Below are 57671 nucleotides of genomic sequence, written 5' to 3' on the forward strand. Positions count from 1 at the left end.
CCCAATGACACGCCCATCTTCCATGGAAACTTGCGGCTGGTAATAGACCTGTAATTGGTCGCGTTCCAGCGCATGACGTAGCGCATTCACCAATTGCAGATTGCGTGCCGAATGCTCTTGCATTTCTCGGGTAAAAAAGCGATAGCATTGGCGGCCTTCCTGTTTGGCGCGATACATCGCGGCATCGGCGCTCTTGGAGAGTGTTTCCAGATCCCCGCCATCTTCCGGATAGAGCGCAATACCGATCGATGCGGTCAGAGCCAGGTCATAGAGTTCGATCCAATAAGACTGGGCAATGGCATCCAGTAATTTCTGCGCCACCTGCGCCGCGCCGATGGCATCGACGCCGGGCAATAACAAAATAAATTCGTCCCCGCCCAAGCGCGTCACTGTATCTTCCTCACGCAATGCCATGCGCAGACGCTTGGCCAATTCGATCAACAAGACATCGCCGATGCTATGGCCGAGCGAGTCATTGATATCTTTGAAATGGTCGAGATCGAGGAACATTAATGCCAAATGCCCGTTGCTGCGTTTCGCCAGGCTGAGGGCATATTTAAGACGATCATTCAGCTGGGTGCGGTTCGGCAATCCGGTCAGCGGATCGAAATTCGCCAGATAATGAATACGTTCCTCAGTACCCTTTTGCTCGGTTATGTCTTCGTAAATGCCCAATATACCGATAGTTTCGTTAGCCTCATTCTGAAGCGGCACTTTAGATGTACGCAACCAAGTGTTTGTTCCATCAAGCGTGGTTTGCTGATCTTCAAAAGCAAGCTTAGGAATATTTGAATCCATTATCCGCCGGTCATCGGCTTGATAGTGTTCGGCCTGCTCTTTCCAGGCCAGCTGAAAATCATCCTTGCCGATGATATCCTGCGCTGATATTTCTCCCGCATCCTTGGCAAAAGCGGGATTACAGCCCATATAACGTAATTCCGTATCCTTCCAGAAAACACGCATAGGCGCGGTGTCGATAATCATTTTAAGCAGGCGATGTGAATCTGCAAGCGAACTTTCAGCCTGTCTGCGCTGCGCCTCGCGCTCAAAGCTGTTCAGTGCGTAGTCGATGTCCATCGCCATTTCAACCAGCAGGCCGCGTGCGGGTTGATCAAAGGCATTGATTTCGGCGGCGTATAAAGTGAAAACCCCAATGACCACGCCCTTTCTATGCAAAGGCAGCGCGGCTGAAGCATTCCAACCGAACTTTGCACCGCGCTCGCGCCATAGTGCGGTGGCAGAATCATGCTGAAAATCCTGGCACCAAAAATGATGATCTTCACGCATAGCTGTTCCGGTTGGACCTCGCCCGGCCGCCTGGTTTTCATCAATCGAAATTTGAATCCCTTCCAGATATTCCGTGCCGCTACCATAAGACGCAACCGGCTTAAGCTGTTGGCTTTGTTCGTCCAGTATGCCTATCCATGCCATCTTCATTCCGCCGAAAGTTACCGCATCACAGCAAATTTGCGAAAACAGCTCTTCTTCATTACTGCAGCGCACAATGGCCTGGTTGCACTGGCTCAAAGCGGCATAAAGCTGGGTCATGCGTTCATTCTTCACTTCGGCTTCCTTGCGCTGAGCATCAAAGCGGGCAAGGTTGATCTGCGTCTCAGACAGCCAGCCCAGCACACTGTTTTCCATGCCGGGTGCAACCGGAATGACGGCTGAAAAATCTCCGCTGCCTAGGCAGGCGATACGCCGATACAACTCATTTACCGATGAACCCAGAGTGGTATACAAAGCCCGATAAGCGCGCCATAACATCCATATCGACAGCAAACCGAATGAGACGAACGCTATGCGTAAAAGCATAGCCACATGCTCCGCAGCGTTGACTCCATCCAGAGTGCGCTGATCCATCATTCGATAAACCTCGCTGATCGGTTGCATCACCCCAGCCTTGGCCTGATGGTAGCTTGCGTCTTGCAACATCAGGCTTGCTTTGAGCCGGTTAGCCTCGATAGGCGTGCCGGATTCGACCAACTTCATCGCGGCGAATTCAGTGCTGGTGAGCCTATCCGAATTAGCCTTGGCTTGTGCAAGCCTGGCAAATTCTTCCCCGGTAAAACCGGCTTGCCGCATCAGGTCCAGCAAGGCAATCTTTTGCCCGCTGTCCGGACGCGGCTCATCAGCCAGTACCAGATCCCAATAGATATTGTGGTAATTGACCGGGCGGGACATCTTGCCGTCGCGGATGTCGAGAATATCCTGAAAATGTTGTTTATAGATAGGGCTGCCGGTGATCACATAACTGCGCGCCATGCGGGTAAGATCATCTGACGACTGGCGTAACTCGTCAGCCAAAAAATGGGATTGAAGCCGCGACGCATTGGCGCGATCAAGCTGCTTTTCCGAACGGACGTAGATGACAAAGAGAATGGAAAAAATGGCAAACATTCCCAATGACAGCCAGAGGCTGCGCGAAAATCGAGCTAAATTGTTAGGAGGCCTCATGATGTCTTTTTTCTGTTTATTCCGCGTGAGTCATCATAAAAAATCTCTCAATTGCAATGCAATCCATCATATTACGAAGGTGGTGAAATTTTTTAGTTTTTTTGACTTTCCGTTTAAGTCGGGACAAGTTGTTAAGCTTAAGCCTGTCCCGGCTTAAACGGAAAGTCCATCGAAGACAAGGAGTTGATTTTGTCACCGTATAGCAGATTGCCTTGCCGGCAATCCGCTTACCCCTTATTGAATGAGGGTGAGGTCAATAAGCTCCAGCCATTGGGCTTTGCCGTCAACTTCCTGATGATATTGCATAGCAACAAAATAGGCGTTGCCACTGACGGTATCGATCAGGCGAGGAATCAATAAGCGCTGATTTTTGGTGTCATAGATCGCCTGGAAAGACGCGGTAATTTCTTTAGGGCTAAGCGCCTGGATGTCTGACAGCGCAAAATTGAAGGGGCCACGCGCGTTAGCGGGAGCCGCCTGATTTAGCAAGCTCAGGCGTGCCGCATACATCTTATCCAAAATCTGGAGTTTAGGGATATTCAGCTCACCGGACGTCGCATTGAATGCTGCTGATCCGGCGGCTGTCGTTGTCGGTAGGGTCGGATCTAATGGGTCGCGACCCGTACCGGTAATTTTGATGGTGTACTGGTCATCGCTGTAGGGGAAAGCGGTGATATATTCTTCTGTCGTCGTAAACGTTTTCTTTTTAGAAGGGGCACTTGCATCCTGACCCGATGTAGGAACGCCAGGCCTTTCTAAAACGGTGGATCCCGCTCCACATTGACCAGCAGGTACACCGGCATCACCCCCCATTAATGGTGAAGAAACAGCAATAAAATAATCTCTTGGCCCTGCTCCTACACCGATGTCAACAGAACTGGCTGTGTCAAAACAAGGGTCGACTATACCGATAAGAGCGCCATCGAAATAACCTTGCTCATAAGCCAGATACAGATGATTTGAAGACCCGGCAGTGTTATTAGTGATATTATTTCCTTGCAAATCAGTGGAATTACCCGTCTCATCCACCCAACGGTTGAACGTGTATTCACGCCCTTCCATCAGCGGGTTTTGCGGGTCATTTCCATTTTCAGCGGCTAATCTAGCGCCATCGAATACATAAACCACCCAATTCTTCTTGCCGAAGCAACCGCTACCTTGCGGACAAGCATCAATGGTAATAACTTCATTGCCATTGCTACGCAATTTATACCAGTCTTTATCACTGCCACTATACAAATGCCCGCTGATGTTTTTACGGCTATTCAGAAGCGTTGCTCGGGCGGAACGGTCATTAAACTCAATATCCACGTTATCAAGATGACTATCCAGCTGTTCAATAATAGCATTGCCATTGGCATCTACCGGGTTGCCGATAATGGTGACGGTCAATTTCGCGTTGGCACTTTTCCCACGCTGATCGACATACGTATAGGAAAAAATGTCATTAACCACTTCACCCGTTTTCAAGGCGATAACATTAGGGGCATTTCTATTCAGAATATAAGTAAAGCTGCCGTCAGCGGCTAACACCAACTTGCCGTAAGCGGCGACTGGAGAACTGTTGCTGCTGATAAAAACACTGGTACCGTTACTGTCATTGGTGGAGACATCGCCAGTCACCGAAAACACAGTATTAGTCGGTACCAGTGTGATGCTGTCATCTATGGCTATTGGGGTTTGTTGATTGCCCGCCACCTGAACAATCAAACGGGCACTGGAACTTTGGCCCACATCGTTCGCATAAGTATAAGTAAAGCTATCGGTAACGACTTGACCGGCCGTTAACTTTGCGTTTTCGGAATTATCGTAGAGCGTATAAGTAACACTTGTACCTGACAACTCTACATAGCCATATTGACCTAATAAACTGCCCTTCATAGTAACAATACTGCCATAGCGGTCATTGGCACTCAGTGTTACCGAGGCAGTCGGCTTTATGCCGACCACCACCGAAGCATAATCATCTTGAGCTTGCGGCGCTAATCTTATACTGGCAGCAAACAGCTCAGTCGAGCAGAGCAGCAACACAAAAGGGGTTATTTTTTTCAACATGGGCTGACGTTCCTGTAATCTTACAGATTATTCAATTGGGTAATATCTGGAGAATAGTTCAAATTTATAGCTAGTCAAGCTTGGCAAAAAATGAACAACCCAGCCTCGGGCTACTCTATATTTTGCACCTGCTCGCGCATTTGCTCGATCAGCACTTTAAGTTCTATCGCTATCTGGGTCATTTCCTTATCGGCCGATTTGGATCCCAGCGTATTGGCTTCGCGATTCAATTCCTGCATTAAAAAATCCAGCCGCCTGCCGACGGGGTCTTTTTGCTTGAGTACCCGCAACACTTCATTGATATGGGTTTCCAATCTATCGAGCTCTTCGGTAATATCCAGTTTTTGAGCCAGCAGCACCAGTTCCTGCTCCAGACGGTCAAAATCGGGCTCTGCCACCAGTTCGGTGATCCGGTCTTTAAGTTTATTGCGAATCAGCAATAAGACTTCCGGAATGCGTTTGCCCGCTAAGTCGACAAACCCCAGCATTTTGGTACAACGCTCTTCAAGCAGAATTTTAAGTTGAGCGCCTTCTCGTTCCCGCGCTTCCAGCAGTTGAGCCAGTGTTTGATCGACCAGGGTGGTGATACCCAGACCGAGCTGCTCTTTGTCGACATCCGGTTCCTGCTGGATGCCGGGGAATGCCAGTACATCCAGCGCCGAAAAGGACAAAGTACCCAGCATTTGCTCCTCAATAGTATTGGTCGCAGCAAGTAGTGTGGCTACCGCATCCATATTAATAATGAAGCTAGGGCCGTTTTTAGCCTGTTTTTTGTAGCTCAATGAGCATTCAACTTTACCTCGACTGATTTTTGCGGCGATGGCCGAACGCAACTCGGCTTCAACAAAACGCAGGCGCTCCGGCAGTCTCAAGCTAATATCGCAATAGCGATGATTGACTGAGCGCAATTCACAGCTGAGGGTTAAGTCGCCGATTTCTATCTCATTGCCGGCAAATGCGGTCATGCTTTTGATCATTTTTCACCTATAATTGATGGATTCTGGTACCGACAAACAACACAATGGCTGAATATTACGATCCGAATACTTATCCCAAAGAATGGAACTACCTGCAAACCGGCACTATTATAGACCAGTATGTCATTGAGAGGGAGTTGGCGCACGGCGGCTTTAGTTCCGTTTATCTGGCCAGACAAACAGCCGATCAGATTCAGGTTGCCATTAAAGAATATCTGCCTAGAAAGTTTGCCCACCGAACCTGGAACAATGCCGTTGTCGCCAACAGCGAAGAAACCGCGGCTTTATTCACCCGCGGCAGGGTACTATTTTTTGAAGAAGCCAAGGTGCTGTCGACCTTAAAACATCCCAATATTGTCGAGGTTATCGGTTTTTTCAAAGCCCATTCTACCGTGTATATGGTCATGACTTATGACTATGGGGTGACGCTGGACAAGCTGCTAAGCAATAAAACACTGCCTGTTTCCGAAGATTTTTTCTTGAGCGTGTTCAACACCTTATTGGCAGGATTAAGCCATATTCATCGTCATCAGTTTATTCATCTGGATATTAAGCCCGCCAACATTCTGGTGCGGCCCGGCAATGATGCGTTATTGCTGGATTTTGGCGCGATTCAGAACTTTCCGAAATCATCCCTTAACAAGCAAAGCAAGGTTTTGACCAAAGGCTACTCGCCGATAGAGCAGCATGACCTGAGCTCCGAGCTAGGCCCGTGGACGGATATTTATGCAGTGGGTGCGAGTATGCGCAATTGCCTGGAGCATAAAACGCCGGTTCCCGCCTTGGATAGAGCGCGACAGGACACGCTGACTCCTGCAGTCCAGGCGCTTAAGCGAGAATTTCCGGAACATCTGTTAAAAGCTATCGACTGGGCTATGGAGTTGCAGCCGGAAAATCGTCCGCAATCGGTTGCCGAGTTGCAGCAAGTTCTTGCTGATAATTGATAACGACTCAGCCGCTAGAAAAATGAAACGCAGCTACAGCTTCCGCTGTTCTATTATATTGATGCCTGAATAGTGACATTGGTGAATTGAAAATCCGAGCAGCGCGCTGTTCAGGTATACTGTTCGGTTTTTCAATTTAGCGGAACAACTATGAGACCAAGCGGACGTAACCCGGATCAACTGAGAGACATCAAATTTACCTGCGGTTTTACCAAACACGCAGAAGGCTCTGTCCTGGTTGAATTCGGCGATACCCGGGTGCTTTGCACTGCCAGTGTCGACCGGGGTGTACCGCGCTTTCTTAAAGGCAAAGGCGAAGGCTGGATTACCGCCGAATACGGCATGTTGCCGCGCTCGACCCATACCCGAATGGGGCGCGAAGCCAGTAACGGCAAACAGGGCGGGCGCACCCAGGAAATTCAGCGTTTGATTGGCCGATCCTTACGGGCAGCCATTGATTTAAAGGCGCTAGGCGAACATACCATCATGATCGATTGCGATGTGTTGCAGGCGGATGGCGGAACCCGTACTGCGGCGATTACCGGCGGTTTTGTCGCGCTGTCGCTGGCGGTGCAAAAGATGCTCAGACGCAAACAAATCAAGACCAATCCGCTACATGGGCAGGTTGCCTCGGTTTCCGTGGGTATTTATAACGGTGTGCCGGTGCTGGATCTGGATTATGCCGAAGACAGCAATGCGGAAACCGATATGAATGTGGTAATGAACGAGGCGGCTGCGTTTATTGAAGTGCAGGGTACGGCTGAGGGTCATGCGTTCAGAAAAGAAGAACTGGATGCCATGCTGGAACTGGCGGGTTTAGGCATCAAGCAATTGCTGGAAAAGCAGCGCATCGCGATAGAAAATCATAAATGACCTTTTCAACCCTAAATAAAATCGTTCTGGCCAGCAGCAATCCCGGCAAGATCCGGGAAATTCAGGCGATACTTGCGGAACACCCCATTATTCCGCAATCTACATTTAATGTTGCCGACGCGGAAGAAACCGGCACTACCTTTGTAGAAAATGCCATTTTGAAAGCCAGAAATGCGGCGTTGCATTGCAAGCTGCCGACAATAGCCGATGATTCGGGGTTGGTGGTTGATGCGTTGAACGGTGCGCCCGGCGTGATTTCCGCCCGGTATGCCGGCGTGATTTCCGCCCGGTATGCCGGCGTGCTTGCCAGCGACCGGGACAATCTGAACAAGCTGTTGCGCGAGCTCGAAAGCGTACCTGCTGAACTGCGTACTGCCCGGTTTATCTGTGTGATGGTGTTTATGGAGCACGCTAATGATCCTTGCCCTGTGATCGCCCAAGGCGTTTGGGAAGGCCTGATTTTGGATCATGCGGTCGGCGAAAACGGTTTCGGTTATGATCCGGTGTTCTGGGTGCCCAGCCATCATTGCACGTCGGCAGAATTACCGGCGGCGGTTAAAAACGCGCTGAGTCACAGAGGTCAGGCGCTGAAGACTCTATCGGCATTAATCAAAGCAAAGGAATCTTTAGTCGCCCCTGGCGAATGAATTCGCCCCCACATCTATTTTGATGAATACACTACTCACTATCGCCCAGCAATTCGCCAGCGCCGTCACCGAAATAACCCCGCTCGGCAATGGCCTGATCAATGATACCTACCTGGTCGCAACGCCATCAGTTGCGTTTGTTCTGCAGCGCATAAACCGCACGGTTTTTGCTGCGCCTGAGCAAATCATGGCCAACCTGATAACGCTTAATCGGCATATAGCGCAAAAAACCGGCACGTCGGTTAAGCTGCAAATCCCGGAAATCTTAAAACCCCTCGATAACAGCACCTTTTATCAGGATCAAAACGGCGGCTGCTGGCGGGCGCTAAGCTTTATAAGCGATAGCGAAAGTGTAGAGACCATAGGTAATATCAGCGATGCCGAGCAGGCCGGATTTGCGTTGGGGCATTTTCATCGCCTGCTTAGCGACCTTAACCCGGTGCTTTTGCATGATACCCTGCCCGGCTTTCATATAACGCCTCAATATTTAAAGCATTATCATCAGGTTTTAGCGTTATCGGCTCAGCCAAAAAGCCGTTATTGCGCCGAATTCATCACCCGGTTACAGCCTATCGCCGATGATCTGGAAGCTGCAAAACAACAAGGTTTGCTGCCTTTGCGGGTTATTCATGGCGACCCTAAATTAAACAATTTCTTGTTTGATAAACACAGCAAAAAGATCATCAGCATTATCGATCTGGACACCGTCAAACCGGGACTGGTTCATTACGATATTGGCGATTGTCTGCGCTCTTGCTGTCAAACGGTTGAGGGCGTGTTCAATCTGGATATTTGCGCCGCGCTGTTAAAAAGCTACCTAGGCGAGACCGGCGCATTTTTTACCGAACACGATTATCACTATTTATATCCCGCCATCCGCCTGATTCCTTTTGAATTAGGCCTCCGCTTTTATACCGATTATCTGGAAGGCAATCGGTATTTCAAGGTGACCGAGCCCGAACAAAACTTGCATCGTGCCATTAATCAATTCCACTTATGTGAGAGCATCATCGCGCAGGAACCGGCGATTAAGCGCCTGATCTCGCAGTTACAAAATAGCCAGCCACTGTTATCGGATTAACAGCCGACATCATGCTTGGCAACGCTGGAGCGTGGAAACGATAAAGCACTGTTAGAATGCTTAGATATCGAAATCCAGTTCAAAACCGCCGTAGGCAAAGATGGGCATACCGGGACGCGGGCCGTAAGGTTGCCTGGAAACCAGATACTGCTCGTTGGCCATATTTTGCACACCGCCCAAAATTTTAACCCCTTTGGCAACCTGATAATACGCGGAGACGTCGGCGATGATATAGTCGTCGGTTTTACCGAAACGCGCATCCGGCAAGCCTGCACCGTTGAATTGATCCCCGGTATTATTGGCGCTGGTGAAGGTTTCGCCAACATAGTTACCGGCGACATCGATACCCCATTTGTTAAAATGCAGTCCGCTGCCGAAGCTGAGTGCATATTCCGGTATATAAGGTACTTTGTTGCCTTTTTTACCGTAACTGAAAATCGACTCCGCATCGGTCGAAGTCGCATTATTCAACTGTTCAGTATCGGTGTAGGTAAACGACAGGAAGTAAGGATTGCGAAAACCCCAGTCGAAGGCTTTGCCGGCATCGAAATTCATCGCCATTTCGACGCCTCGGCTATCGACAGCTCCGAAGTTTTCGCTTTGTCCGGTTCCGGCGCCTCCGATGTTATTGACCACCAGCAAATTATTAAACTGGGTATAAAAACCGGTCAGCTCCGCAGAAAAAGCACCTCGGCTATAACGGCCGCCTAATTCGTAGGCATTGCTCGATTCCTCGGTCAGCTTGTCGATCACAGCATTTTGCGGACTGGGCGGCGAAAAACCGCGATGGGCGCTGCCGAACATCATGAAATCGTCGTTGAAGCGGTAATCCAGACTGGCTCCGCCCGCATACATATCCAGCGAACTGCTACCGTTTGTACTTGGACTGAGATTATTTTTATAGACCTGATTCAAATGCTCATAACGCATACCGGGCGTAAATCCCCATTGCCCCAATTCGATCCGGTCTTTCAGGAAAAACGCATAGGCATTGGTCAGACCGGAACGGTCGTCCTGGCTACCCGGCGCACCGACAGCGGAGCTTGAAATAGTGCCGTTGGCCGCCTGACGATGAGTGGTATCGTGTTGAAAACGGGTTTCTTGATCTTCGTGATAACGGAAGCCGCCATTCAGCTCATGCTGGGTCGAGCCTAGATCGAAGCGGTAATTGGCGGCGGTTTCAACACCACCTGCATAATAGCTGCGGTTATTGTCGCGGACGCGTAACTGGCAGGCTAGGTCGCCCTTAAGACAGGCCAAACCGTTGCCGCCGTTGGTGCCTGCCAAGGCCGCCGCCAAATCCATATTTTGCGTGCCGGTACCAGTTGCGTTAGGCACACTACGGATATCGTTCAATTTACTCCAGTTACGGTCGAACTCGCTGTAATACGCGGTGGTCACAATATCCAGGTCATCGGTCGGCGAGATGAAATAGCGCGCAAAGCCGCCGTTTCGATCCGATTTGATATTATCGAAACGCGATGCCGAATAACGCCGGTAGGGATCATTTCTGAAATCGGCTTCGCTGGTGCCTAAGTAGGTTTCATCGGCATCCATACTGGAATAACCGTACTTGACTTCAAGCTTTTGATAGATGTCGGTATTCGGCTCCCAGGACAAGCGCACCATCGGCTCGACCTGCTGGAAACCGGTTTGGTCGCTGTTTTGGAAATCCGGCGTGGTATCAATGCTTTTAAATCCATCCGATCCCCGGTAAAAGCCTTCTACCAAGTAACCGACGCGGCCATGCGCTGTTTCCACAGTATCGCCGACATAGCCGTGGGTTCTGACTTCGTTATAACTGCCGTAAATGGTTTTAAGATAAGCCTTGCCGCTGTCCGGAATCGCAGTTGACAAGTAGTTGAGCACGCCGCCGGTAATATGCGGGCCGAACTTAATCTGGCTGGAACCTTTCAACACTTCCACACCGCTCATGCGACCGCCGGCCGGATTAAAGTAAGCAGCGGGCGCGGAATAGGCTGCAGGGGCGACCAGTACGCCATCTTCCATGACGGTGATCTTGGCGCTACGAGTGGTATCCACGCCGCGAAAACTGATATTGGGGAATAGTCCGAAGCCGTCCTCTTCACGAATATTAACGCCGGGAACGCGGCGCAAAATACGGTTAATGTCGCTATAGCTTTGATCGCGGATCTGCTCGGTATCGATAAGTTGGGCAGAAGCCGGCATATCTTTTACGCCGACAGGATCCCCGAGAATGTTGACGGTATCCAGGATGATAGGTTTTTCGGTTTTGTCAGCGCTCTCGGCCACAGTGACAAAGCTGCCGACAACAACGACCCATGATAACAGTGCAAAAAGCCGTTTCGAGTGCAACATACAATTTTCCCTTTTAAATTTGGTTTAGTCAGAATTATGGCTCATTAAGTGCTGATTCAAATGACAATTAAATGAGTAGGGGAATATAATATATTACTCTCAAATGATAATCAATCTTATTCGCATGCGTATTGAGAACGAGCTCTTGCCAACGCGATAACGTCATAATAAGAAAATTGAAATCTTTGCCGATGCATGGCCTAGCCTTGGCCAAATATCAGGCACCAAACTCAACAAAACCAAGCGATGCGCCCTACGCATTGACGCTGTTGGCGAAAATTCAAATTAGGTGGTTTTACTAGTTGCCCGAACCGCTTACTTCCTCTAAACTTCAAATTACGGCTATTTTTATACCGTCCCGAGTCCAGGCTGGACGATAACAAAAAAACGCTCGTTTTCTCTACGATTCATCAGGAGATCCACCATGCGCTATGTCGTATTGCTAGCTCTTATCCTGACCGCTTTGTTCGCTTATAAGCAGATCAGCACCGATCCTATGGCTGTTTCAGCCGCCGTCATTTCTCAACAGGACGACGCGAAAAGTCAGACTGACGAAAATGATCTATACGGTTTGCCGCCGGTCCCCATACCGGCAAACAATCCCCAAACCCCGGCAAAAATTGCCTTGGGCGATAAACTGTTTCATGACAAACGCTTTTCTGTCGACGGCACGGTCAGCTGCTCAAATTGCCACGATGATAAGAAAGCATTTACCGATGGCTTAGCCATCTCGGTGGGTCATCACGGACTGACCGGAACGCGCAACGCCCCCACCGTACTCAACGCCGCATTCAATCAGTCGCAATTCTGGGACGGGCGCGAACCGGATCTGGAAGGCCAAGCCAAGCAGCCGCTGATTAATCCGGTTGAACATGGTTTGACCGATCATAAGCAGGTACTCGAAATTATCCGTAGCGACCCCGATTATCTTGCTACCTTCCAAACCGTGTTTGAAGTGAGCGGTAAAAGACTGTCTATCGATCATGTCGCCAAGGCGATCGCCAGCTTCGAGCGTACCCTGGTTTCGAGCAACTCTGCTTTCGACCGTTATCATTTCAACGGCCAGGCCGATGCGATGACTGCGGCCCAGATTCGCGGATTCGAACTGTTCGTCGGGCAGGGCCGCTGCGTTTCCTGTCATACCATTGAGCAGGATCACGCCCTCTTTACCGACAGCCGTTTTCACAATATCGGCGTCGGCATTAATCGGATCCAGCAAGACATTCCCCGACTGGCCCAGGCTTTTCTGGAAGCCAAAAACAAAGGCGGAGATGTCGATGTGATGGTGTTGACCGACAAAAAATCGTCGGAATTGGGGCGCTTTGCAGTGACCGATGACCTGAGCCAAATCGGCGCATTCAAAACGCCGACCTTGCGCAATGTCGACTTGACGGCGCCTTATATGCACGACGGCAGCCTGAAAACCCTGAAAGAAGTAATGGTTCATTACAACAATGGCGGCGTAGCCAAAGCGGGTGATCCGGTCAACGATTTCCTCAGCGGCGGCATTCGCCCGCTTAATCTGAGCGACCCGCAGCTGGACGATCTGGTGGACTTTATGAAGGCGCTGACTAGCTCAAAGTCCAGCTCGAAATTTGCTGTTCCTACATCCACCCAAGCGGCCAACTGAAAGAGGAATTCACCATGAGCACCATCAATAATAGTCGCCGGAATTTTATCAAAAGCGCTGGTGCGTTAGCCATCGGTACAACCTTGCCGATCAGCCTGATCGAACTGGCTTTTGCAGAAAGCAGCCAGAATTTCACCTTCGCCTATATTTCCGACTCCCATATTCAGCATATTAAAGACAATCGTTTCGTCAGAAACTGGGATCGCGGCCTGATTCGCGCTGTTGCGGAAACCAATCTATTGCTGCCTAAACCGGATTTTGTGATGTACGGCGGCGATCTGGCGCAGCTGGGCAGCAAAGCCGAACTGGATCATGGCGCAGAAATCATGTCGGCGCTGCATGGCGATGTCCGTTATGTGATGGGTGAGCATGATTATTACCTGGATCTAGGCGAATATTGGGAGAAGCTATTCGGCCCGCAATACTATAGCTTCGATCATAAAGGCGTGCATTTCGTGGTACTGAACAGCATCAAAACCTATGACGACTGGACCTTTAAACGCTGGCCGACCGCCGAACAACGCATGCTGGAAATGGCCGGACTCGACAACCCGAACGGTTCGCCGTTCATGGTGGGCGAGGAACAGCGGCTGTGGCTGAAAAAAGATCTGGACAAGGTCAGCAAAGACACGCCGGTGGTGGTGTTTTCGCATTCGCCGTTGCAAAAAATTTATAAAGGCTGGAATTTCTGGACCGAAGATGCCGAGCAGGTTCAGGCCTTGCTGAAACCGTTCAAAAAAGTTTCGGTCATCTACGGTCACGTCCATCAGATACAGTACAACCAGATCGGCAATATCAGTTTCAACTCGGTGATGGCAACCGCCTGGCCTTGGCCTTATCCGCAATCTTACGCCCAGGCCGCGCAATATTTGCCCAAGTTGACGGTGCCGATGAACCGGGCCGATCCGTTTTTCGAACGCGACGCCACCGGCTGGCAATTTATCAATCTGGCTAATGGCAATGCCGACCTGAACTTTACGCTGTATGACAACACCAGCCGTATTGTCCGCTATAACCAAAAACTGAAACGCCCGGAAGATGTTGTCTATCAGGATGAAAAAGCGCGGATTATTCCGCAAACACACTATTAGCCACCGTACAGGAGCAAGATCATGTCGACTTATCAAAAAATAACCCTAGCATTGTGTTTGGCATTTGCGAGCACCGGATCAGCGCTGGCGGATGAATTTACCGGTGCCGATATACAACGCTGGCAGCAGCAGTTTATGGAGGTTGCGGCTGAAGGCCGCGAGTTATGGACCAGCCCCAAGCTGGGCACCAACGGCGTTGCCTGCGCCCAGTGCCATCCCAATGCGGCCAATACCCATCCCGAAACCTATCCGAAATTTCAAAAGCAGCTAGGCAAAGTCGTACCGCTTTGGCAAATGATCAACTGGTGCCTTAAAAATCCTTTGGAAGGGCAACCGCTAGCCGCCGACGATCCCAAAATGACTGCGCTACAGGCCTATGTGACTTATGAAAGACGGGGAGTAAAACTGGAGCCGGGCAAGCATTGATTTAACCTGCAAAAATCAATCGTCCACGAAAGACACGAAAGACGCGAAAACAATGTTTACGCTGATTCCCAAGCTCCAGAGACGGTGAAAGTATTATCCAAATCGAGCTGAAAAAATTATTTACCACAGAGAACACGAAGAACACGGAGAAAACAACAGCATTAACTCAAGGTATTAAAAACTTCGTGCTCTCGGCAACTGCTCCTGCGTTGCTCTCGATTGCTGTTCCAGACGCAATTCTACCTCCTGCATAATCCACAGGGATGTGGTGAATGCAGATATTGCATAACGCCATGGATGGCGTGTAGTAGAGCAACGCAGGAGCAGTTGCCGAGGAGCAAATATCTGTCCTTGCAGTCGTCCGTGTTCTTCGTAGTTAATTTCTAAATATGAATACTTTCACAGTCTCTGGAGCTTGGAAATCAACGCATATCACAACCAACGTCTTGCGTATACGGGACGGGACGCGGCGCGCTCGTCGTTATAAACAAGTGTCTGCGAAACACTGTCACTCTGGCAGGAATGCCGAACTGAAACGCACGGCACGCCCTACCAGCGAAATCGGATATTGAATGAAGATGTGTATAACGATGAGCGCGGCGCGTGGGAACGAGGAGAAAACTTTAATCTATTTTTTCGTGCCTTTCGTCGACAAATCGCTGTTCGTTTTTAGACTTAACAAACAATTTAAAATCACTCTTTAAGAAGACAACTATGAAAGCAAACATCGGCTTAATCGGCCTAGGGGTCATGGGACAAAATCTGGTTCTTAATATGAACGACCATGGTTTTACCGTGGCGGTATTTAACCGCACGACCAGCACAGTTGATGAGTTTCTGGCTGGCCCTGGCAAAAATACGCAAATTATCGGCACACACTCGCTGGAAGCATTGATCGACAACCTGGAATCGCCGCGCATCGTCATGTTAATGGTTAAAGCGGGAGAGGTGGTCGACCAGACTATCGACAAGTTAGCGCCGCTATTATCACCCGGCGATATTATTGTCGATGGCGGCAATTCACTGTTCACCGACACCCAACGTCGGACTATTGCCCTAAAAGAACAAAATATCCTATACATAGGTGCGGGCGTTTCCGGCGGCGAGGAAGGCGCAAGACACGGGCCGTCTATCATGCCCGGCGGCAACAAGGACGCATGGCCTGTGGTCAAACCCATTTTCCAGTCTATCAGTGCACAGGTTGACGACCAGCCTTGCTGCGAATGGGTGGGCGATAACGGCGCCGGACATTACGTCAAGATGGTGCATAACGGTATTGAATACGGCGACATGCAATTGATCGGCGAAGCCTATCACCTGCTGTCCGAGGGCTTAGGCTTAAGCGCTTATGACATGCAGGCGATATTCGCCGAATGGAATCGGGGGCCGTTAAGCTCCTATCTGATTGAAATCACCGCCGCTATTTTGGCCTACAAAGATAGCGATGGTCAGCCGTTGCTGAAAAAAATTCTCGACACTGCCGGACAAAAAGGCACCGGCAAATGGACCGGTATCAATGCCCTGGAACTGGGTATCCCGTTAACCCTGATTGGCGAAGCGGTATTTGCCCGCTGCTTGTCCGCGCAAAAAGAGGAACGGGTTAAAGCGTCATCGGTACTGCCTAAACGACCGCTGAAATTTATCGGCGACAAGAAAACCATGATTAATGCTATTCGCGATGCGTTATATGCGGCCAAAATCATTTCTTATGCGCAAGGTTTTCGCTTGATGCGCGAAGCCTCAAAAGAATATGGCATGGCGCTCAATTATGGCGATATTGCGCTGATGTGGCGCGGCGGCTGTATCATTCGCAGTCGGTTTTTAAACGACATCAAACAAGCCTATGATGCGAACCCGGATTTGGAAAATCTGCTGCTGGCCGATTTCTTTGTCGCTGCGATGAAACAAGCCGATGAAGGCTGGCGTAGAGCCGTTATTTTAGGCATAGAGCTCAGCATTTCGACCCCGGCCCTGTCTTCCGCCCTGGCTTATTACGACGGCTATCGCAGTGAAAAATTACCGGCTAATTTGCTACAGGCCCAACGGGACTATTTCGGCGCGCATACTTATGAGCGCATAGATCAACCCAGAGGCCAATTCTTCCATACCGATTGGACCGGGCATGGCGGCAAAACCGCATCGACGACCTATACTGTTTAAATAAAGCTTTTTCGGGTACGCTAACGCCTTCCCTAAAAAACACGAGGCGCTACCAATGCTGAAAGCCGAACCCTGTACCTACGTTATTTTTGGCGCCACCGGAAACCTGTCCCGGATTAAATTAATGCCATCGCTGTATCATCTGGATGTCGCCAAGCGCTTGCCTGAAGGCACCCGTATTTTGGCCATCGGTCGCAGGCCATGGGATCAAGAAAAATGGCTGGCCGAAGTTCGGCAGATGATTATGGACAAAGTGCCAGACGATTTTGATGAAGCTGTTTTTCAACGCTTTAGCGCCCGCCTGCATTACCATCAGGGCGATATAGAACAGCCGCCATGTTATACCGAATTGGCTGAATTGCTTAACGGGAACAACCAATTTCCTAAAAACATCGCCTTCTATCTGTCTATAAGTCCCTCAGACTTCGGTACGGTCATGGAGCTGTTAAGCAATAACCACTTATTCGATGAAGAATACGGTTGGCGGCGAGTGATTATCGAAAAACCGTTCGGTTATGATTTGGACAGCGCTCAAGCCCTGCAAAAGCGCATCAGCCGCTATTTAACGGAAGACCAAATTTACCGTATCGATCATTATCTGGGTAAAGGCATGGTGCAAAATGTGTTGGTGTTTCGTTTTGCCAATGTGATGCTGGAGCCGTTATGGAATCGCAATTATATCGATCATATCCAAATCACCCACTCAGAAGACATCGGCATAGGCAGCCGCGCCGATTACTACGACAACGCCGGAGCCATGCGCGACATGCTGCAAAGTCATTTGCTGCAATTGCTGACGCTGGTCGCCATGGAGCCGCCGGTGTCGATGGAAGCCGAATCGCTACGCGACGAAAAAGTCAAAGTGCTGAAATCCATCCGCCCCATTCCCAGAGAAGCCGTACACGGTCATGCCTTCCGCGCCCAATATGGTAAAGGCAACATCGGCGGCGAACGGGTCAACGGCTATCTGCAGGAAGACGGCATACCGGCCAACAGCATCACCGAAACCTATGCCGCGATGAAACTGTATATCGACAACTGGCGCTGGCGCGGCGTACCGTTTTATCTGCGTACCGGCAAGCGCATGGCCAAGGCGCAATCGACTATTTCGATTTGTTTTCGCCATCCGCCGTTACAGTTTTTTCGCGGCACCGAGGTGCAGTGCATGAACCCCAACTGGGTACTGCTCGGCATACAACCGGAAGAATTTATCCGCATTGAAATGACCGTCAAAGAACCCGGCCTCGAGATGCGCACCCGCTCCAGCAGCCTGGATGCCAGCTTCCGCCAGGAGAATGAAAAACCCATCGATGCGTACGAAGACTTATTGCTCGACGTATTAAAAGGCGACCGCTCGTTATTTCTGCGCTTTGATGAAGTAGAATATGCGTGGCGCATTGTCGATCCGATCCTGCAAACCTGGGCAATAGAACGTGACCATATTGTCACCTATGCCGCAGGTTCCTGGGGGCCGGAAGACAGCCGCCGCTTATTCGACAAAGACAACCAATATTGGCGCAGCTCATTAATCCCGGAGTGTAAATAAATGCAACAAAACAGCCGCTGGCATACTCTTGAAACCGCAGAAGACGTAGCTTTTGCCGCCTGCCGTCACATTCTTAACGCCGCCGACTCGGCCGTTTCCGCACGCCGCAAATTCAAGCTAGTATTGGCCGGAGGCAGCACCCCGGAAAAAGTCTATCGACTATTAGCCGGGTCCAATGCGAACTGGGCCAACTGGCATATTTATTACGGCGATGAGCGCTGCTTGCCTGCCGATCATAAAGACCGCAACAGCCTGATGGCAACCCAGGTTTTACTGGATAAAGTGGCTGTTCCGGCCGAGCAGATTTTTACCATGCCCGCCGAACTGGGGCCGGAAGTTGCCGCCGAACGCTATCGTCAAACCGTCGCCGAGGCCGGCATGTTCGATATGGTGTTGCTGGGCATGGGCGAGGACGGCCATACCGCCAGCCTGTTTCCCGGTCATCAGCATCAACAAGACGAGCTGGTGCATGCGGTTTACAACTCGCCCAAACCGCCGCCGGAACGTATTTCGATCAGCGCTAAGGCATTAAGCAACACCCGGGAATTGATATTTTTAATCACCGGCGCGAACAAGCAGGAAGCCGTCAACCAATGGCGTTCAGGTCAGGATTTGCCGGTTGCCGGCATTACCCCAGAAAACCCTATCGATATTTATATCGATAACGCTGCCTACAAGCCGTAGATCCGGCCTTTCGCCTTGAACCTTGAACCTTGAACTTTTCACCTTAAAACCATGAACATCGGCAAACTCTATATTATTTCCGCCCCGTCCGGCGCCGGTAAAACCAGTCTGGTTAAACAGCTGGTTGCCGACCTTGACCAACTGAGCGTATCCGTCTCCCATACCACCCGGCAGATGCGACCCGGCGAAGTCCACGGCCAGGATTATTACTTTGTCACCGCCACCGACTTTCAAGCCATGCAGGCACAACAGGCGTTTCTTGAACATGCCCAGGTTTTCGATAATTTTTACGGCACGGCTCAGCAGACAGTAGAAGAAAATTTGCATCGGGGATTGGATGTGATTCTTGAGATCGACTGGCAGGGTGCCGAGCAAATCAAAAAACTGCTGCCCGACAGCCTGTCCATTTTCATCCTGCCGCCATCGACGGAGATTTTATTGCAGCGGCTTCGAAACCGGGGCCAGGACGATGAGCAAATTATCGCCCGCCGGATGCGCGATGCGGTCACCGAAATCCGCCATCATGACCAGTTCGATTATCTGGTGGTTAATGATGACTTTGCGCTGGCGCTGACTGAATTAAAAAGCATCATCATCGCCAATCGCCTGACTAGGCAACGCCAGCTGCCTAATTTGCAGCCTTTATTGGCTTCGCTGCTTTCGTAGGAAATGACAAAATAGCACCCATGTGGGCCGCAATAAGCCTGTTTGAGCGAAAGCGAAGCGCATTGCTTTCGTTCAGCGCATCCTATGCCCTCTACAACTGCATCGCTCAGCACATCCTATGGCCCTGACCCCACCTTCCTTGCTTTGATAAAACATGGCCGTTAAAAACGAACTGCGCTTCCAGCGCTTAACTGGAGCACTTAGATATGCATTTTTTAACGATGAGATTATTGAAAAAGAATAGATTCCTCTAGCAAAACAGGGGGGGGCAACATACTATGACACATCCCAAATCATTCTGATTCTGGGCATAAATCTAAATTTTAGGAAAAACATGAAAAAAATCACAGTTGATAGCAACCCAAGCAAAGCACTTTTAAAAAAAATGGGCGTTGCTAACTGGCCAACATGGGAAAAAGAAGTATCTGCATTCCCATGGGAATTCGTTACGACAGAAACAGCACTTATTTTAGAAGGTGAATGTGTAATGACACCTGCAGATGGAGGCCCTTCAACTACTTTCAAAGCGGGTGACTTAGTGGTATTTCCATTAGGCTATAAAGGTACTTGGGAAGTGAAAAAAGCACTTAAAAAGAGCTACAGACATAGCGGAGGTAAATTTGTTAAATGTTTTTTTAACCGTTTGACCATATTGTTAAATTTCACTAAATCAATCATGAAATGAAGTTCGCTTCCATTATTCCCACAACAACTGCTTCTGATATTTTGACAAGTTCGTACCACATAAATACTTAAATAGCATTGCAACATATAGAAAAAAATGGCATTTTTTGGGCTGTGAAATTATCAGAATACGCAAAGAAGATTGGGGTAACTTACAAAACCGCTTGGAACCATTATCAAGCAGGTTTAATCCCTAATGCCAGAAAACTGCCCTGGCATTAGGCGTATTCTTTTATGCCCTCTACAACTGCATCGCTCGCGACTGATGCGCTTCGCTTTCGCTCAGCACATCCTATGGCCCTGTCGTTATTTATTGAACCGGTACACCTGCATTACCTTTAGCGACCACAATTACGTGACCCGGCCGACGAGATGGTGCTTGAAACCGCATTAAATGGCCGAGCCAAAGTGCTGGTCACCTTGAATATTGCTGATTTTGTTCCCGCCAGCCATTTTCGACTGCCGGTGTTAACCCCAGATGCTTTTTTACGCCAACTGCAAGATGAGAAAACCTGATGACCAACTATGCGCTGCGCGTCCCCGAATCTCTCTTTACTTACGCCCGCAAGGTGGCGAAGGAAGAGCATGTATCAATGAACCAGTTTTTCGTCATGGTCATTGCCGAAAAGGTTTCCGCATTGAAGACCGAGACCTATTTTCGTGAGCGGCAATCTCGCGGCGAACTCAATGCTTTTGACACCTGGCTCAACGCCAGTCGTGATGCAGAACCAATGGCAGGCGATGAGCTGATTTGACTTAGCATCGATCATAACCGGTTTATTCCTGCGGTTCGATTAAATATCGCCTGCGCTGGTGGGATAAAAGCGAAACTCACGGTGAATAGAGCGTGATGAAGTTAGCTGGGCTAACATCTTTTCGTTGCCCAACATTTTGCGCGAATTGATGTCGGGCATAAACAGCATGTCCGTATCTACAGGGCTTTATATTATTTCCGCTCCCTCCGGCGCCGGTAAAACCAGTCTGGTCAAACAACTGATTACCGATTTAAACGCGCTGACCGTTTCAATTTCCCATACCACCCGGCAAATGCGACCCGGCGAAGTCCACGGCCAGGATTATTACTTCGTCTCTGTCGCCGACTTTAAAGCCATGCAGGCACAACATGCGTTTCTTGAACACGCCCAGGTTTTCAATAATTTTTACGGTACGGCTCAGCAGACGGTAGAAGAGAATTTGCATCGGGGATTGGATGTGATTCTTGAAATCGACTGGCAGGGTGCCGAGCAAATCAAAAAACTTGCTGCCCGACAGTCTTTCCATTTTTATCCTGCCGCCATCGACGGAAGTTCTATTGCAGCGGCTTAGAAATCGGGGCCAGGACGATGAGCAAATTATCGCCCGCCGTATGCGCGATGCGGTTACCGAAATCCGCCATCATGACGAGTTCGATTATCTGGTGGTCAATGATGACTTTGCGCTGGCGCTGACTGAGTTAAAAAGCATCATCATCGCCAATCGCTTGACCAGCAACGCCAGTTGCCTAACTTGCAGCCTTATTGGCTTCGCTGCTTTCGTAGGAAATAACAAAATAGCACCCATGCAGGTCGAAATAAGCCTGTTTGAGCGAAAGCGAGAACTGGCGTTTCCCGCCTGCAACTTTGAAAAATCAGCGGTCAGTCAAACATAAGCAACTCTTTTTCTGCCCACCTTTTGAGCTACCGAGCCGTATGCGAAATGATCTTATGGAGTATAAACTGAACAACCGCCAGCTAAAGCTGGTGGGTTCGTATAATGGACTAAAGTCCGGATACGGGTCATAAGACCCGTTCATGACTCTGTCCTAAAATTATCATCTCCTTTGGGTTCAAAATGATGTTCCAGATAATTTTTTATCATTTCATCTGTCAACTCACCAGAAGTCACGCAAAAGTAACCCCGTGCCCAGAAGTGACGACCCCAATAGCGTTTTTTCAAATCAGGAAAACTCTCGAACAGCTTCATCGAACACCTGCCTTTGATTCGCCTCATAATTTCGCTCGGTGCCAAATTGGGTGGCGCAGAAACCAAAATATGGACAGGATCCTGACTGATAACGCCTTTCAGAATTTCTATTTCAAAGGCTTCACAGGTTTGCCTAATCAGTTCACGAACTTTCAAACCAACGTCACCTTTCAACACCTTATAACGATACTTTGTGACAAATACAAAATGATATTGAATTTTAAAAACAGTATGACTTCCATAACGGTAATCCATAAGGCCCCCTACTTTTCAGTTCAGAGCAATATCATACGTCAAAAAATCATAGATAAATCTGACCGCCTAAAAGGCGGTGGTTTTAACCTTACTACGGACTAATAAATAACATTCCATTCTAATACAGCCATACGATCATCGCAAAGAATGGGCCACTTAAGAGCACCATCATCACTATCAAACCAGCAGATATTTATTTCGCGGTCACTGCACAAATAATCTGTTATCCAAGGAATAGAATTAGGATTTTCTGGAAGAACAAGGCAAAGCGATACATGTTGATCATTAATTATACTTCGGTAACGATAGCGGTATTCATAGAGTTGGCTTAAGCCTTTCCTAATTTGCTCTAGCAAGCTTTCCCCGCCGCTCTTCATCTCAAAAATAAATGAGCCATCACCAGGGATTTTTGCGAAAAGGTCAATATGTTCATTTTCTTGAGGGCTAGCACCTAACCTGCGAAGCCAGCTCTCCATCATGTCGATAAGCTCTTTATGAGCCAAGTTTCTTCTCTGACGCTTGATCTTTGTAAGTTCAGGGTCAGCAAGTTCTTTACGCCTGTCGTATGGCTTTGGTGTTGGAAGCACTCCAGTGCGCGGTCTGAATGGATAAATTTCGGCAACTGGAAACGGTATGACAGATGTTTCTCCTTCAATGGCCGGTTCAACTGGCATTGCCGTTTCCATGGCCGTGTCTTTTGTAAGAGCTTCGACAGTATGTGAGGGAAGCATTCTCACTCCGTCGAAGTATTGCCCCCATTCCCCACTAGCAATAACTTCTCTTAAGTCCTTTTCGTCAGCGCAATTGTCAAAGCCTTTGAATTCAGCGCTAATGCTGGCAATAGCTTCTAGTTGGCGGATAAGCTGATTTCTATCAGCTTCATTCACTCCGCTTCGAAGGCGAACATGTCCTTGTCCAAGCAAAAAAATCTCTGTGTGCTTAAGCGTATGAAATCGGCTCTCATACCGATCAGGGTAGCCAAGCCGATTGTTGCGAATATCATCAAGCGCTACGGCAGTGTCACTAATTGACGGCAGTGCTCGTTTGTTTATTAAAGGGCAGTTAGCTAAGCCAAATATTTCATTATAAGAAACCGAGGCGCTAAGGACGCTGATGCCTCGGAGATAAGCATCGGCCTGAAGCGCAACAGCAATAGTCCTGACCGGGGAGAAATGAATCCCTTGTTTAACAAAATTTAATGTTCTGTCTCTCGAGTTAGCCTGGATTCGAAGTTTAGTTGAGTGGCTTTTATAAGCAGCCCCCATTGCACTCGGATATTGAAATAGGGGTAGCTGCAATCTCAGAAAAGATGCTACATCCGGCTCTTCCCTTATTAAAAACCTCTTAGTCGTTTCGGTAATTCGAACAATCCACCCTACAGAGGATGCCTCCAAATAATAAAGGCCCAGGTAAGCCGGGTAAGCGCTTATTTCATCCCGAAATTTCGAAACGTCTAGTCTTCCACCTGCAGTACGCGGTTTTGATGCGGCATCTTTGGCGAGATAAGATGCCCGTGGACTAATGCGCTGCAATCTCTCTTCAATCGTATTTCGGTTAAATAACTGCCCATTGAATTCGTTAAAAATAGCCGCAATTTCCGCTAGCTTTTCTGGCCATTCATCCCCACTCGAATGAATTTTGTGACTGAATAAATCAACAATCATGTTGAAACTGTCCGGCTTTCATTTCTGCAAATACTCAAGCTCAAGAATTTCGATAAGTTCTTCATAGTTTTTTTTGCGCTTTGACCCAAAAACATGAACTTTTATATGTTCAGCAAGCTGTGCCGCAAACAAAGGTGGTACAGCATTCCCCACTTGCCTGATTACGTGGCGGCCAGTACCGTGAAATTGCCACCAATCTGGGAAAGTTTGCATTCTAGCCGATTCCCTCGGCGTCACTTCCCTAGGAGTAAAAGGGTGAACATGCCCCTTGCCCCCCCCTTTATCAGAACCGACAATAATTGTGAAGCTAGGCCTTTCTGGATGAAGCTTATTAATTCTAGTTTTGGGGTCTCGCTCCCCGAATTTTAGGCTTTGGTAACGGTCAATGATTCTCTGGCTATGCTTCCGCCCGATATGGTTAGGTACATGACTTGATTCCCCTGGCGCTGGCAAAAACCTGAGTGCTTCGTCAGCTGTGCGGTAGGGATTAGAAGCGGATAAGCACTGCTCTCCGTGTGTCGGCTCCATGGGTGGAACTAGCGTGCCATTCTTTGTACCAATAAAAAATATACGGTCCCGGAATTGAGGTATACCGAAATCCGCAAGCTGATAATTGTGCGCCGACACTGTGTATAAACCATCAAGAGCAAGCGACTTGAGAATCTCATCGTATAGTTCGCCGTTATGTATCGACTTTAATCCAGCTACGTTTTCAAAAACAAACGCTGTCGGTTGTATTTCTTGCAGAATTCGCAGATATTCCCATACAAGATTCCCTCTTGGGTCTTCCAACCCCTTGCGCTGTCCAAATACAGAAAAGGCTTGGCAGGGTGGTCCGCCAATTAGCAGATCAATGTCCTTCCTATAAATACTGTCATTCTCAAACAAATCCTTTGCACTTATTTTGTTAATGTCAGCCTGAATAGCTTTAGCGTGCTTATAAAACGGCCTCTTGCCACTGTTTATTTCCAAAGTCTTGCATGAAAACGAATCAATGTCGCTTGAAACCCGAATATTAAAGCCAGCAGCAGAAAAGCCTAGATCAAGCCCCCCACCACCTGAAAAAAGCGCAACGGCATTTAGCACCTTCTGCGCTGCGACACTTTTTTTTCTGGATGAAATGCTGCTTTGCGGTTCACTTGAATTTCCTCCAATTTCAACCACTCGCGTTTCAAGCAAGGAGTACTCAGAGCTCATGATTGTCTCGCTTCTTTCTCATTTTTTAATTTAACTCTAGTGACTCTGTGTTTTATTGGTCCAAGAATTTTTTTTATTTTCTCTTCTATTTTTTCCGGCGCTTTCATTTCGCGTTCCCAGACCACTAGTACGCTCCAACCATTCCTCTGTAGTGTATCTATGTGTTGTCCGTCTCGTTCAACGGTTCTAGCAAGCTTTGGTCCCCAATAAGTTAAATTGCTGGCCGGTGGCAATCCCATTTTGCAATCTCTGTGTTGGTGCCAGAAACATCCATGCACAAAGATAACTTTTTTCCTTCCAGAAAAGACTAAATCCGGTTTGCCCGGTAAATTCTTTCCATAGAGACGGTAGCGATAACCCATTGAAAAAATCAATCGCCTTATAGTTAGCTCAAGACCCGTATTTTTGCTTCGAATATGGCTCATTATGTAGCTGCGCTTCTCGGCACTCATGTGATCAACCATAACTATTCAGTGATACCCGCATACAATGCAACATTCAAAAGAAATCCGCTTTAGCACACTTGATTTTGTAACAGATGGACGGCTTATTATATCCTTTTATAATCCGATGCATTTGTGATTGTCTGTAATTGGCCGTAATCCGACGGCCAGTTTCAACTAAAAAATCAACACGCGTTGAGGGTGGTTTGCCTAAATAACCCCGTTCTCAATCACCGGCAGCACCCAGTATTGAATCCCCGATCCGGAAAACTCCGCTCTCAGTTGCGCTAACAATTGGGCTAAGCCATCCTCCGGCACGTACATTTGAAAACGGACTTTTTTCTGCCGTCCGGTGACCTGTTCGGCCAGCGACAGGCCTTCATTTTTATGATCATGCGAGTTGACCGCAAAACTGCTGAAGCCGTGTTCCGACTCCAGCATCAACAAACAATCGACCACCGCTTCTTCAAGGCTGGGAGGTACATTTAGGGTGACGAGATATTCCTTGTCATTCATCGCTTAAGCTCCTTGGGCAAGCCAAATAATGTAAACAAAATCGGCAATAAAAATAAGGTTAAAAATGTTGACGATACCAAGCCGCCGATCACCACGATGGCCAAAGGCCGCTGAATTTCAGAGCCCGGCCCGGTTGCAAACAGCAGCGGGATCAGGCCGAATGCGGCGATGCTGGCGGTCATCAGCACCGGACGCAAACGCCGCGACGAACCGAGCAATACCACGTTAACCAGGTCCATGCCGGTGGCGATCAGCTGGTTGAAATAACTGACCATGACCACGCCGTTCAGTACCGCAATCCCCAGCAGCGCGATAAAGCCGACCGATGCCGGTACCGATAAATACTCGCCGGACAGCCATAGGGCGAATACGCCGCCGACCATCGCCAACGGGATGTTGGACAGCACCAGGACGGCTTGACGAACCGAGCCGAAGGTCGAAAACAATAATAAAAATATCAGCCCTAACGATACCGGAACGACCAGCGACAAGGTCGCCGCTGCTCGTTGCTGGTTTTCGAACTGGCCGCCGAATTCGACGGTGTAGCCGGTCGGCAAGTTGGCTTGTTCGGCAACCGCTTTACGGGCTTCATCGACAAAGCTGACCAAGTCCCGGTTAACGACATTGCTGGTGATGACCACAAAGCGCTGTCCCCGTTCCCTGCCCACCGAGACCACGCCTTCCACTTTTTCAATTTTGGCAACCGCCGTTACCGGCACATGCCCGCCTTCCGGCAGCGCAATTTGCAGGTTGTCGAAATTAGCGACATTGCTGTCGCCGCGCAATATTAACGGGGTGCGCTTGATGCCTTCCTGAACCACGCCCAGCTTTAAGCCTTCAATCTGCGCCCGTAACAGCGTTTCGATGCTGTCGCTGTCCAGGCCTAAACGCCCGGCCGCCGATTTGTCGATGGTCAGTTGCAAAAACTGCATACCGGCGTTTTGCTTGGCGAATACGTCGCTGGCGCCGCTTATGTTTTTCAAAATATCGGCAATTTGCTGGGCTTTTTCATTTAACACGGCAAGGTCGGTGCCGAATAATTTGACTGCCACGTCGCCGCGCGTTCCGGTCAGCATTTCCGAAACGCGCATTTCAATCGGCTGGGTAAACTGAAAGGCGATGCCCGGGGTTTGCGCCATGACTGCCCTGATCTCATCGAGCAATTTTTCCTTGCTGTCCATACGCCATTCGTCTTTGGGCTTGAGGATCAAAAAGGTATCGGTATCGTTCAAGCTCATCGGGTCTAACCCCAACTCGTCCGAGCCGACCCGAGCGACAATGTTGACGATTTCCGGAATATTTTTACGCAGGTTTTTTTGCACCTGAATATCCAAAGCTATCGATTGCTCCAGGGTAATCGACGGCAATTTTTCCAGCTGCACGATGATGTCGCCTTCGTCCATGGTCGGCATAAAGGTGCTGCCGATCTGGGTAAATACCAGCACGGTCACGGCCAACAATGAACCCGCTCCGATAAAGACCAACTTGCTGTTGGCCAGACACCAGACTAAAGCCGGTTGATACAGTTTTTGCAGGTTTCTGGGCAACCAGGGTTCTTCGTGCGATACCTCTTTCAACAAATAGGAGGCGATCACCGGAATCACCGTCAGCGACAACACCAGCGAACCGCTGAGCGCAAATACGATGGTCAAGGCCACCGGGGTGAATAATTTCCCTTCCAGTCCTTGCAGGGTCAGCAACGGCAAGAACACGATAATAATAATCAGGATGCCGGAGACCACCGGAGCGGCAACTTCGCGGGTGGCCCGATAAATAACATGCAAGCGCGGCAGGCGCTGGGCTTTTTCGACATGCGCTAGGTGAGTGATCAGGTTTTCAACCACCACCACGGCGGCATCGACCAGCATGCCGATCGCAATCGCAAGGCCGCCCAAGCTCATCAGGTTGGCCGACATGCCCATAGTGTTCATCAAAATAAAGGTGAACAACGCGGCCAGCGGCAAAGCCAGCGCAACCACCAAAGCCGCGCGCAAATCACCCAGAAACAAAATCAGCAAAACGACCACCAACACTATGGCTTCCAGCAGGGCATGCAAAACCGTATCTACCGCCTTATCCACCAGATTGCCTCGATTGTAAAAAACCTTGGCCTCGACGCCTTTAGGAAATCCGGGGCTGATTTCGGCCAGTTTTGCCTCGATACCGGCTATCGTTTGTCTGGCATTCGCGCCGCGCAAACTCAACACCAGTCCCGTGACCGCCTCGCCTTCGCCGTTTTTGCTGACCGCGCCATAACGGGTCAGCGCGCCGATTTTGATGGTGGCGACATCGCCAACGGTAATGGGCGTGCCGTTTTTGTTATCCACTACGATAACGCCGACATCGTCCAGGGTTTTGATCCGGCCTTCGGCACGCACGATCAAGGCTTCTTCGCCGTCGGTTATACGGCCTGCGCCGTCATTGCGGTTATTGTTTTGTAAGGCAGTAGACAATTGCGCTATGCTGATGCCTCTGGCCGATAAGCGGGTATTATCGGGTATCACCTCAAAACTCCTGACCATGCCGCCCAAGGAATTGACATCGGCAACGCCGGATACGGTGCGCAATGCCGGTCGTATCACCCAATCCAATAGACTCCGGCGTTCCATTAAGCTGAGTCCTCCGCCTTCCACGGTAAACATAAACATTTCGCCTAAAGGCGTGGTCATCGGCGCAATGCCGCCTTCAATGCCGGAAGGCAAATCGCCCCATATCGTATTCAGGCGTTCGGCAATCTGCTGACGCGCCCAGAAAATATCGGTGCCTTCTTCAAAATCAACGGTAATATCGGTCAGCGCGTATTTGGCGATGGAGCGCAACATGGATTGATGCGGGATACCCAACAGCTCGACTTCAATCGGCGCGGTGATTCTGGCCTCGACTTCTTCCGGGGTCATGCCGGGCGCTTTAACGATAATCTTGACCTGGGTCGGCGATACTTCCGGAAACGCATCAATCGGGATGTTTTTAAACGCCCAATAGCCGCCACCTGCCAGCAGCAGCACCAACAACATCATCAACAGCCGTTGACTCAGCGCAAATCTAATCAAATTAGTCATTATTCATCACTCCCCAATCCCAGCCAATTGGCTTTGAGTGCGACCGCGCCTTTGACAGCGATTTCTTCATCAGCGGTCAACTCGCCGCTAACGATCGACTGATCATCCTGTTTGCCGACTACGGTAATCGGGGTGACTAAAAAGCCTTGCGGCTTGCGGATAAAAATATAAGCGTTGCCTTCGTTCTGGGCAATGGCGGTATTGGGGATTTTAAACACGGCTTTGTCGCTGGATTGAATAATCCGGGTATTCAGCCGTTGTCCGGGACGCAATGGCGCATTCTCGTGTAACGGTTCAAGCACTGCTCTGGCCACAATAGTCTGGTTGTCCGGATTAACGCTCTGTCCCAACAAGGTAATTTTGGCAGAGGGCGACCGGCCGGTCGCCCCTACGGCGTTTTCAACAACAACCCGGTCACCGATTTTAATGCTGTCCATACGTTCTTGCGGAATGGCTATTTCCAGCCACAGCTGATCCAGATTGGCGATGCGATATAACGGCGCCATCATATCTATGCGAGTTCCGGCGACGGCCAAACGCTCCATCACTACGCCGACTATCGGCGCACGGACATTGAGCTGACGGGTGAGCCGATGGGTTTTGGCTAGATGCGTAATCTCACTGTCGGTCATGCCGGCAATTTCCAGCAATTGCTTTTGCTCATTCACTTCGGACACAAAGGAGTTATGTTGAATGCGGGTTTCCTGCCAACGCCGGTCGGCAATAACGCCCTCTTCCACCAGTTTTTTATCCCGCTGAAAAGTAGCCGAAGACAATTGCAGTGCGCTGACGGCTTTAAGATATTCCCGTTGTAGTGTCAGCAGATCAGGACTGTTGAGCTGGGCTAACACCTGCCCCTTGACGACCTTATCGCCTATCGCCACATTCAACTTATCGATGACGCCGAACTGCGATGCACTGACGATATATTCCTGCGTCGGCGGAACCACCACTTTAGCCGGAGCGGATAACACCGGGATTTGTTTAACCTGCTCCGGTTTGCCGAGTATTACCCCAAGATTGGCAATATTTTCCGGTGAAATCTGGATGCTGTTTTCGGCTGCGTAGCTACTGAAACCGGCCAGGGTTAGCATCAACATCATTATCGGACGAGCAAAAAATAGTCTCATGGCGTAACTCCTACGGCTTGGTTATAAAGCGCAATATCGCGTTGCAGCATCACCGAACGTTGCTTGGCATTTAACACCGCTTGCTGGGTTCTGGACTGGATTTTTAACAAATCCATCAAATTAATTTCACCCACCGAAAAACTTAAGTGGGTCATTTTTAAATGTTCTTCGGCAACCTGTTGTAACTCGTTGGCAATACCTAATTCAGCCCGGTTGATCTCCAGATTATGTTCGGCCTCGTGATGCGCCTGTTCCAGGTCGCGGCTCAGTTGTTCGCGTTCCGCAAGCAGTTTATTTAATTCGACATTGACTGCCGCAACCTGCGGTGCCAAATGCGCACTGCCGCCGAAAGGAACGGTAACGCCGATATTGAAACTTTCGGTTTGATTACTGCGCTGATCATCGGTAAACCGGTCGCTGTTGATGCCGACTGCAACATTGGTTTGCCCTGAACCGACTAATTTAATCGCATTCAGTTCCGCCTGCTTGCGTTCGACCTGACTGTTGATCGCCGCTAATAGCGGGTGGCTTTGCTGGATCTCCGTTAACTCAACCAGTTTTTCCTGATAGCTGCCGGGAATTTTAGTCATTTGGGTGATGCTGGAATACCGTTTGCGGGCATGCATTAATTCCGCTTCGGCCAAGGTTAACACCGAGCGTTTTTGCAGCGACTCCGATTGTGCCAATAAAAAGTCGGCTCTGGGTAAATCGCCTAACTCGACACGCCGTTGCACTTTAGCCAATAACTGATCGGTAATCGTCAGCTCGGTTTTCGCCTGCTCATAACTTAAGTTTGCCAGCGCCATATCCCAAAGGGCCGCCCTGACCAGTCCCGATACGCGCAATTTAACCGCATCCGCTTGCGATAATGCGCTGTTTTCTGCCAGCTTTGCGACGGTTTGTTGCGCATCGCGCTGACCCAAGTTCCATAGCGGCACTTGTACTGACGCGTCAATATAATGCAAGGTGCCGCTGGTCGCTTCCTGAAAACGTAGCCCTGCTTGCGATGCTCCGGCTGTCCAGCTGTTGCCGCGCTGTGCTATCGCCTCCGCTTCTTGTTCCAGCGATTTAAGCCAGCTTGCATCGGGATATTTCTCCAATGTTAAATCAACAACGTTAGCCAAGCTCAAGGTCGCAACACTTTCAATCGGATCAAGATGATCGACAAGGTGGGGCGACTCAGCAAAGCTGGGCGTTATCGTCGCTAAAAAAACAACAATAGCCGGCAAAAATCGGAAAATGAGCCTTCTGAAAGGGTTAAAAAAAAACATAGGTCAGACTCGATGCGGTTTTATGCCCGCGTTATAAATAAACAATAAGAAAATAAGGTAAGTTCTGCTTGCAATGACCGGCGCCATTACAGTAAACCTAAAATCCGATAAGAGCCTTTGGTGTTCAAGATAATGGCCACCGGAGACCGGGTTTTGTTTTCCCAGTACCAGCCGTGAGGGCCTTCGAAGGGAGCCGTCAAGATACCGGTGGATTGATTATCGCTACTTTCCTTAAAGCTTTTGAAGTAACCGGTTTTGTCGCCTTTGGGTTCGCCATGAAAATCGAAATAGAGTTTGGCGCCGTCGGTAGTCCATGAATAATCCAGTGTCGCTCCTTTTACCAGATGGAATTTATATTCCAAACCCTCCCCGGCCGGCACTATGATTTTGACTGAATCTTGCCACTGCGGCAGTGGTTCCTTTTGGATCGTCTCAGTCGAACCGGCCGCTTGATTAATCGTTTGCGGCGGCAACACCGGACAAGTAATCGCGAGTGCTTTATTGCCGTCATTTGTTGGTGCAGACAAAGCGCTTAAGCCCATCATTTTTCCCATCCCGGTTGGGTCAATACCGTATTCTGCGGGCAGTACCGCCGACAGTAATATAATGACGGCCAATAGCAGCGCAAAAGCGCTGGCTATAATCAGTGATTTGAGCGATTGAACAGGGGGATTGATATGAGTCATGAATTTATCCGTTAATTAAATAGCCGGTTATTTGATAGCCGAACAGAATCAAGCCGCCGGTCATTAAAAGTGTATTGGTAGCGGCGGAAAAGCGATAAAAACTCTCGTGTCTGCGCCAGAAATCGAGTGCAATCAAGATAAACAGCAAGGCGACAAACTGGCCCAGTTCCACCCCGACATTGAAGGCCAATAAATTTTTCCATAACGCCGCCTGAGGCAGTGAAAAATCCTGCAATTTGGTGGCGAGTCCAAAACCGTGAAACAAGCCGAAAACCATCACCGCGATTTTGGTGTTCGGTTGAAAGCCGAACAATCGGCGAAAACCGCCCAGGTTATCGAAGCCTTTGTAGACAATGGACAGTCCGATAATCGCATCAATCAGGAAAGAATTGACCGCGACGTTGTTTAGCACGCCGAATAATAGCGTCAGACTATGCCCCAAGGTGAACAGGCTGACATAAGTCAACACATCCCGGGTGCGGAACAGAAAGAAAATCACGCCAATCAGAAACAGCAGGTGATCGTATCCGGTCACCATGTGCTTGGCGCCGATATAAAGAAACGGCCCGATGGCGAGACCCTGGCTTGCCAATAAAAAACGTTCGGTATTCGCGTCAACGCCATGAGCAAAGACACTTGGGCTGAGGCTGAGGAGAAGTAAAAATAACGGCACGCTAATAAGCCGGGCCGGTCGTTGTGTTGTTAGTGTCATCGTTAAAAAATCCTGCTTCAATTTATGTGTCATTTAGGGCTGCCAATTTAAGCCGGGGCAAGTTCGGAATACAGGCTTCGCCTGTTTGCAAGCGAAGCTTGCACTCCTACGCCGTCTTAAGCCGGTAGCCTCATTGAGTGTTTATAGCTTAATGCCATAGCGCGTCAATAGTGTAATCATTAGAAAATAACAACCTGCCGTCACTGACATTGAAATCCCCATGCTCAGATAGAAATCAAGCCCCTTCTTGAGCAAAAAAGGTAAGCTGATAAAAAAAACCAGCGAGGGGATAACCAGCCAAAAAATACCGGCTGCCAAATCAACCACTTTTCCAGTATCTTTGGTGTCAATATAAAGCCAGAGCATCGCTAAAATGGACATGAGCGGCAGCGAGGCCAATAAAGCGCCAAGCAATGAACTTCGTTTCGACAGTTCCGATATAGCCACGATAAGCAGGCTGGTAATAATAACTTTGATTAGGGTACAGCTCATTTGTGCCACCGTTATTTTACCCCCGTCTTGCTTTGAAAATGTACCGCTTTGAAACGGCTGAAGACCTTGTTAATCAAGGGCTGGCCAGCTTTACAAAAACAGACTATTTGTCACTGAGATGAGGAGCGTATTCAATGCGGTTTTGACCGCGTTAATGTAAAGACGCGATACGTCACGTTTCTACGAAACGAAGGAGAACTTATTGAGCAGGAGGTGCGCGAGGGGATAACGAGGGAATAAGCAACCGGCAAACAAACTGCGTGGCTTGCGGAGAAAAATTGGTATCGAAAGGGGATATTGCGGCGTTAAATGCTGGAGACTGTTGCGGCAGATAGTGGCTGTTATCCGGATCTGCAAGCATAGTAACTTGCTTATCTTTCATTCCGGCAGCGACACCCACTATGATGCCTTCGGAACTGAAATCATGACTCACGGCCTGAAATGCATGATCGCCATGGTCGTCATTATGCATTTCAAGACCGTGAATATGCAGGCCAAAGCCTGGCACTTTTTCCCCAGCATGCGCATGCACCAGCGGAGCAATGAATTGCAGTATCGCCAGAAAGATAACGGTAAATTTGCGTAATGTTGTCAACATGGCGCCAATGCTAAGCGATTAACCCGTAATTAACAACTTGTTGTTTGCGGTAAGAGGCATAGCGCAAACAAACAAACGAGTGATGCAGGATGCATTCCCACGCCGGAGAGACTGTGAAAGTATTCATATTTAGAAATTAACCACGAAGAACACGGACGACTGCATGGATGCAGGAACTAGAGCAACGCAGGAGCAGTTGCCGAGAGCACGAAGTTTTTAATACCTTGAATTAATGCTGTTGTTTTCTCCGTGTCCTTCGTGTTCTCTGTGGTAAATAATTTTTTCAGCTCGATCTGGATAATACTTTCACAGTCGCCGGAGCGTGGGAACGATACGCGGAACATCCACGAACCGCTGCATCAGGCATGCAGTTTTTTGTAACGGATCGATGACAGCACCGATAAGCCGATCAATATCGCACCCGACAAGCCGGTAATGATTTCGGAAATATGATAGGTGATGCTGAGCAGCATAATGCCCGCCAATACGCCGATCGCATAATGCGCACCGTGCTCCAGAAACACATATTCATCCAGCGTACCTTTGCGCACCAGATAAACCGTCAGACTTCTTACAAACATCGCGCCGATCGCCAAGCCCAGCATAATGATGACCACATCCTGGGTAATCGCAAACGCACCGATCACCCCATCGAATGAAAACGACGCATCCAAGACTTCAAGGTAAATAAAACTCATTATGCCGCTTTTTTTAAGCACCGCAGCAACCTGTTCGCCTTCTTCTTCATCCTCAAACAAGGCCGCCAGACTGTCGACGATAACGAATAAGATAACCCCGGTGACGCCGGCGACCAGAACATCCAGACGGATTTCCTCGGGCAGATAGTTTTGAATGATTAACAGCGGCGCTAAGGCCATAATAATTTCAATGGCTTCAAGCTTGCCGAATGAAGCCATTTTCTTTTCTATGTAGCCCAGCCAATGCAGCTCCCTGGCCTCGTCAAAAATAAACGAATAAAACACCATCAGCAGGAACATGCCGCCAAATGCCGCAATTTGCACATGCGATTCTTCCAAATGTTTGGCATAGGTCGCGGTATCGTTTAAGGCCATGTCGGTGACGCCCATAAATCCGATGCCGGTGGCCGCTGCCACAATCACGATAGGAAACAACAGGCGCATACCGAAAACGGCCACCAAAATCCCCCAGGTTAAGAAGTACTGCTGCCAGCGGTCATCCATGCGTTTGAGAATGGAAGCATTAACCACCGCATTATCGAATGACAAACTGACTTCGAGTACTCCCAGAATAATGGCGATAAAAACGCCCATTATTCCACCCCAATAAAATGCGGCCGCCAGGCAAATCGCAGTGACAATAAAAGAAAGACGAAAATGTTGCATAGTGTACTCGCTGAAGATTGATGATTTTTTGTTGACCAACTATAGGTGGATTTAATTTAAAATCAACATTTATCCTGAGAGCAACGACACTTTACTGCTTGAAAATTTCACCGGTATTTTTAACGATCTACGCGTTACAGCCGGTTGTAAAACCCATACAGTCTACGGAATGAATAACTGATATTACCTTCCCGTTGTCGCGATAAAGGGTAGGGGCGACCTCGGCAACTGCTCCTGCGTTGCTCTACCTCCTGCATCCATGCAGTCGTGCCGGATCGCCCCTACAATTTAACTTGTGTAGATAGCTATGCCTTAGGGGCGCATATCCTACCTTCATGCAGTCGAACGCAGATACAATAAATACGCTTTCCTCGAATACATGGCTGACTAGGCAAGTAGTTTATTAGCGGTTATCATGGCAATCCACCTGTCGAATTACTTTTATGGATGGGTCGACCGGTGTACTACGTAATGAATCAGCAGTCTTTTACTATTTTTTTTGCCGGACTCATGAAACAAATAGCGTTAAAAGACTTTTGATAACGTGTCTATTTAGACTTTGCACTCTATACAAGGAGATTTATTGATGGCTATTTCGCTCACTAAAGGCGGCAATATCAGTCTGTCCAAGACTGATCCGACCCTTAAAAACCTGATTGTCGGTCTCGGCTGGGATGCAAGACCCACCGACGGCGCAGATTTCGATTTGGATGCCAGTGCATTTCTGGTCAAAGAAGACGGTAAAGTCAGATCCGACAGCGACTTTATTTTCTACAACCAGACTAAATCCACTTGCGGTTCGATTGAGCATACCGGCGATAACCGTACCGGTGAAGGCGACGGCGACGATGAATCCGTTATCGTGCTGCTCGACAAAATCCCGGCCGATATACACCGCGTGGTTTTTACCGTGACCATACACGATGCCGAATTGCGCAAACAGAATTTCGGTCAAGTTTCGAAAGCCTATGTTCGGGTCATTAATAAAGACTCAAGCAGCGAAGTCGCCCGCTATGACTTAAGCGAAGACGCCTCCATTGAAACCGCGATGGTTTTCGGCGAACTCTACAAACACGGCGCCGAATGGAAATTCAAAGCCGTCGGTCAGGGATATGCAGGCGGGTTGGCCGCATTAGCTCGTCAATACGGTATTAGTATCTAGTACTTTCGTTAGCCGACCTCTATAGTGTCACTCGACGGATAGAGGTCGAATGTGGATTGAAACATTAGCCGCTACGCGGTTTTAATATAGCTTAACTAAGCATCAGGAGAGAATCATGGCAGTATCACTTACCAAAGGCGGCAATGTTAATCTGAGTAAAGAAGCCCCGGGCTTGAATAAAATCGTCGTGGGACTAGGCTGGGATGCCCGTGCAACCGACGGCGCAGCGTTTGATTTAGATGCCTGCGCTTTTCTGGTCAAAATGGACGGCAAAGTTCGCTCCGACAGCGATTTTTGTTTTTACAATAACAAGGTGGTCGGCGATGGCTCGGTTCAGCATCAGGGTGACAATACCACCGGTGCTGGCGATGGCGATGATGAAACCGTCAAGGTTGAATTATCCAAAGTTCCCGGCGAACTGGACAAAATCGTATTCTCGGTGACCATTCATGACGCCGAAACGCGTAAACAGAATTTCGGTCAAGTCAGTCATGCCTATATCCGTATCTGCAACGAAGAAGGCGGCGCAGAAATCGCCCGTTATGATTTGAGCGAAGACGCATCAATCGAAACTGCGATGATTTTTGGCGAAATCTACCGCGTGGGTACCGATTGGAAATTTAAAGCTATTGGCCAAGGTTTTGCCGGTGGACTAGGGCCTTTAGCCGCCTCTTTCGGGGTTAATGTTTAAACCGCCCCTACGATTGTTTATTTTGAAATTTCAAATCATCAAAAATCCTGCTGCCATTTAACACAGCAGGGTTCATCAAATTTCTTCGCTGGTTTGAAACCTCCCCCTTCAGGGGGATTATTTGAGTTTGACAACGATGCACCTGCATCGTTATTTTTTTGGCAACCTCCTCGTTCACGAGAAGGAACAATCCACCGACTTCTATCCGTCGGCGGTTGTCACTCGACTGATGAGAGCGGGTGTGGATTGAAACATTTATTGAGGTAATGTGTATGGCTATTAATTTACAAAAAGGGCAGAAAATTTCTTTGTCCAAAGAGTCCGGCGGTGCGTTAAGCAAGATCGTCATGGGTTTGGGCTGGGATGCTAAAAAAGTCCCCGTCAGCATGTTAAAAGGCATGTTCGGCGGCGGCAAAAGCGATGCTATCGATCTGGACGCTTCTTGCGTATTGTTTGACGATCAAAACAAGGTGGTTGACACCATTTATTTCGGCCAACTGAAAAGCCGTGACGGCAGCATTGTGCATACCGGCGATAATCGTACCGGCGCCGGTGATGGCGATGATGAACAAATTAAGGTCGACCTGGATAAAGTGCCTGCCAATGTTAAATCGCTGGTATTCACCGTTAACTCCTTTTCCGGTCAGACTTTTGATGAAGTTGACAATGCGTATTGCCGTATCATCGACAGCAGCAATAATGCCGAAATTGCCCGTTATACACTGAGCTCTCAAGGTTCCCATACCGCACAAATCATGACAAAACTATATCGGCATAATGGCGAGTGGAAAATGCATGCAATCGGTGAAAATGGCACTGGCCGCACCATTGAAGCCTTGTTGCCGCAAATTATCATTCATTTGTAGGCATCAATGAGAATTTGGTTTAACCAAACATTTTCGACCATACACGCCGTATTTAGAAATCTTCGCCAGTCGGCACCGAACGGCGAAATCACCCTGATTTGCACTCACACCCAAGCTCATGCCACTGCTTTTTTGGCAGCGGATGAGCACTATGTTGAACCTGCCGAACTCACTGAACACGAGTATCTTGAATGGTGCGTGGATTTTTGTCGGCGACACAATATTCAGTTATTTTGGCCCGGAAAAGAAGCGGCGCTGATCAGTAAACACTCTGAATTATTTCAGGCGATTGGTGTGCAGGTAGTGTCGGTTGCCGATTTTGATACGTTGAGCTTATTGCATAACAAGGCCGATTTTTATGCCGCGTTGCCTGCAGAGGTTGCGCAAACCATGGACTTTATCGCCGTTAACGGCCGTGATGCGTTTGATAGCGCGGTTGCCGCATTATCGGCACATCACCAAAGATTATGCGTTAAACCGGCGGTTTCGGTGTTCGGCCTGGGCTTTCGGGTTTTGGATACCCAGCGCGACAGCATTACCCAGCTACTTAAAGGCGTTGAATACCAGATTCCGCTGCAAGAATTGCGGCAAGGTATGGCTAACACTCCGGAGTTTGCCACCCTGCTGGTCATGGAACATCTGGGCGGCCCTGAATGGAGTGTCGATTGCGCCGGACGGCACGGCGAATTGCTGTGTGCGGTGCAACGCAAAAAATCGCAACTGGCGGGCGGCGGACAAACCATCGATAACAACGCCGATATTGACGGCATGGTGGCAAGACTAACCGCGCATTACCGACTCAACGGCTTGTTCAATATCCAGTTCAAGGAAGGCGTACACGGTGTGCGTTTACTGGAAATCAACCCGCGTCCTTCCGGCGGTTTCGGCATGGCCTGTTTATCCGGCGCCAATCTGGCGCAGATTGCGTTGCAGGCTATCAAAGGTAAAGCATGCCAGCCTCCGAGTATTCGTTATGGCCTAAGGGTGAGCGAGATTAATACGCCGGTGGTGATGCAGGAATTGTTGTGAACTGTTGATTGCTTTATCGTTGCCATGGGCGCGAATTTATTCGCGCGATAGACATTAAACAACGCCAATAAATCCGCGCCCGATAAAGCAACATCGCTTCGCTTGTTGCGGGGCGACCTGCCGGATCGCCCCTACAATTTAACTTGTGTAGATAGCGATGGCCTAAAAGGCCGAGGTTTAAACCAGCAAGGAAGATTGATTAAATCCTTAATTACCTGTGACTCGTCGGCGTTGACGAACGCGACGCTGAAGCGTCACAAACTGCATACAACTTACGCAATAACTCCACAACAAACTATGCCAAAAACAGTAACCATAAAACTAGACACCGGAACCCTGCATCTCGACATCGAACCCGGACGCATTCCGCTGAATCGCTTGCTGGGATTTGCGGCCAGAGTGAGCAGCAAGCGCAAGTTTTTGCTGGTCAGCAAGGTCCTGGGCAAGCATTATCCGGTATCGCCCAAAGTCATGAGCTGGTCTTATCGGGCCCTGGCCCGGATGGTATTAAATAGCGGGGCAGATACCGGTTCGCTATGGATAGGCATGGCGGAAACCGCAACCGGCTTGGGTTACGGCGTATTTGAGGCGGCCTGCCGTGAAGGTGCAGAGCAGGCCCTCTTTATCCAGACGACCCGTTATCACCTGGACGGCATCGAACGACTGGAATTTGAAGAGGCGCATAGTCATGCTACTGACTTTTTTTTGTATTATCCTGAGCGGACAGATCTTCGTCAGCAGTTTTTAACGGCCAAAACGCTGGTGTTAATCGATGACGAAATCAGTACCGGACTTACCTTTTTACGCCTGATCAAAGCCTACAAAGAAGTTAATCCCGGCCTGCAAAAAGTATTCATCGTCAGTTTAGTCAATTTTGCCCATCCAGACGATCGCGCCGCCTTGGAAGATCAAGCCGGTGTAGCGGTCGAATGGCTGTGTTTCAGGCAGGGTTTATTGCGCTTTGAGGACGGCCAAAACGCGGCTATTGACAGCATCACCGTCAATGTATCGGGTAATGGCGACTGTAAAAAATCGTTGTTAGCTTGGCCGGGCCGCTTAGGTTTGGATGCGCAGATAAACTTGGAAAAGGATGTGCTCAAGCAGCTGTGCAGCAATGGCTTTAGCTGCGATCAGGCAACCGACTCACGCCCGATTCTGGTCTTAGGCACAGGCGAATGCAACGCCCCCGCTTATCTATTGGGCCGCGAATTGGAAAACCGGGGTTTTAAGGTCAAGGTGCAAAGCACCACGCGCTCGCCGATTCATCAAGGCAACGCTATCGGCTCGGTATGCCAATTTGAAGACAACTACGACGATGCTATCCCCAATTTTATTTACAACCTGAACCCGGATGATTACCGGGACATTATTCTTTGCCATGAAACCCCGCTGTGTGCAGCATTAAATGACCGACTGCACGCATGGCAAGCCATTAGCGCAAAATTTGAACTCCAACCAGGCAACACTACCTATGCAAAGCTACATTTTTTTAGACCTTGATGACACCTTATTCCAGACCTTAAGAAAATGCGCACCCGATGTCGATAATCATCCACTACAGGCGCGGGCTTTTTTACCTGACGGTTCGGCTAATTCCTACGCGACACAAAAACAGCAGTGGTTGTGGCATTGGCTGGCCAAGGGCTTTAAGATCGTGCCGGTAACGGCGCGCGATGTTCACGCCTTTGAGCGCGTCAACCTGCCGTTTCAGGAAGAAGTGGTATTGAACCACGGCGCGGTGATTTTGAATAAACAGGGTACTGTCGATAAGGTGTGGATGGATAACATCCTGCAAAGCTTACCGGCTTACCAGGAAAAGCTATTGGCGGTGTGGGCGGAAGTTGAGCTTTATGCACAACGACATTGCGGTTTTAAACCACGGCTGGTTAACGATTTCGGTACAACCTGGTATGGCGTGATCAAACACAGTGACGGCACCGAAGCGATATTAAAAACCCTGTTGGATGAAGTTATCATCGCGCATCCGCATGTGCTTGACGGCAGTTTGTATTGGCATTTGAACGGCAACAATCTGGCGTTATTACCGAAGATTATCAACAAAGAAAGCGCGGTCAGTTATCTGCTGGAAGGCTACAAACAGCAGCATTCCAAAGTATTGACCTTTGGTGCGGGCGACAGCAAAACCGACGCAGCGTTTATGGCGCTGTGCGATTACGCGCTAATTCCCAAGAATACCCAGCTGTTTCAAGCGCTGGATTTTGCCGAAACCACATAAATGACGATTCCTTTCACCGGCAGTTACACTGCAGACGATGTACAGTTTTTATTAAAACCGATGGCGATAGAGGACACGCCCATCCATATCAAGGAAGCCTTAATCCAATCCGGCAAACAACATTACTCCCAAATGCTGACCCATGAGTCGTTGCCGCCGGAACATTATTTACCGCTGTTTTATCAGGCGATGGCCTTAAATCAGCAGCGCATGGCCGAACATGTGCTGCTATTGGCCGAACGCATAGTCGCCACCCGTCGACGCGGCGTTACCCTGGTTTCTCTGGCGCGTGCCGGAACGCCGGTCGGCGTACTGCTTAAGCATGTTCTGCGGCGCTATTTCGATACCGAGGCTAGCCATTATTCTATTTCGATACTGCGCGATGTCGGCATCGACCAAAATGCGTTGCGCTTTATTGCGCAAAATCATGCCCCGGAATCGCTGGTTTTTGTCGATGGCTGGACCGGGAAAGGCGTTATTGCGCAGCAGTTGACCGCCAGCCTACAGGCTTTTGCCGCAAGCGATGGCGCGACTATTCCTGCCGAACTGTACGTGTTGGCCGATTTGTCGGGCAGCGCTACATTTGCCGCAACGTCCGAGGATTATTTGATTCCCTCGTGCATCCTGAATGCGACGGTATCGGGTCTGGTCAGCCGTTCAATTTACGCCCCTGATACGGCCGGCCCAACCGATTTTCATGGTTGCGTTTATTACCGGCAGTTTGAGCCGCACGATCTGTCCCGTTATTTTATTGACACGATGCTGACTTGCATTAAACAGGCGTGGCAACAGGGCAATCTTGTAAGCTGCAGTCATGACCGGCTAAAATTGCAAGCGATTTCCCAAGCGCTATTGGCCTGGATTGCAACGCATTACGGTGTCAATCGGCACCATTACATTAAGCCCGGTATCGGTGAGGCCACGCGGGTTTTATTACGGCGCGAAGCCAAGGTCTTGCTGTTACGGGATGAAGAGGGTGCCGCGACCCGACATTTGCGTTGGCTGGCCGAGTCCCGATCTATTCCCATCGCTATTTTTCCCGACCTGCCGTACCAAGCAGTAGCGTTAATCAAGGAGTTGCCATGATGAATACAGTACCGAAAGTTTTTTCGCCTTGGTGTTTAGGTGCGTCACTGTATATGCCCGCGCATCGTCTCGACCTGATGGATTGCGCCAACGGCGAAAAACTGCAAGCCTTGCGGTCGATGATTTTTTGTACCGAGGATGCGGTATCCCATAGCGAACTAGACAGCAGTTTGCGCCATTTGGGGCTTTGCTTGCAGGGCTTTAGAGACGCGCCGCAGCGCTTTCGTTTTATTCGCGCCAGGAATCCTGAAGTTCTGGCGCGGCTGCTGGCGCTGCCCGATATTGAAAAAATCGACGGCTTTGTGCTGCCGAAATTTAATGCCGGCAATTTTCACGCTTATTTCGATCAACTGCAGGGCACTCCCTTCAAGGTTATGCCGACACTGGAAACCAAGGATGTTTTTGATGCCGCCGCGATGACTGAACTGCGTCAGGGCTTGGCGCAGGATACTGTTTTTGCGCGGATATTGATGCTGCGGATCGGCGGCAACGACTTGATGAATATTTTAGGTATCAGACGCCCCAGAAATATGACCTTGTATGAGACGCCGCTGGGCCATGTCATCGCACAACTGGCGACCGTATTTAAGCCTTACGGGTTTTCATTGTCAGCGCCGGTATTCGAATATCTGAATGACAGCATCACCTTGCAAAAAGAGATTCGACTGGATCTGGCGCATGGTTTGACCGGTAAAACGGCCATTCATCCGACTCAGGTACCGGTCATTGAAGCCATGTACAGCGTCGATAGCGAAGACTATGACATGGCGCTTAGCTTGAATCAAAGCGCGTCACCTGCGGTATTCAGAATGCACAACGCGATGTGCGAAGTGGCGACGCACAAACAATGGGGGCAGGATATTATCGATAGACAGCAGTGCTACGGCAACAAGGTAGCGCTCGCCTTGCCGGAATATACCGGGGTGATTGTGTAAATCATTAGCGCTAACCCGACCTACATGGTTGGAAAAGATTAATGGTAAACTCCAGGTTACCAAACTGGTCGATTATTTTTCGGGCAGCAACTTAAAACCACAACAACACCCTTAACATCAGGAGAACACCATGAGTTTCGATAATTTTCTAAGTCAATTAAAAAGCAAAGCCAATGAGTTAAAAACAGAGGCGTTAAAATACAAGAACAAGGATTTTTTGAATGCCGCAATGGCGGGTTCCGCATTGATCGCCATGGCCGATGGCAGCGTGAGTTCGGAAGAAAAGCAAAAAATGATTAAATTTATCGAAAGCCATGATGCGCTGTCGATTTTCACCACCAGCGATGTGATCAAGGCTTTTCAGGATTTCGTCGGTCAGCTTGAATTCGATAAGGACATTGGTGAAGCCAAAGCTTATGAAGCCTTAGGCAAGATGAAGTCCAACGCGCAAGCCTCGCGCCTGTTGGTGCGCATGATTATCGGCATTGCCTCTTCGGATGGGGATTTTGATTACGCTGAAAAAAAGATAGCTATTAAAATAGCCCAGGAACTGGCGATTGATCCTGCGGAATTTGAATTGTAATCGGTTAGCAAGCGGGGATTGAACGCTTGAATAAGCGGCCAACCGGTCGCTTATTATTGTAACTCCGCAATAATTTAGAATTAACATTTCGATAAAAATGATATTCTCTCGCGGCTATTCAAAGCGCTTTGTCGCCGAGCAATGTGCAGGCAACCTTAATCGGCTAAAACTTACTCTGTAAACGGTCACTATTAAAAGCCGTTTTACAGCGTATTTAATTTAATGCTGATAATTATAATAATCTGAACAGCACCATACCGAAATGCTAGAATCACAAATTTTCACATCCTGATGCTTATGCCTTTTTTCCGGCTGATCGCTTTATTGTGTCTGGCACTGAGTTCATCTCCCTTATTGGCCGAGCCCACACCAGCTGCCGAACAAGTCTCTTTGCAGCTCAAGTGGTTGCATTCTTTCCAGTTCGCCGGTTACTACGCGGCCAAGGAAAAAGGTTTTTACGCTGAACAAAATCTGGATGTCACTATCCGTGAGCGTATTCCCGACATCAATAACATTGAGCAAGTTCTAAAAGACGAGTCTCAATACGGCGTAGCCGATACCGGCCTGCTGGAACAGCGGCTGGTCGGCAAGCCGGTGGTGGTTTTGGCTTCTATTTTTCAGCATAGCCCGCTGGTGTATCTTACCTTAAAAAATTCCGGCATAGTCAGCTCCTACGAGCTTAAGGGCAAACGGGTCATGGAAGACAGTTATGACAATGCGCCGCTACTTGCCATGCTTTATGAAGCGGGTGTTTCTGCTAATGAATTTACCCATTTAGATAATACCTTCAATCCCGACGACCTGATCAACGGCAAAACTGACGTCATGGTTAGTTATCTTACCAATCAGGTTGATTACTTCAAAAAGAAAGGCATCGAAATCAACATCATTGATCCTCGCAACTACGGCGTAGATTTTTTGAGCGATAATCTGTTTACCACGGAACAGGAAATAAATCGGCATCCGGAAAGAGTTCAGCGTTTCCTGCGCGCCTCGCTCAAAGGCTGGGATTATGCACTCAAACATCAGGACGAACTTATTCAAATCATTCTGGACAAATACAACCCCGGTAACCGGCTTTCTGCCGATCACTTGCGTTTTGAGGCACACGAAACAATAAAGATGATTTTGCCGGAGACCGTTCCCATCGGCCACACCGACACCAAGCGTTTTCAACGCATCGCCGACACTTATAAGCAACTCGGTCTAGTCAATTCAATAGATCATCTGGAAGGCTTTATTTACCTCCAGGAAAAGCACAGCAAGCTTGATTTCACCCCGGAGGAACAGGCCTGGTTGCAGGCCCACCCGGTTATTCGCGTCGGCATAAACCGTGATTTTGCGCCGTACGAATGGATAGACGCCAACGGCAATTACGTCGGCCTGAGCGCCGACTATATTGCCTTGATCGAACCACGGCTGGGCGTGAAGCTTGACATAGTGAAGGGTAAATCCTGGTCTGAAATTTTGGAAATGGCACAACGCGGCGAGCTGGATATGATCTCCAACGCCAACAAAACACTCGAACGTGAGCGCTATTTATTGTTCACGGAAGCCTATCTAAGCACCCCTGTCATCATTATCAACGATAGTAATAACGGATTTATCGGTACCCTGGATCCTCTCAACGGCAAGCAGGTGACGCTGGAAAGGGGCTACTTCATGCAAGAACTGCTTATGCGTGACCATCCTGAAATACAACTGATTCCGGCCGAAAATATTCGCGATGCCTTGAATCGGGTCAGCAGCGGCAAAGCGGATGCCTATATTGGCGATGCCGCTTCAACCCACTACGCGATTAAAAGAGAGGGCATGCTTAATCTCGGTTTTTCCGGGGATACCGGTTACAAAAGTTACCAGCGCATGGCCGCCACCCGGCTTAATCCCGAGCTGGCATCCTTACTTGCCAAAGCACTGGCCGACATCCCCCGGGCTGAAAAAGACGCCATCCAGAATCGTTGGGTGAGTTTGAAATATGAGTCCGGCGTAAAAACTGAAACCGTTCTGCTTTATGCCGCGGCGGCACTGGCGCTGCTTGCTTTTATTGTCACCTGGAATATGCGTTTACGGCGTGAAATCAGCAAACGAAAACAGGTTGAAGAAGAACAGCGTATGGCCGCCAGCGTTTTTGCAAGTACGCAGGAAGGCATCCTGATTACCGATGCACAGCGCAACATTATTGATATGAACCCGGCGTTCGCCAGCATAACCGGATATTCACGAGATGAAGTATTGGGTAAAAATCCAAGTTTGCTTAAGTCGGGACTTCACGATATCAGCTTCTATGAAAACATGTGGCAAGCAATCGGCCGCCAGGGTTACTGGCGCGGCGAGGTTTGGAACCGCAAGAAAGGGGGAGAAATATTTGCCGAATGGCTCACCATTTCTGCGGTTGCTGATAAGCACGGCAAAATAACCCATTATATTGCTACGTCTTCTGATATTACGCAGCTTAAAGAGCAAGAACGGAAGCTGGAGCTCATGGCTCACTACGACCCGCTAACCGGTGTGCCCAACCGGATTCTATTGGCGGACCGTATGCATCTGGCATTTGCTCAAACCAGGCGGGACAACTGTTTAATGGCGGTCGGCTATCTTGACCTGGACGGCTTTAAACCGGTTAACGATAGACTGGGCCATGAAGCGGGCGACCAACTGCTGATCGAAATTGCCCTGCGCATTAAAAACGCCCTGCGCGAAGGCGATACCATCGCCCGTTTAGGCGGCGATGAATTTGTGTTTTTATTGCTGGGACTGGACAAAGTTGAAGACTGCGAAACTACTTTACATCGTCTGCTGGAAGTCATCAGCGAGCCTGTTTCCTTGCAAAACCAGGCTGTTTCGGTATCCGCCAGCATTGGCATCAGCATTTTCCCCGAAGATAACACCGACCCGGATACGCTGTTACGGCATGCCGATCAGGCCATGTATCAGGCCAAACAACAGGGGAAAAACTGCTTTCATATTTATAATCTGGAGCTGGATCGTCAACTCCATTCGCATCGCGAGGCGCTAAACCGCATTGAACAGGCGCTTGAAAACGAGGAATTCGAACTTTTTTTCCAGCCCAAAGTCGACATGCAGCAAGGTATCGTGTTCGGCGCAGAAGCCTTGATACGCTGGCGGCATCCTGAACGCGGCGTGGTCATGCCGGGCGATTTTCTGCCGCTGCTTGAAAACCATGACATTATAACCAAACTCGATGCCTGGGTTATCGACAAGGCGTTGCAGCACATGGAGCATTGGCAACGGTTGGGTTTGCAACTCCACATCAGCGTCAATATCACCGCCAGATCGCTGCAAACGGATGATTTTATCCTGCAGCTCTATTACGCCTTCGAACGCTATCCCACTGCCAAACCGGCGCATTTCGAGTTGGAAATACTGGAAACCCAAGCGTTAATCGATTTATCGCTGACATCCCAGGTTATTAAAGACTGTCAGGCATTGGGCGTACAGTTTGCCCTGGATGATTTTGGCACTGGCTATTCCTCGCTCAGTTACCTCAAACATCTGCCTGTGGAGACGCTAAAAATTGACCAGTCTTTTGTCCGCGATATGCTGGAAGACGAGGATGATTTAGCCATCGTACAAGGCGTCATCGGTTTGGCCGAATCGTTCCGAAGACAGGTTATCGCCGAGGGTGTGGAATCAATTGAACACGGCATCGCCCTTTTGCAAATGGGCTGCTACCTAGCACAAGGCTACGGCATTGCCAAACCTATGCCAGCCTCCGAGCTTGCGGATTGGGTAAAAGAATGGCAGGCGCCAGTGGAATGGAAAAAATCGCGTCCATCAGCGTCGGCTTAAGGTGATTGCCAAAATAATGACCCTATCAAAAGAATCGTCCGCGAAAAGCACGAAAAATTGTGCTGGGCGGGGTTTGCAACCTCGCCCGTAACGTTTAACCCCGACAATTATCAACCGACATGATCTATACCGAAGATTTTCTCATCCTGGCCAATCAGTTAATCGATGCCGGTCGATTTATCGACAGCAAGGGCTGGGTGCCCGCAACCAGCGGCAATTTTTCCGCACGCCTGCCTGACGGCACTATTGCCATTACCGTTTCCGGCAAACACAAAGGCCGGTTACAGCTGGACGATATTATGCTGATCGATAGCGACGCTAACGCCTTGGACGGTAAAAAACCATCCGCAGAAACGGTGCTGCATACCTCGCTGTATAAACGTTTCCCGGAAATCCAGTCGATACTGCACCCGCATTCGATGAATGCCACGCTGTGTTCACGCCTGTTCAAATCCGAAATCGCGCTGGAAAATTACGAGCTGTTAAAAGCCCTGGCCGGCATTGATACCCATGAAAGCCGGGTTGCTATCCCGATTTTTGCCAACGACCAGAATATCCCCCGTCTGGCCGGGCAAGTGGAACAATACCTCGACCAACACGGGGCCATTTATGCCTATATAATTGCCGGACACGGGCTTTATACCTGGGGCAGTTCGGTACAGGAAACGCTACGCCATCTTGAGGCGCTGGAATTTTTATTTGATTGTGAATTACGACTGCACGGAGTTAAAAAACTATGAGCGCATTAACCGTTTATCCCGATAATCAACCTCGACTGCCAGGAATGCAGGAGGTAGAGCAACGCAGGAGCAGTTGCCGAGGGAACCGATGCGACCAACTTGGCGAAACATTCACCGAGTTTAGCGCCATCCAAAACCGGCTGAATAGCATAGGCGTACAGTTCGAGCGCTGGACAGCCAACTGCGAGCTTGCCGCCGACGCCGACCAGGACACCGTGCTGGCGGCCTACAACGATTCCATCGACCGCTTGAAACAGCAATACCGTTTTCAATCCGTTGACGTGATCAGCTTAAACCCGGATCATCCCGACAAAGCCGCGTTCCGGCAGAAGTTTCTGTCCGAACACATCCATGCCGATTTTGAAGTGCGCTTTTTTATCGAAGGGCGCGGCCTGTTTTACCTGCATGTCGACGATAAAGTCTATGCCGTGCTGTGCGAGCAAGGCGATTTAATCAGCGTGCCGGCCAACACCACGCACTGGTTCGATATGGGCGAAAACCCCTGCTTTAAATGCATCCGCCTGTTTACCACAGCGGACGGCTGGGTGGCCGACTTTACCGGCAGCGATATTGCCAAGTCTTTCCTCACACTGGATCAATACGTTGCCGAACTGTCATGATTAAAGCCATCGTCACCGATATCGAAGGCACGACCTCGTCGATTTTATTTGTTAAGGATGTGCTGTTTCCGTATGCGCGCACCAATCTGCCGGGCTTTATCCGCAGCCATGAAAATGAGTCGCAGGTTAAAACACTACTGGAAGATGTCTGCAAAGAAGTCGACTCTAAACTGTCTATTGAGCAAATCATCGCCCAATTGATCCAATGGCTAGACGAAGATAAAAAAGTCACGCCATTAAAATCCTTGCAAGGCCTGATCTGGGAAGCCGGTTACCGACAGGGCGATTTCAAAGGCCACCTGTATGCCGATGCCGCTGAAAAACTCAAAGAATGGAAAGCTAACGGCCTGGATTTATATGTTTATTCTTCCGGGTCGGTTTACGCGCAAAAACTGCTGTTCGCGCATACCGAATACGGCGACTTGACGCCGTTATTTTCCGGCTATTTCGACACCCATATCGGCGGCAAAAAAGAACAACAATCGTATCGCAACATAGCCGCACAACTGGCGATACCGGCGAACCAGCTGCTGTTTTTATCGGACATTAAAGAAGAACTGGATGCCGCCAAAGCAGCAGGTTTTGAAACCATCTGGTTGACTCGGGACAACGCGCCCGACCCGCAAGCCGAACACCGGCAGGTGAATAGTTTCGATCAAATCAGCGTAGGCTAATAAGTCTGTTTGAGCGAAAGCGGAAACCGGCAGATCCGGCAGCCTCTACGCCCTTCGTCTACGCTCAGGATCGGCTTGGGCGGTCTTATTCCGGCCAACGTCAACCGCGTATATTGGCAGAGCGCAAACCTCAACATCCGCCTGCCATAATTGAGCAATCAGCGGCCGTGCTTTATCGAGTGCGCCGCTAGTCCAAAAATATTCCGTCCCGATCCTAGCCGAGTCTGCCAACAAATGATCCGCTTCAAGACGGCGGCGCAGCTCCCGTGCAACTGCGGCAGCGGAATCGATGACGGCAACCTTGGACCCTGCTATCTCCTGTATCAATGGTGCCAAAAACGGGTAATGGGTACAGCCCAACACCAGAGTATCGGCGCCCTGCTCCAATAACGGACGCACATAGCGCTCCAGCAATAATCGAGTTGTGTTGCCGGACAAATCACCCACTTCCACCTGCTCAACCAGACCGGGACAGGCCTGGCCTAGTATCTCTACATTAGTGCCATGTCGCGCAAACAACCGCACAAAATTATCGCTAGCCAAGGTTCGACTGGTCGCCAGAACGCCGATTACCCCTGATTGGGTGTTCGCCGTCGCCGGTTTTACCGCAGGTTCCATTGCAATAATCGGCACAGCAAATTTTGAGCGCAACGTTGTGACCGCCGCGCCGGTTGCCGTATTGCAGGCAACGACGATGGCTTTGACGTTTTGGCTCACTAAAAACTGGCTAATAGCAATTGACCGGGCTTCGATGAATTGCTGGGATTTATCGCCATACGGTGCATAGGCCGAATCGGCTACATACAATAGATGTTCGCCCGGCAACGCTCTGCGAATCGCTTGCAGAACGGATAATCCGCCAACGCCTGAATCGAAAACACCAATGGGATTTGCGGCTTTCATTTTTTGAAACCTTTATCTGTCAGCTCAGGACACTAATTTTAAGAGGGAAGATAACAAAAGGTTATCCCATAGGCTTTACTCTGAGTCAGTGCTTTATTCAACTGATAATCAGCAAGGCCAAATAAGGCACCAGATTAAACATCAGTATGCCCATTTTATATAAAGCCATACCGGCATAATGAATTGAATCGAAGCGCTCAACCGACAAGGTAAACCACCGGTTGTGAAGCCTGTACATCCAGTCATGCGCAAACATGATAAAGAAAAACCAGTAACATACGAAGCCTAAATTGATCAGGGTAGACCACCCTAAAAATCCACGCAGCATTTCTATTGTCATCATCAATCCTCCTTTGCCATCAAGGTCTAACGCTCACAATTACACAGGACTTAAACACTACGGCATTAAAATTGACTGCACAAGGCATAGGACTACCTATATACCACAATATTTTTGATATATTTATTGATAACTGTCATACTGGCTTCCGATCCATCAAGGACTTTACGTCCTCTTTTCTGCCACTGCTTTATAAAAAGTGGCGGTATTTCCATTATCATAATCAGAGAAATCCTATGAAAAAAATCAGCCATTTTTTGTTGTTAATTATTGCTGTATCGGCCCTTGCTGCATGTGACTCAGGTGTAGGCCCAAGCAGACCCGCTACAGATACAAACGTCGAAGCTGAAAAATAAGCATTTTCTAGCCAGAATAAAATTGCCGTACAACTTAATTGTCTATTACCGAGATTTTTTTAAATTTTAACCTGGCTTAGGCGCGTTGGTTTGCTCTATTAATCCGACAGCCTACTAGGAAAATGCTGCACAAGTTGGTTCCATTCATGGCTCGACAAAACTCGCCTGAGCTTAGTCGAAGGATTCACCATGAAAGGAATCAACAATTTATCGTTCGACCTACAACGCAAACAACTCTCTCATCTTCTGCCCAGGGCTTTCCGCCCGCATAAACACTTCGCCGACCAGGAAAGCATAGATGTCATTATCCAGCATCAGCTGCACATCTTCGTGGCTATGAATGCCGCTCTCGGTAATGATTAATCGGTCTGCCGGGATATCGGCTTTTAAATCCAGCGTGGCCTGCAATGACGTTTCAAAGGTGCGCAGGTTGCGGTTGTTGATGCCGATCAGTTTGGTGTCCAGCGCTAGCGCTCTTTGCAGTTCTTCCGCATTATGAACTTCCACCAATACATCCATACCCAGTTTAGTTGCAGCATCCGACAGCTCGTGCATTTGACTGTCTGCCAACGCGGCGACGATCAGCAAGATGCAGTCGGCGCCCAAGGCGCGGGCCTCATAGATTTGATAGGGATCGATCATGAAATCTTTTCGAAGCACCGGCAGCGGGCAGCGTTCCCTGACCATTTGCAAATAGACTTCAGAACCCTGAAAAAACTCCTTGTCGGTTAATACCGACAAACAGGCCGCACCGTTCATCGCGTAATCCTGACCTATCGCGATCGGATTAAAATCCGCCCTGATCACGCCTTTGCTGGGCGAGGCTTTTTTGATTTCCGCAATGATGGCCGGTTTCTTGGCCAATACCTTGCTGTGCAGCGCGTTATAAAATCCGCGCGGACTTTCTACGCCTCCGGCAATTTCTTCCAGGTTGGCGATGGTCATGCCGGTTCTGCGTCGGGCTACCTCTTCGACTTTTTTATCGAGGATTTTTTTTAATATATCTGGAGTATCGGTCATGGTCTCTGTCGTTTTATGAAGTTTTTGAGTAGGCGATCAACGCCTCGAATTTGGCTTTGGCCGCGCCGCTGGCGATAAGCGCTTGGGCTTTTTCTACGCCGGCGCTTAAGGAATCGGTGATATTGGCTGCGTAAATTGCCGCCCCGGCATTGAGCGCCACGATATCCCTGGCCGCTCCGGCTTTATTGTCCAGCACCGATTTTACCATCACCAGGCTGGAAGCCGCACCATCAACGGCCAATTCGGCCAGGCTGGCACGATTGAAACCGAATTGTTCCGGCGTAACGGTGTAGCGGGTGACGACTCCGTCTTTAAGCTCGGCAATGGTTGACGGCGAGGCGATGCTGATTTCATCCAAGCCATCGTCGGCATTGACCACCAGCACATGCCGACTGCCGAGTTTTTTTAATACCTGCGCCAGCGGCTCTACCCAGTGTCGATCAAATACGCCGATCAGCTGGTTCGGCGCTCCGGCAGGATTGGATAACGGACCCAACAGATTGAACAGGGTTCTGACGCCCATTTCTTTACGGGCATTGCTGGTATGCTTCATTGCGCCGTGATGTTTAGGCGCAAACAAAAAGCCCACGCCGATTTCATTGACGCAATGCGCGACCTGTTCGGCGGTTAAATCCAGATTAACGCCAGCGGCTTCCAGTACGTCGGCGCTGCCGCAACTGCTCGATACGGAACGGTTGCCGTGTTTGGCAACCTGCCCACCGGCTGCGGCGACGACAAAGGCGCCGGTGGTGGAGATGTTAAAGGTATTGGCGCCATCGCCGCCGGTGCCGCAGGTGTCTATGACATGCTCGCCGGTTGCCTTTACTTTTCCGGCTAATTCGCGCATCACTTCGGCCGCAGCGGCAATTTCGTCGATGGTTTCGCCTTTACAGCGCAGCGCGATTAAGAAGCCGCCGATTTGCGCATCGGTGGCATTGCCGCTCATGATTTGCCGCATCACCTCGCGCATTTGCTCGGAGCTAAGGTTTTGTTTGTTCAGCAGGGCTTGCAGGGCTTGTTGTATGTGCATTTTATTTTGGTGTTTGAAAGTTGAAAATCAATTTATCCACGAAAAACACAAAAAGCACGAAAATATTCAAGGAGATATACCAATCTGTAGCGGATTACCCAAAATGTGAATGGCTTTACCAATACAACATGCTGATTTATTTCGTGTCGCCTAAAGGCGCCTACTTTTGGCTTTCGTGCTTTTCGTGGACTAATCGCCGTTTTTAGGGCTATGAAAATCAGCCGTTCAACTCGTCCTGCAAGCGCTGATAAATGCCGCCGAAGCTGCCGTTGCTCATCAACACAAAATGGCCTTTGTGCCGCGCTTCAGATTTAAGCCTGACGATGATGTCATCCAGCGATGGGTAGATTTCAATATTGTCTGCATATTTTTTCAGCTCGCTTAAATCCCAGCCCATCGTTTCCGGCTGGTAGATGATGGCCAGATCGGCATTAGCCAACGATTCCGCCAGGGTTTTGGTATGCACCCCCAGGCGCATGGTGTTCGAGCGCGGCTCGACTATCGCGATGATGCGCTCTGATCCCACCTGTTTGCGCAAGCCGTCCAGCGTCATTTGTATCGCGGTCGGATGATGGGCAAAGTCATCGTATAAGGTCACGCCGTTGATGCTGGCGATCACTTCCATACGACGTTTTACATTTTTAAACTGCCCCAGCGCAGTTATCGCATCCCTAGGCAGGATGCCGACGTGTTTGGCGGCGACTATCGCAGACAATGCGTTGTAGACATTATGCTCGCCGGTCAGCGACCACTCGACACAGCCTTGCGCTTGCTTGTCCAGCAGTACGTCGAATCGGCTGCCGTCGGCTTTAACTAATTGTGCATTCCACTGAGCATCGGAATTAATAGAGGTTTTGGCAACCGGCGTCCAGCAGCCCATCGCCAATACCTCATTGATATTGGCGTCGCATTCGGGGCTGATGATCAGGCCCTCTCCGGGCACCGTCCTGACCAAGTGATGGAATTGTTTTTTGATCGCATCCAGGTCGGGAAAAATATCGGCATGGTCGTATTCAAGATTATTCAGGATCGCGGTGCGGGGGCGATAATGGACAAACTTTGAACGCTTGTCGAAAAACGCGGAATCGTATTCATCGGCCTCGATCACAAAAAAGTCGGATTCTCCCAGCCGCGCCGAAATGCCGAAATTTAACGGGATGCCGCCGATTAAAAAACCCGGATTAAAGCCCTGATGCTCCAATATCCAGCTGAGCATGCCGGTCGTGGTGGTTTTACCGTGAGTTCCGGCAACGCCCAGCACCCATTTATCCTGCAACACATGCTCGGCCAGCCATTGCGGACCGGAAACATATCGCAATCCCTGATTAAGCACCGCTTCGACTTCGGGATTGCCGCGCGACAGGGCATTGCCGATAATCACCAAGTCAGGTTTACTGTCCAGATTTTCAGCCCGATAACCTTCCATCAATACGATGCCTTGCTGTTCCAGCTGCGTGCTCATCGGCGGATAAACATTCTGGTCGGAACCGCTGACCTGATGCCCCAGCTGCCGCGCAATGACGGCCAGTCCGCCCATGAATGTGCCGCAAATACCTAAGATATGAATATGCAATGTTTTATCCTTTAGTGAGTTATTTTTTGTCCGCTGGCTTCGTATCCGACTTTTCTGCCGGTTTTCCAGCGGCGCCGTCTTTGCTGGTCGCTTCTTCTATCGGCACTTCCGCCTCTTCTTTTGCCCCGGCTTGCTCCAGTATTTCAATCACTTTTTTATGGGCGGTTTTTTTGGCTCGGCCCATAACCGTCACATTTTGTTTATCCAGCGCATTCACATCGGCTCCGCCTACAATCAGCAAATTAACGATGTCTTCATTGCCGAAAACCAGCGCATCCATTAACGCTGTTACGCCTGAGTTATCGGCGAGGCTGACATCGGCTCCGTACGCCAGCAGTAGCTTAACAATGCGTACATTGCCGTTAAAACTAGCGGCCATCAAAGCAGTGCGGCCGACGGCTGTTTTACTGTTAACATCGATCCCTTGCGCCAGCAAAGCTTCTGTTCTATCAATCTTGCCGATCATTGCCGCCGCAAATAAATCTTGACCATCTTGTGCATGCGTCGCTGTGGACAAAACGAATAATAGAATTAAAAAGCCGTCTTTGTATTTCATACTGAATAGTTACTTGCGTTTAATGAAAAGTTACGATGAAATAAACACTATATAACCCATATGATCTAATAATGAACGAAAAAAACAAAATAATAGTTGAGGCCAAACCTCTTTTTATAGAAGCGCAATCTTCTCCGGATGAGGATCGCTATGTCTTTGCCTACACTATCACTATTACCAATGCCGGAGAAATACCGGCAAAACTGCTCCAGCGTCATTGGCTGATTACCGATTCCAATGGCAAAACCCAGGAAGTCAGGGGCGATGGCGTCATCGGCGAACAACCTTATCTTAAACCCGGCGAGTCTTTTCGTTACACCAGCGGTGCGATGATAGAAACACCGGTCGGCACCATGCAGGGTGACTATACGATGCATTCGGATGATGGCGATAATTTCCAGGCAGACGTACCCCGGTTTACCTTATCCATCCCAAGAACCCTGCATTAACAATGTCTATTTATGCTATCGGTGATATTCAAGGCTGTTTTGATGAATTATTAAGACTCCTCGATACCCTTTGTTTTAATGAACACACCGATCAACTGTGGTTTGCCGGTGATCTGGTCAATCGCGGCCCCAAGTCTTTAGAAACCCTGCGCTTTGTCAAATCGCTGGGAGATTCTGCAGTCACGGTGCTCGGCAACCATGATTTGCATTTACTGACCGCGTCCTGCGCACCCAAAATAGCCAATAAAAAAGACTCGCTGTTGCCGATACTTGAAGCGCCGGACAGGGACGAGTTAATCGACTGGTTAAGGCATAGGCCTTTATTTCATTTTAACGATGATTTCTGCCTGGTTCATGCCGGCCTTCCGCCGCAATGGGATTTTAAAAAAACCCAAAAAATGGCCTTGCTGGCGGAACAGGCCCTAAGAAGTCCTGATTACCAGGCGTTTTTAAAACAAATGTACGGCAACAAGCCTAATATCTGGTCATCCAGTTTAAAAGGCGTCGAAAAGCTGCGTTTTATCATCAATTGCTTTACCCGTATGCGTTATTGCGATGTTAATGGTCGTCTGGATTTTGTTCAAAGCGGGCCTTTAGGCTCGCAACCCAAAAGTCTTGTTCCGTGGTTTACCGTGCCCAAGCGTAAAAATGCCGACATGCGTATTATCTTCGGCCACTGGTCTACCTTAGGCTATTACGAGGGGCCTAACTGTTACGCCATCGATACCGGCTGTCTTTGGGGCGGCCAACTCACCGCATTAAAACTGGGTGAACCGGTGCAGCGTTTCAGCATTGATTGTCCCGAAACCAAAAAATCCGGTAAAAAGTCTCTGGCTGTAGAGGGTTAACCCAAAAGATCAGTTCGTAAGGATATTGAACTCCTGCTATTTCCGTTTTTCCAGCTTTAAAAAACTGTAGCTGAACACCGCATCAGCATCGTCCCGAATATCTTCCCGCTCCACCTCAATCCACTGATCTGCGTCGATCTCGGGAAAAAAAGTATCGCCGGGAAATTCCTGATGTATTTGCGTCAGGTAGAGCGTATCGGCAACAGGCAACATCGACTTATAAAAATCCGAGCCGCCGATAACAAAAATTTCTTCAGCATCGCGGCAACTTGCCAGCGCCTGGTCAATGTCGTTAAACACCAGACAGCCGGGTTGGCTGTATGCCGGATTCCTGCTGATAATGATGTTGGTGCGCCCCGGCAGCGGCCTGCCTATCGATTCATAGGTTTTTCTGCCCATTAAAATGGGCGCGCCCATGGTTATTTTCTTGAATTTTTTAAGGTCGGCCGATAAATGCCAGGGCATTTGATTGTTCAGGCCGATAACCCGGTTGCTCGCCATCGCGACGATAAGTGATATTTTCATTTTAATGCAGTATTTTTTAGCCATTGAAT

Annotated in this window: 53 protein-coding genes and 1 pseudogene (1 of these 54 cut by a window edge); 30 read left to right on the forward strand and 24 right to left on the reverse strand. The window is 49.2% G+C overall.

Annotated features, from left to right (window positions below):
• The 3 genes from ABXJ76_RS18585 to ABXJ76_RS18595 form a co-directional block, all read right to left on the reverse strand.
• On the reverse strand, nucleotides 1-2457 hold the 5' portion of the coding sequence (locus ABXJ76_RS18585; protein WP_432742803.1) for a putative bifunctional diguanylate cyclase/phosphodiesterase. The gene continues 672 nt to the left of window position 1, outside the view; the window shows 2457 of its 3129 coding nt (coding positions 1-2457); it begins with the start codon at nucleotides 2455-2457; its stop codon lies beyond the left edge, outside the window.
• Nucleotides 2458-2691: 234 nt separating this feature from the next.
• Nucleotides 2692-4512: a VCBS domain-containing protein gene (locus ABXJ76_RS18590; RefSeq protein WP_432742805.1), complete on the reverse strand. Its 1821-nt coding sequence runs from the start codon at nucleotides 4510-4512 to the stop codon at nucleotides 2692-2694.
• 110 nt (nucleotides 4513-4622) lie between these two features.
• The gene (locus tag ABXJ76_RS18595) at nucleotides 4623-5489 is read right to left on the reverse strand and encodes a YicC/YloC family endoribonuclease (RefSeq protein WP_432742807.1); all 867 of its coding nucleotides are present in this window, start codon (nucleotides 5487-5489) and stop codon (nucleotides 4623-4625) included.
• A gap of 44 nt (nucleotides 5490-5533) precedes the next feature.
• Here ABXJ76_RS18595 and ABXJ76_RS18600 point away from each other — a divergent pair, with 44 nt between their 5' ends.
• From ABXJ76_RS18600 to ABXJ76_RS18615, 4 genes are all read left to right on the forward strand, one after another.
• Nucleotides 5534-6433, forward strand: coding sequence for a serine/threonine protein kinase (locus ABXJ76_RS18600; protein WP_432742809.1), 900 nt, complete (start codon nucleotides 5534-5536; stop codon nucleotides 6431-6433).
• 150 nt (nucleotides 6434-6583) lie between these two features.
• The gene (rph, locus tag ABXJ76_RS18605; protein WP_432742811.1) at nucleotides 6584-7306 is read left to right on the forward strand and encodes a ribonuclease PH; all 723 of its coding nucleotides are present in this window, start codon (nucleotides 6584-6586) and stop codon (nucleotides 7304-7306) included.
• Nucleotides 7303-7953 carry an RdgB/HAM1 family non-canonical purine NTP pyrophosphatase gene (gene rdgB / locus ABXJ76_RS18610; RefSeq protein ID WP_432742812.1) on the forward strand — a complete coding sequence of 217 codons (651 nt, stop codon included), beginning with the start codon at nucleotides 7303-7305 and terminating at the stop codon, nucleotides 7951-7953. Before rph ends, rdgB begins: the two co-directional genes overlap by 4 nt.
• 22 nt (nucleotides 7954-7975) lie before the next feature.
• A complete protein-coding gene (locus ABXJ76_RS18615) occupies nucleotides 7976-9034 on the forward strand; it encodes a phosphotransferase enzyme family protein (RefSeq protein WP_432742814.1) in 1059 nt (352 codons plus the stop codon).
• A gap of 60 nt (nucleotides 9035-9094) precedes the next feature.
• Here the strand turns inward: ABXJ76_RS18615 and ABXJ76_RS18620 are convergent, their stop codons facing one another.
• A complete protein-coding gene (locus tag ABXJ76_RS18620; protein ID WP_432742816.1) occupies nucleotides 9095-11374 on the reverse strand; it encodes a TonB-dependent receptor family protein in 2280 nt (759 codons plus the stop codon).
• 424 nt (nucleotides 11375-11798) lie between these two features.
• Between ABXJ76_RS18620 and ABXJ76_RS18625 the strand changes: the two genes are divergently transcribed.
• The 11 genes and pseudogenes from ABXJ76_RS18625 to gmk (ABXJ76_RS18675) all read left to right on the forward strand — a co-directional run bounded on the left by ABXJ76_RS18625 (nucleotide 11799) and on the right by gmk (ABXJ76_RS18675) (nucleotide 21799).
• Nucleotides 11799-13004, forward strand: coding sequence for a cytochrome-c peroxidase (locus tag ABXJ76_RS18625; protein WP_432742818.1), 1206 nt, complete (start codon nucleotides 11799-11801; stop codon nucleotides 13002-13004).
• 14 nt (nucleotides 13005-13018) lie between these two features.
• A complete protein-coding gene (locus tag ABXJ76_RS18630) occupies nucleotides 13019-14095 on the forward strand; it encodes a metallophosphoesterase family protein (RefSeq protein WP_432742820.1) in 1077 nt (358 codons plus the stop codon).
• Nucleotides 14096-14116: 21 nt separating this feature from the next.
• Nucleotides 14117-14521: a cytochrome C gene (locus ABXJ76_RS18635; RefSeq protein WP_432742822.1), complete on the forward strand. Its 405-nt coding sequence runs from the start codon at nucleotides 14117-14119 to the stop codon at nucleotides 14519-14521.
• Nucleotides 14522-15235: 714 nt separating this feature from the next.
• Nucleotides 15236-16681, forward strand: coding sequence for a decarboxylating NADP(+)-dependent phosphogluconate dehydrogenase (gene gnd, locus ABXJ76_RS18640; protein ID WP_432742824.1), 1446 nt, complete (start codon nucleotides 15236-15238; stop codon nucleotides 16679-16681).
• Nucleotides 16682-16739: 58 nt separating this feature from the next.
• The gene (zwf, locus tag ABXJ76_RS18645; RefSeq protein ID WP_432746577.1) at nucleotides 16740-18227 is read left to right on the forward strand and encodes a glucose-6-phosphate dehydrogenase; all 1488 of its coding nucleotides are present in this window, start codon (nucleotides 16740-16742) and stop codon (nucleotides 18225-18227) included.
• Entirely contained in the window at nucleotides 18228-18911 is a 684-nt protein-coding gene (gene pgl, locus ABXJ76_RS18650; RefSeq protein ID WP_432742826.1) for a 6-phosphogluconolactonase, read from the forward strand.
• A gap of 51 nt (nucleotides 18912-18962) precedes the next feature.
• Nucleotides 18963-19577, forward strand: coding sequence for a guanylate kinase (gene gmk / locus ABXJ76_RS18655; protein WP_432742828.1), 615 nt, complete (start codon nucleotides 18963-18965; stop codon nucleotides 19575-19577).
• Nucleotides 19578-19911: 334 nt separating this feature from the next.
• Nucleotides 19912-20262, forward strand: coding sequence for a cupin domain-containing protein (locus ABXJ76_RS18660; RefSeq protein WP_432742830.1), 351 nt, complete (start codon nucleotides 19912-19914; stop codon nucleotides 20260-20262).
• A gap of 371 nt (nucleotides 20263-20633) precedes the next feature.
• The gene (locus ABXJ76_RS18665) at nucleotides 20634-20777 is read left to right on the forward strand and encodes a hypothetical protein (RefSeq protein ID WP_432742832.1); all 144 of its coding nucleotides are present in this window, start codon (nucleotides 20634-20636) and stop codon (nucleotides 20775-20777) included.
• Entirely contained in the window at nucleotides 20777-21016 is a 240-nt protein-coding gene (locus ABXJ76_RS18670) for a toxin-antitoxin system HicB family antitoxin (RefSeq protein WP_432742834.1), read from the forward strand. Before ABXJ76_RS18665 ends, ABXJ76_RS18670 begins: the two co-directional genes overlap by 1 nt.
• 166 nt (nucleotides 21017-21182) lie before the next feature.
• Nucleotides 21183-21799 (forward strand): annotated as a pseudogene (gene gmk, locus ABXJ76_RS18675) (guanylate kinase).
• 250 nt (nucleotides 21800-22049) lie between these two features.
• Here gmk (ABXJ76_RS18675) and tnpA read toward each other — a convergent pair.
• The 13 genes from tnpA to ABXJ76_RS18740 all read right to left on the reverse strand — a co-directional run bounded on the left by tnpA (nucleotide 22050) and on the right by ABXJ76_RS18740 (nucleotide 35610).
• Complete coding sequence (gene tnpA / locus ABXJ76_RS18680) at nucleotides 22050-22478, reverse strand: IS200/IS605 family transposase (RefSeq protein ID WP_432741254.1); 429 nt, start codon at nucleotides 22476-22478, stop codon at nucleotides 22050-22052.
• Nucleotides 22479-22576: 98 nt separating this feature from the next.
• Complete coding sequence (locus ABXJ76_RS18685) at nucleotides 22577-24142, reverse strand: hypothetical protein (protein WP_432742836.1); 1566 nt, start codon at nucleotides 24140-24142, stop codon at nucleotides 22577-22579.
• Nucleotides 24143-24160: 18 nt separating this feature from the next.
• Entirely contained in the window at nucleotides 24161-25339 is a 1179-nt protein-coding gene (locus tag ABXJ76_RS18690) for a DNA cytosine methyltransferase (RefSeq protein WP_432742838.1), read from the reverse strand.
• Nucleotides 25336-25803, reverse strand: a complete 468-nt coding sequence (locus ABXJ76_RS18695; RefSeq protein ID WP_432742840.1) for a very short patch repair endonuclease — start codon at nucleotides 25801-25803, stop codon at nucleotides 25336-25338. The genes ABXJ76_RS18690 and ABXJ76_RS18695 overlap by 4 nt, the downstream gene beginning before the upstream one ends.
• 189 nt (nucleotides 25804-25992) lie before the next feature.
• Nucleotides 25993-26298, reverse strand: coding sequence for a DUF3240 family protein (locus ABXJ76_RS18700; protein ID WP_432742842.1), 306 nt, complete (start codon nucleotides 26296-26298; stop codon nucleotides 25993-25995).
• Nucleotides 26295-29357 (reverse strand): efflux RND transporter permease subunit, encoded by a 3063-nt coding sequence (locus ABXJ76_RS18705; RefSeq protein ID WP_432742844.1) that lies wholly within the window; start codon nucleotides 29355-29357, stop codon nucleotides 26295-26297. The genes ABXJ76_RS18700 and ABXJ76_RS18705 overlap by 4 nt, the downstream gene beginning before the upstream one ends.
• Nucleotides 29357-30487: an efflux RND transporter periplasmic adaptor subunit gene (locus tag ABXJ76_RS18710; RefSeq protein WP_432742846.1), complete on the reverse strand. Its 1131-nt coding sequence runs from the start codon at nucleotides 30485-30487 to the stop codon at nucleotides 29357-29359. Before ABXJ76_RS18710 ends, ABXJ76_RS18705 begins: the two co-directional genes overlap by 1 nt.
• Nucleotides 30484-31758: a TolC family protein gene (locus tag ABXJ76_RS18715; protein WP_432742848.1), complete on the reverse strand. Its 1275-nt coding sequence runs from the start codon at nucleotides 31756-31758 to the stop codon at nucleotides 30484-30486. Before ABXJ76_RS18715 ends, ABXJ76_RS18710 begins: the two co-directional genes overlap by 4 nt.
• 86 nt (nucleotides 31759-31844) lie before the next feature.
• Nucleotides 31845-32444 carry a hypothetical protein gene (locus ABXJ76_RS18720; RefSeq protein ID WP_432742850.1) on the reverse strand — a complete coding sequence of 200 codons (600 nt, stop codon included), beginning with the start codon at nucleotides 32442-32444 and terminating at the stop codon, nucleotides 31845-31847.
• Nucleotides 32445-32448: 4 nt separating this feature from the next.
• On the reverse strand, nucleotides 32449-33156 hold the full coding sequence (locus ABXJ76_RS18725; RefSeq protein WP_432742852.1) for a HupE/UreJ family protein: 708 nt from the start codon (nucleotides 33154-33156) through the stop codon (nucleotides 32449-32451).
• 141 nt (nucleotides 33157-33297) lie between these two features.
• A complete protein-coding gene (locus ABXJ76_RS18730) occupies nucleotides 33298-33648 on the reverse strand; it encodes a DUF3147 family protein (RefSeq protein ID WP_432742854.1) in 351 nt (116 codons plus the stop codon).
• A gap of 199 nt (nucleotides 33649-33847) precedes the next feature.
• Nucleotides 33848-34246: a hypothetical protein gene (locus ABXJ76_RS18735; RefSeq protein WP_432742855.1), complete on the reverse strand. Its 399-nt coding sequence runs from the start codon at nucleotides 34244-34246 to the stop codon at nucleotides 33848-33850.
• A gap of 359 nt (nucleotides 34247-34605) precedes the next feature.
• Nucleotides 34606-35610, reverse strand: coding sequence for a DUF475 domain-containing protein (locus tag ABXJ76_RS18740; RefSeq protein WP_432742857.1), 1005 nt, complete (start codon nucleotides 35608-35610; stop codon nucleotides 34606-34608).
• Between the two features lie 586 nt (nucleotides 35611-36196).
• Between ABXJ76_RS18740 and ABXJ76_RS18745 the strand changes: the two genes are divergently transcribed.
• From ABXJ76_RS18745 to mtnC, 13 genes are all read left to right on the forward strand, one after another.
• Nucleotides 36197-36772, forward strand: coding sequence for a TerD family protein (locus ABXJ76_RS18745; protein WP_432742859.1), 576 nt, complete (start codon nucleotides 36197-36199; stop codon nucleotides 36770-36772).
• Nucleotides 36773-36887: 115 nt separating this feature from the next.
• The gene (locus ABXJ76_RS18750) at nucleotides 36888-37463 is read left to right on the forward strand and encodes a TerD family protein (RefSeq protein ID WP_340123473.1); all 576 of its coding nucleotides are present in this window, start codon (nucleotides 36888-36890) and stop codon (nucleotides 37461-37463) included.
• Nucleotides 37464-37735: 272 nt separating this feature from the next.
• Nucleotides 37736-38329 carry a TerD family protein gene (locus tag ABXJ76_RS18755; protein WP_340123474.1) on the forward strand — a complete coding sequence of 198 codons (594 nt, stop codon included), beginning with the start codon at nucleotides 37736-37738 and terminating at the stop codon, nucleotides 38327-38329.
• Nucleotides 38330-38335: 6 nt separating this feature from the next.
• Nucleotides 38336-39358 carry an ATP-grasp domain-containing protein gene (locus ABXJ76_RS18760; RefSeq protein WP_432742863.1) on the forward strand — a complete coding sequence of 341 codons (1023 nt, stop codon included), beginning with the start codon at nucleotides 38336-38338 and terminating at the stop codon, nucleotides 39356-39358.
• Between the two features lie 297 nt (nucleotides 39359-39655).
• Nucleotides 39656-40858: a phosphoribosyltransferase domain-containing protein gene (locus ABXJ76_RS18765; protein WP_432742865.1), complete on the forward strand. Its 1203-nt coding sequence runs from the start codon at nucleotides 39656-39658 to the stop codon at nucleotides 40856-40858.
• Nucleotides 40830-41594: a hydrolase gene (locus tag ABXJ76_RS18770; protein WP_432742868.1), complete on the forward strand. Its 765-nt coding sequence runs from the start codon at nucleotides 40830-40832 to the stop codon at nucleotides 41592-41594. The genes ABXJ76_RS18765 and ABXJ76_RS18770 overlap by 29 nt, the downstream gene beginning before the upstream one ends.
• Nucleotides 41595-42680, forward strand: a complete 1086-nt coding sequence (locus ABXJ76_RS18775) for a cysteine protease StiP family protein (protein ID WP_432742871.1) — start codon at nucleotides 41595-41597, stop codon at nucleotides 42678-42680.
• Nucleotides 42677-43615, forward strand: a complete 939-nt coding sequence (locus ABXJ76_RS18780) for an HpcH/HpaI aldolase/citrate lyase family protein (RefSeq protein WP_432742872.1) — start codon at nucleotides 42677-42679, stop codon at nucleotides 43613-43615. Before ABXJ76_RS18775 ends, ABXJ76_RS18780 begins: the two co-directional genes overlap by 4 nt.
• A 130-nt stretch (nucleotides 43616-43745) precedes the next feature.
• On the forward strand, nucleotides 43746-44198 hold the full coding sequence (locus tag ABXJ76_RS18785) for a tellurite resistance TerB family protein (protein WP_432742874.1): 453 nt from the start codon (nucleotides 43746-43748) through the stop codon (nucleotides 44196-44198).
• Between the two features lie 291 nt (nucleotides 44199-44489).
• Nucleotides 44490-48008 (forward strand): EAL domain-containing protein, encoded by a 3519-nt coding sequence (locus tag ABXJ76_RS18790; RefSeq protein ID WP_432742876.1) that lies wholly within the window; start codon nucleotides 44490-44492, stop codon nucleotides 48006-48008.
• Between the two features lie 119 nt (nucleotides 48009-48127).
• Complete coding sequence (locus ABXJ76_RS18795) at nucleotides 48128-48748, forward strand: methylthioribulose 1-phosphate dehydratase (protein ID WP_432742878.1); 621 nt, start codon at nucleotides 48128-48130, stop codon at nucleotides 48746-48748.
• Entirely contained in the window at nucleotides 48745-49368 is a 624-nt protein-coding gene (locus ABXJ76_RS18800) for a 1,2-dihydroxy-3-keto-5-methylthiopentene dioxygenase (protein WP_432742880.1), read from the forward strand. Before ABXJ76_RS18795 ends, ABXJ76_RS18800 begins: the two co-directional genes overlap by 4 nt.
• Nucleotides 49365-50042 (forward strand): acireductone synthase, encoded by a 678-nt coding sequence (mtnC, locus tag ABXJ76_RS18805; RefSeq protein ID WP_432742882.1) that lies wholly within the window; start codon nucleotides 49365-49367, stop codon nucleotides 50040-50042. Before ABXJ76_RS18800 ends, mtnC begins: the two co-directional genes overlap by 4 nt.
• 45 nt (nucleotides 50043-50087) lie before the next feature.
• On the opposite strand, the gene murI is transcribed toward mtnC, so the two are convergent.
• From murI to ABXJ76_RS18835, 6 genes are all read right to left on the reverse strand, one after another.
• Complete coding sequence (gene murI, locus ABXJ76_RS18810) at nucleotides 50088-50945, reverse strand: glutamate racemase (protein ID WP_432742884.1); 858 nt, start codon at nucleotides 50943-50945, stop codon at nucleotides 50088-50090.
• A gap of 97 nt (nucleotides 50946-51042) precedes the next feature.
• Nucleotides 51043-51288, reverse strand: a complete 246-nt coding sequence (locus ABXJ76_RS18815) for a DUF6868 family protein (RefSeq protein WP_432742886.1) — start codon at nucleotides 51286-51288, stop codon at nucleotides 51043-51045.
• A 572-nt stretch (nucleotides 51289-51860) separates the two neighbouring features.
• On the reverse strand, nucleotides 51861-52661 hold the full coding sequence (trpC, locus tag ABXJ76_RS18820; protein WP_432742888.1) for an indole-3-glycerol phosphate synthase TrpC: 801 nt from the start codon (nucleotides 52659-52661) through the stop codon (nucleotides 51861-51863).
• A gap of 13 nt (nucleotides 52662-52674) precedes the next feature.
• Nucleotides 52675-53691, reverse strand: a complete 1017-nt coding sequence (trpD, locus tag ABXJ76_RS18825) for an anthranilate phosphoribosyltransferase (RefSeq protein ID WP_432742890.1) — start codon at nucleotides 53689-53691, stop codon at nucleotides 52675-52677.
• 217 nt (nucleotides 53692-53908) lie between these two features.
• Nucleotides 53909-55264: a UDP-N-acetylmuramate:L-alanyl-gamma-D-glutamyl-meso-diaminopimelate ligase gene (mpl, locus tag ABXJ76_RS18830; RefSeq protein WP_432742892.1), complete on the reverse strand. Its 1356-nt coding sequence runs from the start codon at nucleotides 55262-55264 to the stop codon at nucleotides 53909-53911.
• A gap of 19 nt (nucleotides 55265-55283) precedes the next feature.
• On the reverse strand, nucleotides 55284-55820 hold the full coding sequence (locus tag ABXJ76_RS18835) for an ankyrin repeat domain-containing protein (protein ID WP_432742893.1): 537 nt from the start codon (nucleotides 55818-55820) through the stop codon (nucleotides 55284-55286).
• Between the two features lie 71 nt (nucleotides 55821-55891).
• Between ABXJ76_RS18835 and apaG the strand changes: the two genes are divergently transcribed.
• Nucleotides 55892-56269 (forward strand): Co2+/Mg2+ efflux protein ApaG, encoded by a 378-nt coding sequence (gene apaG / locus ABXJ76_RS18840; protein WP_432742895.1) that lies wholly within the window; start codon nucleotides 55892-55894, stop codon nucleotides 56267-56269.
• Between the two features lie 2 nt (nucleotides 56270-56271).
• Nucleotides 56272-57117 (forward strand): symmetrical bis(5'-nucleosyl)-tetraphosphatase, encoded by an 846-nt coding sequence (locus ABXJ76_RS18845; protein ID WP_432742897.1) that lies wholly within the window; start codon nucleotides 56272-56274, stop codon nucleotides 57115-57117.
• A 36-nt stretch (nucleotides 57118-57153) separates the two neighbouring features.
• Here ABXJ76_RS18845 and folA read toward each other — a convergent pair whose 3' ends face one another.
• Nucleotides 57154-57642 carry a type 3 dihydrofolate reductase gene (folA, locus tag ABXJ76_RS18850; RefSeq protein WP_432742899.1) on the reverse strand — a complete coding sequence of 163 codons (489 nt, stop codon included), beginning with the start codon at nucleotides 57640-57642 and terminating at the stop codon, nucleotides 57154-57156.
• Nucleotides 57643-57671: the final 29 nt, after the last annotated feature.

The organism is Methylobacter arcticus (assembly GCF_050917435.1).
In the GTDB taxonomy this organism is placed as follows: Bacteria; Pseudomonadota; Gammaproteobacteria; order Methylococcales; family Methylomonadaceae; genus Methylobacter_A; species Methylobacter_A titanis.

What these genes read in the sequence shown, in the direction of transcription:
- ABXJ76_RS18760 (WP_432742863.1), top strand. Translation starts at nt 38,336, where the DNA reads ATGAGAATTTGGTTTAACCAAACATTTTCGACCATACACGCCGTATTT.
- murI (WP_432742884.1), bottom strand. Translation starts at nt 50,945, where the DNA reads ATGAAAGCCGCAAATCCCATTGGTGTTTTCGATTCAGGCGTTGGCGGA.
- ABXJ76_RS18665 (WP_432742832.1), top strand. Translation starts at nt 20,634, where the DNA reads ATGGTGCTTGAAACCGCATTAAATGGCCGAGCCAAAGTGCTGGTCACC.
- trpD (WP_432742890.1), bottom strand. Translation starts at nt 53,691, where the DNA reads ATGCACATACAACAAGCCCTGCAAGCCCTGCTGAACAAACAAAACCTT.
- ABXJ76_RS18615 (WP_432742814.1), top strand. Translation starts at nt 7,976, where the DNA reads ATGAATACACTACTCACTATCGCCCAGCAATTCGCCAGCGCCGTCACC.
- ABXJ76_RS18625 (WP_432742818.1), top strand. Translation starts at nt 11,799, where the DNA reads ATGCGCTATGTCGTATTGCTAGCTCTTATCCTGACCGCTTTGTTCGCT.
- ABXJ76_RS18705 (WP_432742844.1), bottom strand. Translation starts at nt 29,357, where the DNA reads ATGACTAATTTGATTAGATTTGCGCTGAGTCAACGGCTGTTGATGATG.
- ABXJ76_RS18715 (WP_432742848.1), bottom strand. Translation starts at nt 31,758, where the DNA reads ATGTTTTTTTTTAACCCTTTCAGAAGGCTCATTTTCCGATTTTTGCCG.
- ABXJ76_RS18670 (WP_432742834.1), top strand. Translation starts at nt 20,777, where the DNA reads ATGACCAACTATGCGCTGCGCGTCCCCGAATCTCTCTTTACTTACGCC.
- ABXJ76_RS18755 (WP_340123474.1), top strand. Translation starts at nt 37,736, where the DNA reads ATGGCTATTAATTTACAAAAAGGGCAGAAAATTTCTTTGTCCAAAGAG.
- ABXJ76_RS18740 (WP_432742857.1), bottom strand. Translation starts at nt 35,610, where the DNA reads ATGCAACATTTTCGTCTTTCTTTTATTGTCACTGCGATTTGCCTGGCG.
- gmk (WP_432742828.1), top strand. Translation starts at nt 18,963, where the DNA reads ATGAACATCGGCAAACTCTATATTATTTCCGCCCCGTCCGGCGCCGGT.
- ABXJ76_RS18800 (WP_432742880.1), top strand. Translation starts at nt 48,745, where the DNA reads ATGAGCGCATTAACCGTTTATCCCGATAATCAACCTCGACTGCCAGGA.
- gnd (WP_432742824.1), top strand. Translation starts at nt 15,236, where the DNA reads ATGAAAGCAAACATCGGCTTAATCGGCCTAGGGGTCATGGGACAAAAT.
- folA (WP_432742899.1), bottom strand. Translation starts at nt 57,642, where the DNA reads ATGAAAATATCACTTATCGTCGCGATGGCGAGCAACCGGGTTATCGGC.
- ABXJ76_RS18710 (WP_432742846.1), bottom strand. Translation starts at nt 30,487, where the DNA reads ATGAGACTATTTTTTGCTCGTCCGATAATGATGTTGATGCTAACCCTG.
- ABXJ76_RS18630 (WP_432742820.1), top strand. Translation starts at nt 13,019, where the DNA reads ATGAGCACCATCAATAATAGTCGCCGGAATTTTATCAAAAGCGCTGGT.
- ABXJ76_RS18730 (WP_432742854.1), bottom strand. Translation starts at nt 33,648, where the DNA reads ATGAGCTGTACCCTAATCAAAGTTATTATTACCAGCCTGCTTATCGTG.
- ABXJ76_RS18845 (WP_432742897.1), top strand. Translation starts at nt 56,272, where the DNA reads ATGTCTATTTATGCTATCGGTGATATTCAAGGCTGTTTTGATGAATTA.
- ABXJ76_RS18720 (WP_432742850.1), bottom strand. Translation starts at nt 32,444, where the DNA reads ATGACTCATATCAATCCCCCTGTTCAATCGCTCAAATCACTGATTATA.
- apaG (WP_432742895.1), top strand. Translation starts at nt 55,892, where the DNA reads ATGAACGAAAAAAACAAAATAATAGTTGAGGCCAAACCTCTTTTTATA.
- trpC (WP_432742888.1), bottom strand. Translation starts at nt 52,661, where the DNA reads ATGACCGATACTCCAGATATATTAAAAAAAATCCTCGATAAAAAAGTC.
- ABXJ76_RS18695 (WP_432742840.1), bottom strand. Translation starts at nt 25,803, where the DNA reads ATGGTTGATCACATGAGTGCCGAGAAGCGCAGCTACATAATGAGCCAT.
- ABXJ76_RS18750 (WP_340123473.1), top strand. Translation starts at nt 36,888, where the DNA reads ATGGCAGTATCACTTACCAAAGGCGGCAATGTTAATCTGAGTAAAGAA.
- rdgB (WP_432742812.1), top strand. Translation starts at nt 7,303, where the DNA reads ATGACCTTTTCAACCCTAAATAAAATCGTTCTGGCCAGCAGCAATCCC.
- ABXJ76_RS18620 (WP_432742816.1), bottom strand. Translation starts at nt 11,374, where the DNA reads ATGTTGCACTCGAAACGGCTTTTTGCACTGTTATCATGGGTCGTTGTT.
- ABXJ76_RS18745 (WP_432742859.1), top strand. Translation starts at nt 36,197, where the DNA reads ATGGCTATTTCGCTCACTAAAGGCGGCAATATCAGTCTGTCCAAGACT.
- pgl (WP_432742826.1), top strand. Translation starts at nt 18,228, where the DNA reads ATGCAACAAAACAGCCGCTGGCATACTCTTGAAACCGCAGAAGACGTA.
- ABXJ76_RS18660 (WP_432742830.1), top strand. Translation starts at nt 19,912, where the DNA reads ATGAAAAAAATCACAGTTGATAGCAACCCAAGCAAAGCACTTTTAAAA.
- mtnC (WP_432742882.1), top strand. Translation starts at nt 49,365, where the DNA reads ATGATTAAAGCCATCGTCACCGATATCGAAGGCACGACCTCGTCGATT.
- ABXJ76_RS18600 (WP_432742809.1), top strand. Translation starts at nt 5,534, where the DNA reads ATGGCTGAATATTACGATCCGAATACTTATCCCAAAGAATGGAACTAC.
- ABXJ76_RS18775 (WP_432742871.1), top strand. Translation starts at nt 41,595, where the DNA reads ATGACGATTCCTTTCACCGGCAGTTACACTGCAGACGATGTACAGTTT.
- ABXJ76_RS18590 (WP_432742805.1), bottom strand. Translation starts at nt 4,512, where the DNA reads ATGTTGAAAAAAATAACCCCTTTTGTGTTGCTGCTCTGCTCGACTGAG.
- ABXJ76_RS18765 (WP_432742865.1), top strand. Translation starts at nt 39,656, where the DNA reads ATGCCAAAAACAGTAACCATAAAACTAGACACCGGAACCCTGCATCTC.
- ABXJ76_RS18770 (WP_432742868.1), top strand. Translation starts at nt 40,830, where the DNA reads ATGCAAAGCTACATTTTTTTAGACCTTGATGACACCTTATTCCAGACC.
- ABXJ76_RS18780 (WP_432742872.1), top strand. Translation starts at nt 42,677, where the DNA reads ATGATGAATACAGTACCGAAAGTTTTTTCGCCTTGGTGTTTAGGTGCG.
- ABXJ76_RS18795 (WP_432742878.1), top strand. Translation starts at nt 48,128, where the DNA reads ATGATCTATACCGAAGATTTTCTCATCCTGGCCAATCAGTTAATCGAT.
- ABXJ76_RS18785 (WP_432742874.1), top strand. Translation starts at nt 43,746, where the DNA reads ATGAGTTTCGATAATTTTCTAAGTCAATTAAAAAGCAAAGCCAATGAG.
- ABXJ76_RS18690 (WP_432742838.1), bottom strand. Translation starts at nt 25,339, where the DNA reads ATGAGCTCTGAGTACTCCTTGCTTGAAACGCGAGTGGTTGAAATTGGA.
- ABXJ76_RS18595 (WP_432742807.1), bottom strand. Translation starts at nt 5,489, where the DNA reads ATGATCAAAAGCATGACCGCATTTGCCGGCAATGAGATAGAAATCGGC.
- ABXJ76_RS18700 (WP_432742842.1), bottom strand. Translation starts at nt 26,298, where the DNA reads ATGAATGACAAGGAATATCTCGTCACCCTAAATGTACCTCCCAGCCTT.
- ABXJ76_RS18725 (WP_432742852.1), bottom strand. Translation starts at nt 33,156, where the DNA reads ATGACACTAACAACACAACGACCGGCCCGGCTTATTAGCGTGCCGTTA.
- tnpA (WP_432741254.1), bottom strand. Translation starts at nt 22,478, where the DNA reads ATGGATTACCGTTATGGAAGTCATACTGTTTTTAAAATTCAATATCAT.
- ABXJ76_RS18815 (WP_432742886.1), bottom strand. Translation starts at nt 51,288, where the DNA reads ATGATGACAATAGAAATGCTGCGTGGATTTTTAGGGTGGTCTACCCTG.
- ABXJ76_RS18685 (WP_432742836.1), bottom strand. Translation starts at nt 24,142, where the DNA reads ATGATTGTTGATTTATTCAGTCACAAAATTCATTCGAGTGGGGATGAA.
- ABXJ76_RS18735 (WP_432742855.1), bottom strand. Translation starts at nt 34,246, where the DNA reads ATGTTGACAACATTACGCAAATTTACCGTTATCTTTCTGGCGATACTG.
- ABXJ76_RS18635 (WP_432742822.1), top strand. Translation starts at nt 14,117, where the DNA reads ATGTCGACTTATCAAAAAATAACCCTAGCATTGTGTTTGGCATTTGCG.
- rph (WP_432742811.1), top strand. Translation starts at nt 6,584, where the DNA reads ATGAGACCAAGCGGACGTAACCCGGATCAACTGAGAGACATCAAATTT.
- ABXJ76_RS18790 (WP_432742876.1), top strand. Translation starts at nt 44,490, where the DNA reads ATGCTTATGCCTTTTTTCCGGCTGATCGCTTTATTGTGTCTGGCACTG.
- ABXJ76_RS18835 (WP_432742893.1), bottom strand. Translation starts at nt 55,820, where the DNA reads ATGAAATACAAAGACGGCTTTTTAATTCTATTATTCGTTTTGTCCACA.